Origin of the sequence: Anabaena sp. UHCC 0399 (assembly GCF_034931465.1) — a bacterium.
In the GTDB taxonomy this organism is placed as follows: Bacteria; Cyanobacteriota; Cyanobacteriia; order Cyanobacteriales; family Nostocaceae; genus Trichormus; species Trichormus minutissimus.
Genome location: NZ_JAYGGZ010000025.1, coordinates 41,219 through 87,220 on the forward strand (window position 1 = coordinate 41,219; position 46,002 = coordinate 87,220).

Consider the following 46,002-nt stretch of genomic DNA (forward strand, 5'->3'; position numbering starts at 1 on the left):
AGCAAATGAGTAAGCAAACGAGCATTTTGCTTATTAAAATTTATATTTGATAGACAGATTTTTTCTACCTACACTCATCATATTAAAGAAAATTTTTTAACCTACACTCATTCAAGAACGTTCAAATCTGGTTAGAGTAACTCCAGTATTTTTCCATTCAGCCTTTTGGATCTAAACTATGAAAAATAGATATTCTTTTATTGGTGGTAAGCAAGGCACATGGCGAGTATTAGATGTGCGGGGTATTCTGGGATTGAGCCACTCCCCCGTTTTGAAAACGGGGGATTCAGGCATCAGACAGAGATTGCAGTCTGGGACTGTCTAACATCTCCTACGCCTAGAGTCGAACTCCCGACTCTTTTAATATTCAAACTGGCGTTTTCATCTCGGTCATTTTCAGATTGACATGAAGGACAACGCCAACGTCTAGTTGACAAATCTAGGCTTTCTAAGATATGTCCACAGCTAGAACAAGTTTTAGTGGATGGATACCATTGATCTACAAACACCACCTGTTTATGTTTCTTCTTGGCAACCCATTCTAAGATTTGTAGAAATTCACCAAAAGCCAAGTCTGATATCTTCCTACCCCAAAGACGTTGCATTCCTTTAAGGTTCAGGGTTTCAAAGCAGAGAACATCAAACCTCTCAGTTAGATCATGAGCTAGTTTCCAGAACCAGTCACGACGACGGTTGGAGATATCTTCATACCTGCGTACTAAATTCTTTCTAGCTTGTTCCCGATTAACTGAACCTTTTAATTTCTTAGAATGCTGTCTGCTGGCTTTTTGAATTGCGTTTAGGGATTGCTTAAAAAATTGGGGAGACTCAATTGTTGTACCGTCTGAGCAAGTGAGAAATGTTTTCAAACCAAAATCAAATCCCGCTATCTTACCAGTCGTGAATTTGGCTTCTGACTTACCCTCTTCATCAACAACAATAACCATAAACAATTCACCCAATGATGTACGCTTAATAGTTAGTGTTTTGACAGTTCCCTCTATTTCTCTGGATTTCCAAAACTGATAAACCTTATTCCCAATCTTTACCCTATTGCCACTCAGAAACTTATAACCAGCTTGTTTTAGGGTGAATGACTTGTATTTTTTAACCTTTTTAAATCCTGGTGGTTTAACTCCTTTCTTATTGTGTTTAAAAAATAATTGGTAGGCTTTCTCAATGCGCTGACAAATATCTTGTACTGCCTGAGAACCTACTGACTGCCAGAAAGAATTGCGCTTTCTCAGCTTGGAAATATGAGACTGAAGTTTTGCACAGCGAATGTGTTTGCCCCACATCCGATAGTAGCGTTTATGCAAAGCAATACAATGATTGTAGATTACCCCACTCGCGTTAATCATGCGCTTGAGGAATCTATTTCTTTTGTGCTGGTACAGTTTAAACTTCAGGGTTTTCATGTTAGTATTGTGCCACAAATAATGTCATGATGACGGCATAAGAAGATTAACTGTTAGATGTTCGGATGAAGAATACGAGATACTTGTGAAGTATTGTCACAAGAAAGAGCGTAGTTTAAATGATATTCTCAGAGAATTAATCAGAACTTTGACGGACAAATAAATTTGTCCTATCGCTTATATCCCCCGGCTGAAGCATGGGGGCTTTACGCATCACGACTCGTAAGTTTAGAACTTGTTGAAAGAATCAATGTGGTGAATGATGCTGTCACAAAATTGCCATCAGATAGTTTGTGGACTTTACAAGGTTTTAGCAGCAACGTTTCGCTATGCTGTGCGTGATGAAATAAATGTTCTTCAGGCAGTGCAACCTGTGTTAAATCACTCAGAAGCTGTTTTAGCAGTGCTGATCCCCATTAAAAAATCTGCCCAGTGGTGGGAAATGCCACAAGATGAGAGGCGCGCTATTTTTGAGGAAGAATCTCATCACACAGCAAATGGTTTGGAGTATCTTCCAGGCGTTGCACGTCGATTGCTTCACTGTCGTGATATTGAAGAACCATTCGATTTTCTCACATGGTTTGAATTTGCACCGGAACACACCAAGGGTTTTGATGAATTACTGTTGCGGATGCGCGCCAGCGTCCCGTAAAGAACGCAATGACATCCTAGATTTAATCGTGCCTACCTACTTAGTCTTGACTATTGACAGTTTAGTGAAGTTGTATAGAAATTTCAGACAGCTACAGCAGTCGCGTTACAATTTAGCTCAAAACACAATTTTGTATGCTGACTGAACAAAACAAAGCTCTCGTACTCCAGTTCTACAAAGCCTTTGACGATCGCAAAATAGAACAAGCCTTGGATCTTCTAGCTACTGATTTTGTTGCTCATTTAGCGGGTGTACCTGAACCATTAGATAGGGAAGGGTTCAAGCAATTTGGGATGTCATTTTATTTAGCCTTCAGCCAAGGTCAACACGTTTTTGATCAGGTGATTGTTTCTGAAGATAAAGTTGTAACCTGCGGAACATTCACAGCAACGCATCTTGGAGAATTCCAAGGACTCCCGCCAACAGGTAAGCAAATCACTTTGTCAATTATGCACATTGATCGAGTCGAGAACGGGAAAATTGTTGAGCATTGGGGTCAAGGCGATGCACTCGGACTGATGCAACAGTTAGGGATTGTTTTCTTGCCCGGTCTACAATTATTTCCACATATCCTCAAAGGTGTAGTATTCAAACTGTTGAAGAAATCTGCGTAGAAGCGAAGTTTGCATACAACCCAAAAACAGTTATGAATAAATCTCCAGTGAACCAGCAGCCTGTAGCAAAATGGTTTCGATATTGTTTGTTGCTCACAGCAATTTTTAATCTGTTTGGCGCAATTAGATTTGCACCTCCAGTTTACTATCCGGCTGATACTGTAATACTTCCAAAAGATGCAATATTTGTTCATTGGGTGATAGCATCATGGATTCTTATCTTAGGTGTGAGTTATGCTTGGCTAGCAATTAAAGCTAAAGTCGAGAATTTCTTTATTGCTGTAGCCGCAGCTTTTAAAATTGCGATCGCCATATTATTTTTTGCATTTTGCTTTAGAGGTGACTTGCCATTGACGTTTCTATTTGGTGGTTTTGGTGATCTCTTCTTTGCCTTTGCTTTTATTTTCTGGCTGTTTCAAACTCAACAAAGAAGTAAAATCTACACAGACTAATAACCCTAATGCAGTTATCAAACTTCTAACAGCCACTAAAGAATCAGAAAAAGCAGTATGGCAAAATCCACCAAAACTTACTGGAATCCATTGATTGTAGAACATCGAGAAGAATGGCAAGCGATCGCAGGCTTAGAACAAATTGCTGAAGAACTCACCCTTAGCATAGATGAAGAAACTGGCGAATACACGCGTTTAACTCGTTTTCATCCCGGTGCTGATACCACTCCGTTTGGTGCAAAAAGTCATCCCTATCCTGAAGAGATTTTTGTCGTTAGTGGTCGTCTTTATGATCAAGCTTTTGATATGTGGTTAGAAAGCGGACATTATGCAAGTAGACCACCGGGTGAGATTCATGGCCCATTCAAAACTGATATTGGATGTGTTGTGCTAGAAATATCATTTCCTAATCGTATCGAGTAACAAGTGATTCTTACTACTTTATAAACTTCATTGCTACCCCATTCATACAATAACGTTTACCTGTAGGTGCGGGGCCGTCGTCGGATACATGACCCAGGTGTCCACCGCAACGACGACAATTTTGCGGTAAGTCGGCGTTGCATAAATGCGGGATGAATCAGTTAATTACGAGTATTTCTCTATACTTTAAATAGTGAAGTAACAAGCGGATTGAGTATTTAAGCATATCTACTGACTTGGAATAGCATAATGTTTTGCGATAGCGAAGCGGTAGCGACGTTAGGAGCGTCTGTAAGCGTGCCAGATAATGACGTAAACGTGTATTTTCACCTTCTACTCTGGTCATATATGTTTTACTGACAATATGATCGCCTGGCTCAATAAAACTGGGGTAAACTTTCCATCCATCGGTAACATAAAAATAGCACTGCCAGCAGCAAACAATGTCCCACAAAGGTTTAAATGTTTTAGCACTATGATCTCCTAAAACCCAAGCTAAAATTCCTGGGCGAAAGTGGTTTACTGCTGTCCATAACCAAATTTTGTTTTTTTTGACCCTACGAAAGTTTCTAGTTCATCAAGTTCTCCTACTTTGAACGCTTTCGCCAAGCAGATAGTAGCCATACTCGGTCAAATAAAGGACTAGGTTTAGGGCTGGCGATCGCACGTCATCTGGTAGAACTGCATGGTGGTACAATACAAGCCCAAAGCCAGAGAATAGGACAAGGAGCAACATTTACGGTCAAATTGCCCATTGCAGAAGAAAGCAGAGGAGCAAATACCATTCAACATAATTGCAGTTGTTAGTAGTCTGAGTAAAATGTTTGGTAAAATCTGAGCAATTTAGTCATGCAGTAGGCGATCGTTTTCAAATTATTCCTGACAAGAAATAGTTGTTTGTCAATTAGCCATAACATCATCCAAATGCCTATTTCTTCTTTGGCTGAGGACGAGGAAAATTAGAAGGTGGCTTGAATTTCTCTACTGGTACATCGTGAAGTGCCTTCTGCATAAAATCACGCCAAATGGGAGTAACCATACCTCCACCTGTTGCACCCCTAGCTAATTGTCCGTTATCATCTCTACCTACCCAAATGGCTGTTGTTAACTGTGGTACTGTGCCAATAAACCAGATATCTCTTTCTGAAGAGGTTGTACCAGTTTTGCCAGCAACTGGACGGTTTAAAGCCGCACCTCTACCAGTTCCCTCCTTAACTGCTGATTGCAACACATCTAGAATGGCAGCTGATGCCCAAGGGTCAAGAACCTGACGAGGCTTGGGGGTATTATCTAATAATAAATCACCACTACTATTAGTCACACGGGTAATGAGTGTTGGAGAAGAGTGCCAACCATAATTAGCAAAAGTTGCATAGGCACTAGCCATCTCTAGTGGTGTAACACCAATCGCGCCTAATGGTAAAGAACTTACAGGTTCCATATGACTAGTAATTCCCAAGGTACGGCAAGTTTTGATCACATTATTTATTCCTACAGATTTACCAAGCTTCACCGTAGGGACGTTACGAGAAAGTGCTAAAGCAGTACGAATTGGCATTGCACCCTTAAAGGTATTATCGTAGTTGCGTGGAGAGTAAGTTTTATCCCCGTCAGGATAGCTGACTGGAGAATCTAGTACCGTTGTATCGGGCGTAAACTTGCCACTGGCAAAAGCAGTATAATAGACGAACGACTTAAAAGCAGACCCAGGTTGACGCTGGGCTTGAGTTGCACGGTTAAATTCGCTCTTTTGCGAATCAACACCACCTACTAAGGTTTTGACAAATTGACTACGTGGGTCTATTGCTACTAAAGCAATTTGATTGTTTTTTAACCCTCGTTCTTTAAGAGTTTTGTGCCATTTTTTCACAGTTTCTTCTGCAATTATTTGTAAGTCACTAGATACTGTTGTTTGCACCCGCATTCCACCTTTGAGTACAGCATCACGCCCAAATTTTTCTATTAATTCCTGTGATACGGCATTAGTAACGTAAGGAAAAACACTAGCTTTAAAAGATTTAATTTTACCTAATTGAATCTGTTGTCGAAGAGCATTATCATATTCTTGTTTGGTAATCCATTTTAATTCCCGCATCCTTCTCAAGACTTGCCTTTGCTTTTGTATAGCTAAATTCATGTCTACAAAAGGACTAAATTTTTCTGGAGCTTGGATAAGACCAGCCATCAAAGCTGACTCAGCCAAAGTTAAATCTTGTGCTGATTTATTGAAGTAAGACTGGGCTGCTGTTTGCACACCATAGTTATTATGACCCCAGTAAACTTGATTAAGATACAGTTCTAAAATTTGATCTTTATTGAGAATACGCTCTAGGTGAATCGCTAATATAGCCTCTGCTATTTTGCGGCTTAAAGCGCGATCGCGAGATAAAAACAGATTTTTTACTAACTGCATAGTGATGGTAGAACCACCTTCTTTCACAGTCCCTGCTGCCCAATTAACTAACGCAGCACGTCCTATACCTCCGGGGTCAATACCGTGATGATTGTAAAAATAACTATCTTCAATAGCTAAGACTGCTCTTTTTAGATGTGGAGAAATTTGATCTAAGGACACAAATTTTCTATTAACCTCTCCATGCAGTCCTACCAAAAGCTTACCTTTGATGTCATATATATATGTTGTTTCTGCTGGTACAAAGTTGCGTATTTGTCTAAGCTGTGGCAAATTATAGAAACTAATAAATAAACCAACTAACCCTCCTGTCACAATAGAAATTGCCAACATATTAATTGATAAGAGAGTACCACCTGTAACTAAACCTACTTTTCTCCAAAACTCAAAATTAGGTGAAGGCTGAATTAGTGGTTTTTCCTGTTCAATATTTTCTGATGAAGACACGATGGTTATATTTATTTACAAGGGTGAATTAAATCTTTAAACCTATAAGTTACACAGTTGCTCGTAAAATATTATGTTTTTGATTTGACATATTTATTCATTCATAAAAAATCTGACTTTATGATGTTATTAAAGATTGCAAATCAAGTTAATATATTTTCCCCATTTTTAGTGATTCATAATAAGAGGTATGCTATTAGCAATTATTTTTCTATGATAAAAGATAATTAATTATTACAGCCAATTTAAAAAGACAATTCTCTAACATAAGTTAGAAAAAATAGAATCAAAGGTAAGATATTTGTTCTATGCCCAACTATATTTACTGCTGCTTTCTTCGAGACCGAAGCCGCAATCGCTATTGATGTAAAAAGGGGGTGGCGATCGCAATGATGCCCAAAATAATCATGACAACACTTAATGCCATAGCTCATGCGGATAGTTGCAATGGGTGAAGCTGTCGGCATTCACTTAATTTTAGGTGCGTTGCTGAATTCAGGAGCTACAGGCTTCTCTATGCCTCCCCTGCTTGCCTCAATTGATCCCACTTTTATGCAACGCGATTTTAGGTTATATCTAGCTTGGTTGAAATTAAATTTGGTGTTACAAAAATACAAGTAGCCCATATAGTTCTTATTTGTTATTTGGCCGAGGGCGAGGAAAATTAGAAGGTCGCTTGAAGTTCTCGACTGGTACATTTTTAAGTGCATTTCGCATAAAATCGCGCCATATAGGAGCAACCGTGCCACCACCTGTTGCGCCGTAACCTAATCTTCTGTTATCGTCTCTTCCTACCCATATCGCAGTTGTCAATTGTGGTACAGTACCCACAAACCAAACATCCCTTTCTGATGAAGTTGTTCCTGTCTTACCAGCCGCCGGACGACCTATAGCCGCCGCCCTACCTGTACCGTTATTAATTACAGACTGCATCACATCAATCACAGATGCAGATGCCCAAGGATTTAAAACTAAACGAGGCTTAGGTGTATTGTCTATCAAAACATTGCCATTACTATCACTGACACGCATGATTAATGTAGTCGGTGATTGCCAGCCATAATTTGCCAAAGTAGCGTAGGCACTAGCCATTTCCACAGGCGTTACACCAATTGCACCTAAAGGCAAAGACGTGACAGGTTTCATCGGACTCGTAATACCCAAAGTCCGAGAGGTTTCAATAACTCTATTTAGACCTACAGCTTTGCCAAGTTTGATTGCTGGAATATTCCGAGATAGTGATAAAGCTGTGCGAATTGGTATTGCTCCCATGAAACTATTATCGTAGTTGCGTGGAGAGTACCAACCATTGCCATCACGATACCTGACTGGAGTATCCTGCACTATTGTATTGGGTGTGAACTTGCCACTAGCAAAAGCAGCATAGTAAACAAACGGCTTAAAAGCAGACCCTGGCTGACGACGGGCTTGGGTTGCTCGGTTGAACTCGCTAGTTTTAGCATCTACACCACCGACTAAAGCTTTAATAAAATGGGTGCGCGGGTCAATAGCTACTAAAGCTATTTGATTATTTCTTAATCCTTGGCGTTTTAGCCTTTGATGCCAACTCTTGACCGTTTTGTTGGCCATCATTTGCAATTTAGCATCAACGGTTGTTTGCACCCGCAGTCCACCTTTCAGCAGTGCATCACGTCCAAACTTTCTCACCAACTCTTGCGCTACGCTATTAGTTATATAAGGTGCAGCACTACCTTCTAAAGTTCTCTTGTTATTCAGTTGAATCTTTTGCTTAATAGCCTGATTATAATCCTGCTGGCTAATCCAGTTTAATTCCAGCATTCTCAACAGCACTTCTTTCTGCTTTTGTTTTGCTAATTCCAGGTTAATAAACGGGCTGAAATTTTCTGGTGCAGGAAGTAATCCTGCCATCATAGCTGATTCAGCTAAGTTTAAATTTGCGGCTGACTTATTAAAGTAATAACGCGCAGCCATTTGGACACCATAATTGTTATCACCCCAATAAACTTGATTGAGATACAGATCCAATATCTCATCCTTACTGAGAACTTGTTCTAAACGAATTGCCAGCACCGCTTCTGCTATTTTCCTTGTCAAAGTACGCTCTTGAGATAAAAACAAGTTTTTCACCAATTGCATGGTGAGAGTAGAGCCGCCTTCTTGCACTTCCCCAGCTTCTAAGTTAACCACTAAAGCACGCCCTACTCCAACAGGATCGATACCGTAATGGTTGTAAAAATCACTATCCTCACTGGCTAATACTGCCCGTTTCAGGTGAGGAGAAATTTTCTTTAAAGGAACTACTTCACGATTAACTTCTCCATGAATACTTGCCAATAACCTGCCTTTAATGTCATAGATATAAGTTGTTTCAGCAGGTACAAAATTTCTGATTGTTCTAACACTTGGTAAATCACGGAAACTAATAGCTAAACCAAGCAATCCCCCAGCTAGTACAGAACTTGTCAGCATGGTGATTGATAAAAGGGTACAACCGGTAATTTGACCCACCCCCTTCCAAAACTCTAAACTAGGCGAAGTCCGCATTGGCGGCTGCTTATCTTCAAAAGTCCTTAATGAAGACACGGCAATTTTATTTCCTCATTGAACTGCAATTGATTCAGCAAAGCCAAGCAAATAATTCTCGGCCACTGATAATAATTTGATAGTTATGAAGGTTGATATATTTCTAGCAAACATAACTTAATCCACTTATAAAGTATAAAGATTACTGAGTAGTATATCTTCTACTTAGAGGCAGAATTTTGTGACACCATAAGCGTCGATTAAATACAAAATATCCTTCAGCAGCATTCACTCTAACTGATGCGTGGAGAGACAGGCAAGACTCGTTTTTCTCCTATAAAGCTTATACAGGTTTATTTCTATACTTAGGACTATTGACACTATGACACTCCTCTATTTCTACTCAAATTACATTAAGCAATCACTAGTACAAGACAAATTACAAAAATTTTCGCAGGTTGTTAAATAAGCACCCAAACCTAACAATAGAACACCGATTACAGCAACGGTGTGTTCCACCACCAGAATATTCCCACGAGCGTCAGTTTATGCAGATGGTCTTTTCTGGAAAACTCTTTGCACTGATTGCTGTACTATCTTTCAGCCTAAGCATTGCTTTTGATAGATGTCTTATACAACTAAAACGGGGATAACCTAAGTTATAGAAATTTAATGATGGTGCTTAGGGTTTCTTCGAGAAACGACTACTTTTCATGAGAATTCTTTTCGTTGATGGCTATTTGTCCACTGTCTCAATGCCCAAAGACTAGTTAAAGCAGCTAATCCGGCCCCAAGAGAGTCCATAACTAAATCAATAATTGTGTCATCTAAACTTTCAATTACTTCAGTGCTAAGAACTTTCCCCGCAGACCATTCTGTAATTTCCCATAAAGCACCAATAGCGATGCCAAAACTGGTAATTGTTACCAGATATAAAAGTGTATGATTCCGAAATATGTTCAACATTGAACTGTAAACTAAAAAACTGAGAGCCAGGGTAATTGCAAAAGTCGTATAAGTATGAACAATCTCGTCATAAAGCCCTGGCTTACCAAATAAACCCCATACCCAACCAGTAGCATTTAGCAATGCAGCCAAGACAAATAAAAAATCAAACAAGGTGGGTAATTTATCATCTCGCACCACAAACACAAAAGATGCTACAAGGAAAAATGCTAGACCCACAGCATTTAACCATTTACCTTGAACTGCTGCGGCTATCACAAATATTGCCAATAGAGCTTGTCCTATCCAGGCAATAACTCGATAACCTTTCCAATTTAAAGTTTGCATATATACTTACCCAACAATAATTTTACGATTTCCAATTTTTAATATCGCTATCATTTTCTAAATTTTTAATAACTCGGTAATATCTTTCTTCTACATCTTTGCGGTTTTGTTCTTGTGAGAGTATTTATGTAATTTAAAGACAAAAATCTTGGGATTTTCTTTCTTCTACTTTCAAACAATATTGGAATAGGTAAAGCTGTAGCCAATGCCTCAAGGCTCACAGTTTTAATAGATTGTAATAAATTTATCAGGATTTTTAGTAATAAATATTCTGCACGTCCCAATTCTCGCTTGAGGTTTGTCTCGTAGAATTCTAGTAACATTATCATTAAATAGAGCTTGTTGCCAATGAAGGCTCTTTTTCTTTTACGACAAATTGCTCCACTCTTTGCAATATAAGCATTCTAAACCATTTTGTCCCCCCGCAAGAGTACCAGCACGTTCAGTTCCATGTTTCCGCAATACGCGAAACTATTCTAGCGTTAAAATTTTGCGCCACTCCTCATCATTTTTCATGATTTCAAATTTATTGTTGGCGATCGCCATAACTTGTGACTTACCTGTTAAATAGCGTGATAACAATACTGTGGCAACTGTTACTGCACCTGCTTGTAAAAAATATCGTTTTTTCATAATTTATTGGCAAATTTAGCTAGTTGTATTACTAGCTTGAACCTTGACTCTGAATTAGCCCTGATAAAATTATTAAAATTCTCTAAGAATAATGGTGATAGGAAACAGAGAACAAATAATTATGAGGTGTACTGAATTGCTCTGAGACTAAGAACCAGGCAAGCGATCGCTCAACAGCCATTGTGTCTTATTCGCTTCTGAATGACGATAGCCACAGCGAAAAATACAACGTTTATTATTGTGGTGATGTAGTTTAGCGCAGCGAACAGCACGTTTACCTTTGAGCATCACATAAATTTCTGCGGCTGAGAGCATCCCCAGAAGTGGTGCAGTAAAATAAACCCAAATATCTGTCCAATTGTGAGCGGGAATTGCTGATGCTAGAGTACGTGTTGGATTCATGCTCATCCCTGACAAGGGGGCTTCTATAGTAATGTAGATTGCAATGAGTATCCCTGAAAATATCCCCGTAAATGGGGCAAGTTTGGGAGTATTAGAGACAAATAAAATCATCAGCATCACCCCAAAAGAAATAATTATTTCAGCTAAAAAGGCGATACCTGTACCCTCCACACCAGGAATTGTAATAATGTAATTGACAGAGGGATGGGTAATTGCATTTCCCAATAGTGCGATCGCTAACAGTAATCCCATCAATCCGCCTAAAAATTGCGCCAGGATATAAAAAATCGCATCCCACAGCTGAATTTTGCCGAGGCGGAAGAAAGTGAATGTGACAACTGGATTGATATGTGCGCCGGATTGCTTACCCCAAGGAGAGTAGACGATCGCGATCGCAATTAACCCCATCGCTACTCCGATGATCAAGCGGCGTAAAATTGCTTCGTGAATAGTCTGTCTGATCATTGAAGCTGGATGCTCTAACACCGCAGTCACAATCGCCGCCAAAATCATAAAAATACCCAAACCCGCAGCTTCCATCAAATATTCAGGATAGTGTTTCCGTAGTGCCTGCAACATCATAACTTTGGATTTTGGATGAATCCATAACAAAAGTTGTTTCTGAGATAGTTTTGACTTACTGTTCTTGATAATTCCAAAGTAATCCTCCATCCACAAAAAAGGTACTACCTGTTATATAGTCAGCATCAGCAGAAGCGAGAAAAGTCACTAAGGAAGCTACATCTTGCGGTTTACCTAAGCGACTCAGGGGGATATTTTGTAATAATGCCCCCAACTTTTCTGGATCATTCAACAACTTAGTATTAATCGGCGTTTCTATTGCTCCTGGTGCAACATTATTAATAGTTATTCCCAGCGCACCCAACTCAACTGACAAATTACGAGTCAGCATTTTTATTCCACCTTTACTAGCACAATAAGCTGTAAAATTAGGAAATGGTAATTCTTCATGCACCGAACTAATATTAATGATTTTTCCAGTTCTTTGAGTAGCAATTAAATGTTGAACAAAGCTTTGAGTAGCGAAGAAAACACCTTTTAAATTAACATTCATCACAGCATCATAATCTGCTTCTGTGACTTCCCAAAAAGGTGCGTGTTTTTCAATGCCAGCATTATTTACCAAAATATCTAATTTGCCAAAATGGTGAATACTTTCTGCAATTAATTGACGCACTTCCTCAACACTACCCAAGTCAGCTTGTACGGTGTAACCATGAGATTTAGGACATTGAGCCATGTGACACTTACCATCAAAAGCATCTACCTTGGCTAAAGTTTCCTCTGCTCCTTCTGGATGAGAGCGATAGTTAATCACAACATTTGCCCCAGCTTGGGCAAGATGTAAAACAATTCCTTGTCCAATGCCTTGACTGCTACCTGTAACCAAAGCAACTTTACCTTGTAAATTCATGATTTTCTCTTGATTAATTTTTAACTTCTTAAAGTAGCAGCCCCAAAAGTAGCATTAAACCTGCGACACCAAATAGCAACAGATTTATAATCGGCTAAGTTAATTTTTTGAGGAATGAGATAACGTTGTTTGCCTCTAAATTTTCGTAATGGGGCTATGACAATATAATCTCCTCTTCTTAAAGGATAAGCTGGCGGACGAGTTGCACCAATGACGTTATGAGAACGGTGTAAAACTATAACTAGGTCTGGGCCTGATGTAGAAGTTTTAAATGACTGCTCAAGCTCAATAAATGATTTGCCATCTTGGGTAGTAATGTTGACTGTTCCTTGAGTTGTGTGTTCTCCAGAAACAAATGTGCCAGACTTGATATTATTTTTCGCTGAAGATTTAGCAGGCTGTGGGGAAGACTGCATTTGAGTTAATAGTATGGAAGTATTGGCATTTGCACTAACAAGATTTGTGAGCAACTGTTTATTTGATAATTCTTGGACACAACCACCCATAAACAGAGAAACTAGACTAAATCCGAGCAAATATTTCAATTGCATAAAAAAAATCTCCTGAATGTAACAACCATTCGTTTCAGTTGGCATCTCAACCTGAAATTAATTATTATTTAAATAATTAGTTAATAAATTATGAGCATCTAAGAAATTGCATCGATAAAGCTGATTTTTGGTTTAGAAAATTATGAAAATTTTCTCAGCAAAATTTAAGCATATCTCCGTTATGCTTCTAGAGGATTTGGAGCAGTTATGTGAGAGCTAAGAAGAATTTTTCCGAATGGCTAGGGCAGGTGATTGCTGAGATTGTAGCCAAGGAAGAAGCTCTTTAGCTTCCCAGGAGGATTTCCCCGCCTTGGGCAATCAACCTAATCTTTTTCAGGATGCCAGATTTATGCACAATTTGCTGAATATACCCTACTGCATCCATATTTTTGGGCTATTCTTGTAGACTAGATTAGTCCAGCATCAATCTCAAATTGGCATGACTCAGGGGCAAAAAACTGCAATTGAAGGTATCTATGAAGTCTGTATTGGTGTTCCCGATGCAATTTTTGCGATTCAATACTGGGAACAATTTGGCTATCGTATCGGCCAAATGGGTGAACTATCTCCTAGTGCAGCTGATCAATTGTATGGGGTAAATTCAGGTTTACGCTCGATTCGCCTTTACCACCAAAATGCAGATCATGGTTTAATTAGGTTGATGGTGTGGCAAAATCCCACAAATCCAGGGTTGGGGTTAGCTTCAATGAAAATTAAGGGCAATCGTTGGGCTACTAGTTTAACTGGTGATGTTTTAACCATTTTAAATCATGCAGAGGAAGCAAAAGCCGCCGGGCGGGCTATCCGCTATACTCCTCCTTACTGGGAAATAATTTACCAAAAAGAGCAAAAAAATCGTCCTTTTATCGATCCTGTGGTAGGGGTGCGCGAAATGTTGTTATTGCAACCATTGACTCGACAGGTTTTGTTTCAAAGGTTTGGCTATAGCATCCCTAATTACGGTGAAATTAACCACGAATGCGCTTTTGGGACTAGCCAGTTTACCCACATGGGGATTATTGTTCAGGATGATAGCAAGGAAAGCCTGAAATTTTACGAAGAAGTTTTGGGTTTGCTGCGGGTGCGTGATGATGTGGAAACTAGCTATGAATCTTCTCTAGCGGGGAGAGATATTTTTGATTTACAACCAGGGGAAAAGTTTATTGTCACTACCTTTGATGATCCCCGTTCCTCTAAGTCTGACATGATGGCGGCGCGGAGTGGAAGGTTGTATGTGATTCGGTTTCCCAACGCGATGAATTTAGAGTCAAGGTTTGAAGCAGCACAACCTGGTAGTTTGGGGATGTCACTCTATACTTACCGGGTGCAGGGAATAGAAACATATTGCGATCGCATCCAGGCTAGTCCTGTGCCAAAATTTACTAGTATTGTCGAAAATGAGTTTAGAGAGAAAAGTTTCTCGTTTATTGCGCCGGATGGGTACTTCTGGAATTTAGTGGAAGGCTAAATAAGTCGAAAATGCCGAAAAAATCGCTAGTCTTAATTTTACTGGTTGTAATGTCTGCATTACTAGTGGCGATCTCATCTACAGCCATGAGCATTTATTCGTATGGAAATAATACTCATAATCTCAAAGCAGATGCAGCAATTGTCTTGGGTGCAGCTGTCTGGGGAGAAGAACCTTCACCAGTCTTTCGAGAACGCATTAACCACGCCGTTAACTTATATAAAAATGGCGATGTGAAGCAGATGATTTTTACTGGTGGTGTTGGGGACAAGGATGAACCCGCCGAAGCTATAGTCGGTAAAAACTATGCGATTCAGCAAGGGGTAAAAACAGCCGATATTCTCACTGAAACGCAGTCGCGCACAACGCGCCAAAACCTCAACAATGCTGGGGAAATCGCATCTCTTCACCAATTAACTAAGTGTCTCATCGTGAGTGACCCTTTGCATCTCAAACGAGCTGTATGGATGGCGCGAGATTTAGGTATGGATGCTTATCCATCGCCTACGCCTACTACCCGCTATCGTAGTTTGCAAAGCCAAATACCTTTTTTAATGCGCGAAACCTATTTTTATTTTGTCTATCTGATATTTAAAATTTAGTCACCGTTAGCTTCAAACCAGAATCGAGGCGGGGTACTTTGAGATAATCTACTGGTTCAGTAAGTTGCGGAATTTGCTTACTTGCTGATTCTTGACATTTTTTTAAGACAGCATCAGGATTTTCCAGAAATTCTAGTGGGTTGATGTTTTTACATCCTGTTTCTTGTACCACTGTCAGAGAACTGGCGGTATCTTGAAGATTATTGGTTTGGTTAATGGGATTGTTCCACTGACTATTGATGGTGACTGGTTCTATCAACAAAGCCGCAGCTTCATGACGTTCGCCGATGATTTCGAGGGAATTTTCTGGGTTAGCATAGGCAGTTTGGCTAACTGCGATCGCACCCATTACTAAAACTAAGCTTATATAAAAATATTTCATCAAAAACCTCAGTTATCTAGAATTTAAAAAGACGAATTACAAATTTGTATCAAGTACAGTTCTAGCAAAAATATTTCGACAAGTCTATGGTGTTAACTAAACTCAATCGGCTCTAATTTTTGTGCATAAATTAAATCACAATACTAAATCATTGGTGAGAGCCTAGAACCCCAGTTTATCTGAAAAATCGGGGTTCTGAAACAAATTAAATCTGTAAGCTTTTCCTACGGTAAAACCAAGTCTGTAATTAAAGCTGCATGGTCAGAATTAGCATTACCTCCAATATAAGTTCTAGCAACTTGGAAATGTTTACTAACAAAACAGTGGTCAATGGGAATATTCATCAGTGGAATCAACCAATGGGCGAAGTTTACATGAGTTGCAGGTCTAGGCCAGCTAGGTAAAATCCCGAAACCTAAGCGGGTATTATGTAACTTAGTTTTATTAACAAACTTCCGATAATAAGGCGACCACGGCGTTAAATTAAAATCTCCGGCTAAAATCAATGGCTGATTTAATCCTTGAATATATTCCGTTATTGCTGCTAATTGCAGATTACGACTGCGAAAAGTGGCTGGCTTTACAGGCACGAGTGGATGAGTTCCTATAAAAGTAATCGGTCGTTTATTTATTTCTAAAGTTGCAACTAGGTTATGCTTGGCTTTTTTGTTGAAATTATCTGCTCTCGCATCTTGAATAGGAAACCGACTAAAAAGAGCTATTCCACCACCAGAGCTTCTAAAAGCATAAGGCAAATTTGGTTTTAATTGAGATTGAATTATTTCAAAAGAGGTTTGATTAATTTCCAGCAATAATGCTACATCAGGTTGATTATCTGCTACTAAATCGACAATTTTATTGTGTTCATTATTTTGGGTATTGATATTAAAAGATAAAATCCGTATAGTTTTAGCTGCATTACCAGCTACTTGTTGAGTATGGGATAGATACCAAGGCAACACCTCAACTAAATTTAGTCCTAGCAATAATACAGCAGTGAAAAATAGTATTTTGTGCTTTATATATCTTATTCTCCAAAGAATAAATAAAAGAATACTCACTAGCAATGATATGATCAGATACTGGTAGCGGAAATGAGTGACTAATTCTAGCGGCCAAGACCAGGCAATGTAAGTAAATAATGATAATAATCCTAAGACAGATAAAGTAGCGATCGCCACAATTAAAGTTAGTCGTTGCCACATAAAATTAATTTACGTAAGTATCACCAATTAACATCAAGCACACTTACCTGTTTTTCGGATTAGCATACCATCATTTAAATCAATGAAAGCCCTACCGGAAGGTGGCAAAAAGTAGTTGAATAAGTACCAGTAACTAACCTAAAAATTTTGCTCATGAGAATTTGGGCTGCGACAGTTGTACTCACTTCTTCTTTGGTAATCTCTGGGGTTCTTCATCCCTCAGTTTTCGCCAACAATGCTAAGACACCTTCTCAGTCAACATCTCAGTCCCAGTCGAACAAAGCACAACAAATTAACGTTCGTAAAGCTGAGTTTGGCATCGCTAAAATTGACTCTGAAGGGATATTGAACTTTACTCCCTCAACTAAAGTACCGCTAGCAGAAGGTAACAAATACGGCTGGCGAATTCAACTGCAAAATATTCAGGGTGAAGTCAGATGGCGGGAAGTCATACGATTACCAAAGCCTCCAGAAACCTGGGCTACAGATAACGGTGAAAACTTCACATTATCACCAGATGGAGTTGAAGCTATTTCCAATCGCACACAGTTAGCGAAGGATGGTGTGATTGAGAATTTTTGGACGATCGCACCCGGTGATCCTCCAGGTAAGCATACAATACACGTATATGTTGATGACCGTCTCGTCGGTAATTTTGAATTTGAACTTTTACCTAAAGGGGGACAAGAGCAGAAGAATACAAGGTAAACTTCTGTTAAGTATTAAGCAACTTTAACATAACCCTCAGATTGTTACAAAATTTCAGAAACCCAGTTTTAAAAAACCGGGTTTCTTGAGTTTCAAGTAATAATTCACAACTGTCATAACAGTTACTTGCAGAGTATCTTGGAGATAGAGGTTTGATATTTGTGGAGTAGCGATCGTGAATACAGAAGAATTTCTGCGATTGATGGCAAAACAGCGTCCCTGTCCTCAAACACTACCAAAAGCACTGCAAGCCTTGTGGCATGACAAACAAGGTGATTGGAATCAAGCCCATGATATTGTGCAGGATGCCCGTGATGCAGATAGTGCTTGGGTTCATGCTTACCTACACCGCAAAGAAGGTGATTTGAATAATGCCCATTACTGGTATCAACGCAGTAGTCAGCCAGCATTTAGCGGGGATATCAACCAAGAATGGGAACAGATAACTTCTTTCTTATTGAAGAAGGTAAATACAACAAATGGATGCTGAGGAAATCAAACGGCGATATCAAGCAGGGGAGAGATATTTCTCCGCCGCCAACTTAATTAAAGTTAAGTTAATTGCTGCCTATTTGCCTGGGATCAATTTATGGGGAGCAGATTTAACTGGTGCTAACCTAGCTAGAGCAAAAATGTGGGGAGCAGACTTAAGCAGAGCAAATCTAGCCAATGCCAACTTGACTAGAGCAAATTTGTGCGGAGTCAAACTAAATGAGGCCAATCTGCGGGGAGCTAAACTTAATTTTACTAAGTTGTATGGAGCAGATTTAACTGGTGCTTATTATGATGAAACCACCCGCTTTTCTAGAGGTTTTGATCCTGTTAGTAGAAATATGCGGAAGTTTTGACTTAGCCACAAATGTGGTTATTTACTAGATAACTAGCACTCTACTTTTATCCATTTTCCAGCAACCTCACCACCCATCAGGCATAGTTAATTCAAGATTCTTCGGCGGCGGGTAGTGGGAATATTTCGCCAGATAAATATGCTGAAAAGTGCTTTTGGAAGTATAACCAAGATGTCATATCTTCACCATCATTCAGAGCTTTTGGAGCTTGCTTATATAAAGGTACGCGATGATTAATTTCATCTTGGAGTAACTGAGGCAATTCGGTTAAACCCTTGACTTTACTACCAAATGCACTATATATCAGATAACCGGGGCGATCGCTCATTTTCATCCAAGGCAACCATTGACCAATCCTATCCCAACTTAGCCGCAATTGTGAAACTGAAGTTAATTCTGAGTTAAATAAATCTGCGGTTGGTACTGTGAGTTTAAATAATTCTGCGGCTTGATAAGTTTCATAGGGGCTATATTCAGCTAATTTTGGATCGTCAGCTAAAGGGTTGGGATATGTAGGGAAAATGTCAAACACAAAAGTTGTGTTTTCTCCTTCTAATTGGGCGGGAAATTTGCCTTTAAAACAGCCCTGTACAGGATTATTTGCTACATGAATTACTGGGACTATTTCACCTGTCCAGGGATTTTCCCATTTGCGTAAAATTTCCTCTGTTTCTGGATTTAAATAATAGGTTAGTTCCCTAGAAGTAAAATCCCAGCTACCTACTTCTTGTGGAATGCACCTACTCACACTCAAACCCAAAATTTTAAACAGCAGTTTTCTTTTCTGTCCAGGAATAAAAGCGTAAATTTTGCCTGTCCAGGTAAGAAAAGTTGATTCAGTTGAGTCAAGAGAAGAACGAGTTTTTACCCAATATTGAGCATCTAATTCTTGAGTTTGGAAAACCATATATAAAATCCTTAAATAATTCGTAATTCGTAATTCGTAATTCGTAATTAGTCAATAGTTACTCTCCCCTGTCACCTGTCACCTGTCCCTTGTCCTCTAAACCCCTACACCCTTTTGACTATCAAGGCGACGAAATAAAAATAACCACAGGGGTAAAGAACTGTTAATGGCGATGAGCCGCACCAAATGACCTGTTGTCACAATTTCTACATTATGATCTAATGCCAGTGAAACCAAGATCATTTCTGCTGCTCCCCCTGGTGCGGTGACTAATAAACAAGTCAACCAGTCCCATGAGGTTAATTCCATTGCTAGTATAGTCGCGATCGCACCAGCAATTAAAGTCATAACTACAGACATTAAAGCGTAACCTATAGCTCTTTTGCCAAAGGTGGGTTTTTCTCCCCAATATTCGCCAATGGTGATTCCCAGCAGTGTTTGACCAATAATATTGATCAATTGTGGTGGGTTGAAATTAATATCACTGACAAATGGCAACCAACCTAACACAGAATTAAATGTGAGTCCTAATAGTAATGCACCAAAAAAATCCCCCGCAGGTAGGTTGAAAATGGCAACAACATAAACTATGAGGGCGGTGATTGGCAATGCTAATGCTAATAATTCTAATTGTGATAGATCAAAATTCAGCCAAGCACTATTAGCTGATAGGGTTGGTAAATTCCAGTTATTCCCAACTGCTGTTCTGGCAATGAAGGGAATCAGTAAAACTACAGAGGTGGCGCGAATAGCCTGCACCATTGCTACCAATGTAACATTTTTATCATAATCAGCTGCGATCGCTGACATCACCCCCACACCCCCAGGAACTGTAGCTAGCATTGCGGTTAAAAGATTGGTTTTACTCAAGCGCGAGTAGATATAGCCAATACAGCCACCACACAACAGTAAAAATAGGGTCAACAACATAAATATAGGAATTCCAGCCGCTAGGCTAGTTAAATCACTATTAGCATTGGTAGCACCAACTGTCAGCCCTACTAACGCCATCCCAACTTTTCTCGCCATCCGATTCGGTCGGGGAGAATACTGATAAAATATGCGACAGCATTGCAAAATCACTGTACCCGCAGCAATACCGCCAAATATCCACGAAATTCCGCCAAAGTGTAACTTTGTTAATGCTACAGCTAGGGGAAAGGACAACAGCATTTCCAAGGTAAGGACTATGAGTTGTTTCCCTATTAGCTGTGGTTTGGCAACTCCAATCTGTTGATTAATGGTTTCCTCTAGAGTGGAAACAGGACTTACACTTTGATTCATCTATACGCGGGTTGAAATTAATTTAACTATATAAATAATTAAAGGTTCGTAGTAAGGACTTTAGTCCTAAAAGAAGGACTAAAGTCCTTACTACGAACTCAAACACAATAATTTTACATTAATCAACATAGTTAGGTTTATGCAGCAAGCCCTACTTAGACATTGACCAAATTTAAACAATTATCAGTTAGTTGATAACTGATAACTGTTCACTGATTCAATCCTCGTCTAAGGCCGGAAATGCTTCTTCAAACTTCCATAATTCATCTTTATTGTTGAGAAACCATGTTCTAGTCACTGGTGTCAATTGTTCCCAAATAATATCACCGGGAATATGAGGAGAGGCATAGCGATATTTTTGCCCAAGTAATTGTAAATTCTCCGCTACTTCATCCGGAATACCAAATTCTTGCCAATCAACTTGGATGTATCTACCTGCAACCCCAGATGTAGGGTCAAATACTAATTGTGCGGTTCTGATTAAGTCAGCAAAGTGTGTTGCTTTAAGTGATTCTTCATGCTCGTAAGACATATTCGCTGGAGTAATAAAAGGTGTGTGAAGTTTGAATTTACTACCAGAGATTTTGCTTCCAATACTCTTATTTTAGCGCACCAGTAACTGCGATGGGTTAGGAGATGATGAGTAACATAACTATGGAATTAATTTGAGACGTTGATTTTTATTAATTATGTCAACGGTTTAGCAAATTACCAGGGATAATTCAAATATATATTTGAAATGATTTTATCGCCATCCTCAATTATTCTGAGAGCCGACAACCCCGGTTAATCAAAGAAACATGGGTGATGAGTTCTTGCAGTGTCTAAGTTTTTTTCTTAAGAATAGTTTTAGAGGTGATCAAAATGATGGGAATATTTTGGTTGACCGTTATTGGGATAGTTTGGCTATTTGGTTTCACTTTGTTAGCAGAAATGTGGTTCTATGAAGAAGAACAGGAGTTAGAAAATAGGGAGTTGTGAGTGGGGAGAAGGAAAAGAGATTGTTATATGAGTAATTGGGGGATGGGTAATCTCAAGAGCGTAATTGTGCTATTATTTGGGCTGGATTCCAATAAGCGCGAGTGGTTTGAATCTTACCTTCGGCGTTGACTTCAAAAATAGTAATTCCCTCAAATTTGACTGATTTACCACTTTTGCTAACTCCTGTGATTGTCCATTTGACGGCTGCTTCGTTGCTAGCAATGAAGATATGTTCAGTTGTTGGTTCTAATTGTGCAAATACAGCTTGCAACTGTCCGATAAATTCGCGATATCCTTCATGAACTTTTGTAGGTGGTTCACCTACCGGATCGTGACTTATAGCATCTTCAGCAAAGTTATCAACCCAACCTTCTGGGTTCATGGCTGCAATGTTAGCAAAGTAAGCAGCAACGGCTTTTTCAATAATTTCGTTTGACATAATTTGGTTTGATCACTTTTCAATAGTTTCTACCAAAACGGTGACGGCAGCGATCGCCACTAACATTTCGTCATTTTTGTCATTAAGAGAAGCAATAGCGCGTCCTTGTACTACCATACCCCCAGATTCTACAGTCAGGCTTTTGCGTCCAAAGGGTAATACAGCTAAGACTTCGGCTTCTCTGACTTGTTCGGGATAAGGTACTGCTACCTGGACTTCCACAATCATCTCATTCGGGTCATTTAAACCAGCAACTTCCCATACACCCAGTAAAGCATTGTGGGCGATCGCATTACGAACAGCTCTTGCTGCGGCTACAGTCGGTTCTTGTCCATGTTGATCTACACCCATCCCCATCTCAATAATTAAGCGTTTACGAGCCACAGTTAACTCCCAAAATCTTCACTTTTAACTATAGATAGGAGTAGTGTATTTCAATCTGATGATTTTCTAGTTACGAATTATTATGCGCGATCGCACTCACACTAATATCTCTACTGAGTTACAACAAGCCACCGCCGACTTACATCAAGTTAACCCTGGGGTGGGACTACTGCGTTTTAGTCTCATTGGCTTGGTATTTCTTAGTTGTGTGGCTTTGGCTAGGTTGACGCAGAACAATATTGTGTTTGTGAGTGCAACAATCATAGCGGGAATTTCCTATTCTTTTTGGCTAATTTGTACCCATGATATGAGTCATTGCACTTTGACGGGGTGGACTTGGTTTGATAAGGTCATACCTCGATTGATTAGCTGGCCGATGTTGTGGCCTTATAGTCTCTATGCAGAGTTACACGCCTGGCATCATGGTTGGAATGGTAGCGATTTGAGAGATCCCGAACGGGTACAATGGACTTGGCAAGAATACCAACAAGCACACCCACTTTTACAATGGTATGTCCGCCATCAGTGGAGTTGTGATATTTTCCTCCTCGGCGGAATTGGGTTGATTATTAAAACTTTTATGATGGCTGTGCGCTTCCAGAATTTAAGTTCGCGGATGCGTCGCCAATTCATGTTAGATGTCTCAGGGATGCTGGTTATACAAAGTGTGTTGCTGACTATTGTGATTTTGCATGGGGAGTTGCTGCGCTACATCTTATTTTGGGTGATGATGGAACGGGTGATTGGCATCATCATGCAGACACGCGATCATTTGGAACACTACGCACTGTGGGGGAAGTTTAACAATCATCAGTTAACCCAGCTTTATACTTCTCGCAATTTGAGAACTATTCCCCTCTTGGGATGGTTAATGGGTGGTTTAAATTATCATGCAGTGCATCATGCTTTTCCAGGGATTCCTTTTAATCAACTCCCCGCAGCATTTGAGCGCGTTCAAGGGGTGTTAGTAAAACATAATTTTCCCCCTATGCAATTAGATTCTGGTTATATTCAGTCAACTTTTGAATTGAGTCATCATCCTTCTTTGATTGGTGAAGCTACTACATCTGAGATTTGTGGCGATCGCATGATGCTAATTTGATCAATCATTAGTAGATTAGGGTGTTGGATTTCCTTACGTCAAACACTACGCGCTTCAAGTTGGTAAACCCTTCCACTGAGATGGCTTCCCCATCTACACCCCAAGCTAAAATAAGGACTAAAGTCCTTACTACAAACTTCACGCAATCGGTTCAAATACCATTTGGGGAATTAATACACCCGCTTGTAATTCCCCAATACCTAAAAAACGGGTTTCTGTTTCGTAAACTCGCACATTACCAGCCATCTCTGGATTTAGGGAAATACGCTGTCCTTGACACCATTTTTGTGCAGAAATATTGGGTAAAGTCACAGATGGTAAGTGTTGTAAGACTGCATCTGGGGAGATGGGTTGAAATGTCCCGACTTGTAGTTGGGTTTCTAAGTCCGAGAAGGTGAGACTAGCTGCTAAATTAAAGCCACTACTTTGAGTGCGAGTTAAAGCGGCGAGAGTTCCGCCAGTATTTAACACTGTACCTAAATCACGCGCGATCGCCCGAATATATGTCCCCCCACCACAGGCTATTTCTACATCCAATTCTGGAAAATCTCCGGCTCGCCAATCTAAAATTTCCGTACTATAGATTTCTACTATCCGCGAGGGAACTTCTACTGTTTCCCCTTGACGCGCTAAATCGTACAGGCGTTTCCCTTCTACTTGAATTGCGCTGTAAATTGGTGGGATTTGCTCGATTTTGCCTGTAAATTTTGCCAGTGCAGTTTTTATCTGTGCTAAATCTAATTCTCCACAGGGTTGGGAAGTGATGATTTCACCTTGCAAATCATCTGTTGTAGTTCTCACCCCTAAACGGATGGTGGCTTTATAGGCTTTGTCACTGGGGAGATATTGTAATAATCTTGTTGCTTTACCAACTGCAATTGGTAGCACACCAGTAGCGGCTGGATCTAAAGTTCCCGCGTGTCCTACACGTTTGAGCTTTAATAATTTTCGTACCCGCGCCACGCAATCATGAGAAGTCCAGCCAAATGGCTTGTTTAAATTAATAAAACCTTGCACTGTGAAATTTGGTAGTTTGCCGATCAGCCACAATTTTAACGTGAGTTGGACAAACCTCCGCCTTTCACGCTAATAAGGTTGGGAGGTAGCACCGAAAAATGTAGCAGCAGGCGATCGCTACAGCGACATGAGTACCGTCAACCGCTAGGTATAATTAATACTATAGATATCTAGCGCAAAATTCGTAGAGACTTAGCATTGCTACATCTCTACGAATTTTTATGTTGGGGAATGATCTGATCTAAACCGTATTGATAATTACTTAACTTCTTCCGGTGCAAAAGCCTTGATTTTACCCTTTTTGACCGCCACCACTACATCATAAGTTGCACAATAAGAGATAGTGACATTATTAGCCTTATTGTAAAGATTAACTACCATACCTGCGCCACCAGGTTGAACTCCGATTGGTTCTAAGTCGCCAAAGAAAAAGCGACGCAACTGATCACCACTACCAAATTGACCCTTATTTTTCATAAGTAAGTCAATTTTTTGCTGTACAGTCAAACCTGTAGCATCTTTCATTTCCGCAGCTGATGCTTGAACCCAAGTAGGGTTAATAGCTTGTAGTGGAATATCAAAGACTGTTAACATACCAGCTAAAGCCACACTTGTCAGTAAAGATGGTGCAAGTTTCATTTGTAACTCCAGTTTTTGTTGATCTCAGCGATTACAGCATCTCACCAACTACTGAAGTCCGCCTGAACGCCAACTAGAAATTACCTGAATTTACTTCTCCGTAAAATTCAGTCGCTACTCAGCTTTTTCTCATAAAAATATGGTTTTAAGTGCATCATAAAAGCTGAAAATAGTTAATGGTATTTAGTGGGAGTAGTGTAACTGTGACCAAACCGAGAAGAAAAAATAGTTTCATAAACCAAATTCCTGGTCAAATTTATCTATGGTTTGCAGTTCTGATTTTTGGCGCATCAAGTGCAATTACTCGCAAATTGACCGAAATTGGTGCAGAAAACTTCTTAGGTGGTCGTAACCCGATTTCCTTGTGTAACGTTTTATTTGTCGGAAATCTCTGCGCCTTAACATTGATGATCTTCATTTATGGGCGACAGTGGAATAAAACAGCTTTGCAGAAACTTACTCAAAAAGAATGGTTTAACCTGACAGTTGTTGCCATTTTATCAGGAGCTTTAGCCCCTGGCTTAATTTTTCAATCCCTGGCGTTAACTAATGTTAACAATGTAATTTTGGTAGGACGGATAGAACTTCCCTTGAGTTTAGCGTTATCTATTTTACTGTTGAAAGAACGAGTAAATATTTGGGAAATTGTCGGCGCGATCGCAGCTTTTATTGGGGTGATTTTAACTGTGATTCTTCAGCCTCAAACGGGTAACGTCATGATGGATATGGGAGGTTTTAATATCGGTGTGGGGGAGTTTTTAGCAGCCACAGGAGCAATATTTTTAGCCTTTGCTACTATTATTAGTAAACAACAACTTGCTCATATTCCCTTGGGGATTTATAGTATCTTTCGTACTGCCTTAGGCACTATCGTATTTTTCATCTTTGCTATAGTGCTTTATGGTAGTGAGCATTTTATGGATGTGCTATCACCTTTTTTATGGCAATGGATGTTTATTTATGGTGGAATAATTGTCGTTTTAGGTCAATCATTTTGGACTAAAGGTTTGAGAGTTACGACTGTATCTACAGCTTCATTAGCCAGTTCTTTCACTCCCATTGCAGGTATATTGGCAGCTTATTTAATTCTCGGTGAAGCCCCTACATTAGCTCATTATGTTGGTGGTAGTTTAATATTATTTGGTATATTCCTCAGTCAAGTTGGTCTGCGTCGGCAAAATTCTGGGCGTGTGATGGTTGATAGACAAATTTCCCCGGCCACAGAACAAGAGCTAGAAAATCATGCCGGATTTAAGGGAGTCTGAGGTTAACTTTGTCAACACCTACATCTCTCCCGGTTTCTGGTTGACTTTTATGGGGAATCTCATATCCTATGAGAGCGGCTAAAAAAACCCCCTTTTGGGGGATAGAGTAATAGACGTTTATTCGTAGTACAATCTAGCTTGTATAGTTAATTCGTCTACGATCACGGTTATCACTGTGGTCGTTTTCTTTATTCTACGTTGAACAACTCAATACTGGGGTGAGGGGTCATAGCTCCCACCGCTAAATAGTAGGGGAGCAGGGGGAGCAGGGGGAGCAGGGGGAGCAGGGGGAGACAAAAAATTATTTTTTGGCTTTTGACTTCACGGCGGTACTAGCCAATACGCTGAACTACAGGCGGTGAGCTAGAACCATTACCCTGTTGAGCTTGTCTATTTTGGGGTGTATCATGAAGCTGCGCTTCTGGTTGTGGTGGCTGTGGTTCTGGCCCCAACGGTTGAGGATTAGCAACATACTCAAATTCGCCTTTACCATCCATTGAATGGCCTTTTGCCCAACGACCTTCAGAACTTTCATTACCTTGGGAATGATTCCAGAACTGATAGGCAAATTCGCGTTTTTCTAATTCCAAGGGGAAGGAACTGGGAACGGGAGTTGTTTCTAGTCCAGATTGTTCTAAATCCTCAATCGCAGCTAACCAGAGGTTTTGGTGCATAGTATCGCGAGCAATCATAAAACTCAGGGTATCTTTCACCCCTGGATCATTCGTCATTTCATACAAACGTACCGCTTGTAAGCGTCCCTGACTCTCCGCATGAAGATTAGAGCGAAAATCAGCTAAGAGATTACCACTAGCAACAATGAAGCGACCATTCCAAGGGTAGCCAACGCTGTCAGTTGGGGTTGCACCTAAACCAGAAACAATGGCGTGTTGGGGATTCATGGCTGCGTTCATGATGACTTCCCGTGGGTTAGTACCACCCATCACAGCACCCACTACCGCATCTTTTACTCCCTCTTCTTGCACTTTCAAGGGTGCTTTATCTAAAAGATGGGCGATGGTTGTAGCCAACATCTCAATGTGACCAATTTCTTCAGTACCAACATCTAGCAACATATCTCGATATTTAGCAGGGCCGCGACAGTTCCAGCCTTGAAATAGGTACTGCATCATGACGGTCATTTCCCCAAATGTCCCACCGATGAGTTCTTGAATTTTCATCGCATAGACGGGATCTGGCTTTTCTGGGGGCTTGAAATATTGCAGTTTTTTGGAGTGATAAAACATCTGGGTTTCTAAATAAGTGACAAAAACAAGCTCACAAATGTCTGATTTTTATGGCTTATTTCTTCTAGGAAACTAAGTATTTTTTTTATCTACATCAATCAATAGTTATATAAAAATTAGCAGATTTTTATATATATTTAATTCCCTAGATATACGTATTTATTTGGTTCACACAGAGGCGCAGAGAAGTGAGAAAATTCGGTGTTTGGAGTTTTTTAAATAAATAAACACAGATATTATATCTGTGTTTATTTATAGTTAATATCCTGATTAATTTTCATCACGTGCGTGAATTTGGGCAGGGGGACTAGTTGCTTCTACAGCCGTAAATGGCTCTAGAACTTTGTAGTGATGGGTTGCCCCTTTCGGTACTACCCAAGAACTTCCCGGTTCTAGTAATATCATTTGTCCTTCAATATGCAGTTCTGCACGACCATTAATTACATAACCAACCGTTTCATATTCACGACTTGTTGGGTGTTTATCTTCTTCTGGTTGTTCATTTTCCCAAAGACGCATAGAAACAGATTTACCGGATGCTAAATATTTCTGACCGAGTTTACCTTTGGGAGAATGGGTAGAGTCAATTTTTTTTACGCTGGTATCACTCATAATTTCATCACCTTAAGGTTTCAGTACAACTTTGATGCAGTTATCTTGTTTGTGTTTAAAAATTTCGTAGCCGTGGGGTGCTTGCTCTAGAGGTAGCGTGTGAGTAATCACAAATGAAGGATCAATTTCACCGTTTTGGATGCGTTCTAGTAAAGGGTTTAAATATTTATGAACGTGTGTTTGTCCCATTTTGAAGGTTAAACCTTTGTTCATAGCTGCACCCATTGGTACTTTGTCCAAGAAACCACCATAGACACCAGGAATTGATACGTGACCAGCTTTTCTACAAGATACAATTACCTGGCGTAAAGCCGTTGGACGGTCTGTTTCTAGGCGCACAGCTTGTTTAACTTGGTCGTAGAAAGCCATGATATCTGTACCGTGGGCTTCCATTCCTACTGCGTCAATGCAAGAATCAGGGCCGCGACCACCAGTCATTTCTTTGAGTGCTTCCCCAACATCGACTTCTTCGTAGTTGAGAACTTCGGCTTTACCTTGTTCTTTAGCCATTTGCAGACGTTCGGGAACGCGATCAAAGGCGATTACTCTTTCTGCACCCAACATATATGCACTTCTGATCGCAAATTGTCCGACTGGGCCGCAACCCCAAACGGCGACAGTATCACCGGGTTCGATATCGCAGTTCTCTGCTGCCATATAGCCCGTTGGGAAAATATCGGTCAAAAATAGCACTTGTTCATCTGTTAAATTTTCCGGTATTTTGAACAAGCCTACGTCAGCAAAAGGGACACGGACGTATTCTGCCTGACCCCCAGCATAACCACCAAATAAATGAGAGTAGCCAAATAGACCGGAGGGAGAATAACCCATTTGCAGTTCTACCATCCAGGCGTTAGGGTTAGAATTATCGCACAAAGACCATAATTGCCGTTGACAGAAGAAGCAAGAACCGCAAGAAATAGTGAAGGGAACTACGACGCGATCGCCTACGGTGGGGCGTAGCCCATCGCCTACTTGCACATTTTTGACTGCGCTTCCTAGTTCAACTACTTCTCCCATGAATTCATGACCGAGAATATCACCCTGTTGCATTGAGGGGATATAGCCGTTATATAAATGTAAATCTGAGCCACAAATGGCTGTAGAAGTAATTTTAATAATGGCATCACGGGGATTGATGATTTTAGGATCAGGAACTGTTTCTACTCTTACATCGTTTGTTCCATGCCAACAAACTGCTTTCATAGTTATTAGTCCTTAGTCAAGTCGCTGCGCTCCAATTCAAAATTCAAAATTCAAAATTAAAGACTTAGGAATTGGGGCTTGTACCGAGAATAAATTACTCAATAGATGTAGTAAGTCATCAAATTTGAATTGAGGGATAAACAAGTTTGTAGTAAGGACTTTAGTCCTTACTACGAACCGTCAAAACTAACTTGATAGACTAGTAGGGTGTGTGACGCTGCAAAAGTATTTGAACGTAGTAATGAGACTTATAGAGTCACGCACCAACCATCAATTGTGACACTTGCGTAAGTCCTGGTCATATTATCGTTGAGACTCCGGTCTTTGGTAATAACCACGTTCCTCACCAGTAATTGGCTCAACGGCTTCGCCTACTTTTCTTTTAACATTATCTTGAAACTCTTTTGTAGCTCTAGGAGTTTCTTCATCTAAATTGAGTTTTTCACGAACATTGTCAACAGTTCCTTTGAGTTTTTCTTGAGCATTTCTCACTTGAGTATCATTTCTAATCCCTTCATTATCGGGTGTACCTTTGTAATAAATACCCTCTGGAGTTTTAACATCTGCCTGGGCAATCATGGCATTAGTGTATATAAAAGACTGACCTATAAAAAAGGTAGCTCCTATCAAACAAATAACTAAAACTTGACGCAAAAGGAAATTTTGTACCCAAGAAATTACGCGATTCATAACATTCCTCACTTGTATTATGTGTATATTGGACAATTTCTCCTTCCCCTACTTCTTCCCAGAAGGTTGTCCTTCCGTGGTGGCAATTTCTCCAGTTTCCATTAGCATTTTGAAGCGGCGTAGTTCATCACCTATTTGCTGTTCTGGTTCTTCACCGAAGAGTTTGGCGAAAATCGCCGCTAGTGTGCCGCCTGGGGGATTGTACTCTAAAACTACTTTGACTTCTGTACCACGATTCGCTGGTGCTGGTTGAAAACGCACAAAACCAGAGTTTTCAATGTCTGCACCTTCCACGGAAGCCCAAGAAATTAACTCATTTTCTCGGTCTTCTAAGATATCTGCATCCCATTCGACGCTGTTACCGAGAGGTGCATTGGCTATCCAGTGCGATCGCCTAGCCCCTGGCTTTTCGTTGTAAACTTTGACAGATTTGAGATGCTTCATGAATCTGGGCAGATTCTCAAAGTTGTGCCAATAACGGTACAGTTCCTCTGCTGGCTGATTAATTGTCACCGTCTTTTCAACTTTAATAGGTTTATTCAACCCGATTGCTTCTTGGGCTTGCTGAATGGTACTTTGTTTACTTGCACCTTGATAAATCAAGCCACCACCAGCTAAAGCCGTCAATACCCCCCGCAAAGAGGCTTGTCTTAAACCCATCAGCACCAGCGCACCACCGCCGATGAGGGATGCCCAACGCTCCATATCGCTGGCTTCAGCTTGTCTTTCTCCTGATGTTGCAGTCACTCTTTTATCTCCAAATTCAAAAAGGTGAAAGGAGTGGGGAGCAGTTGATTTTGGGCGTTGCATAACTAAAGTATGAATTTGCAAAATTTGACATTTCAAACTCTTACTCTCTGCGTCTCTGCGTCTCTGCGTGAGTAAATTTATACCCAAAGTCAGCAACGCCCAATTTTGCTACCTATTCGCTCACGTCGACACTGCTGCCCCTGTCGTCGGCTTGGGAGGCTTAACTTCAGCAGCCATCCGTGTCCGATATAACTCTACTAATCGCTGTTCAGACTGCACTAAGTCTTGGTAAATGCCTTTAAAAATAGCCGTTGCTACTGGATCAGTGTACATTGCACACAAGTTACCAATATCACCGATACCTGTTTGCAAATCACCCAAGGCGCAGCGTATCTGGTAGATGTCATCGCTACCGGTAAAAGTTGCTTTCACCTTTGCATATTGATTGGCAATATTCGCGCCAAAAGAAGGTTTTTCACCGAGCTTATGCAGATATGCTTCTAGTCTTTCAATATGGCGTTGTTTATTGACAATCATTTCTTGAAACAACGCCTTAGCTTGTGTATCCGATTCTTTTTCTACGTAACTCTCCAGTGCTTCTAGTGAATAACGTTCTCCACCCAAAGCTGTATTCAAGCCGCGAACAATATCACCTTTAGTTGAACCACCCCAAGCATCAGCCAGTTTCCACCATTCTGCACTCGTGTCTTTCTCATCTGGTAATGCCGCCTCTTTACCGCCATAACCCAAACGGCTTAAAATCGCCGTCGTGAAAATTGGTAAATCTCCAGGTTCGCGGGATGTAATCAAGTTTCCATCAACTACCAATGGTTCATCTTGATAGTTTGCACCCGCATTAATCATATCTTTGCGGATAGCACTAAAACCAGTAACTCGCTTACCCTTGAGCAAATCACCCTCAATTAAAAGCTGTGGCCCATGACAAACCGCAGCAACCAATTTTCCTCGCTGCATCGCCTCTTGCACAAAGCGGACAGTGTTAGGGTTGCGGCGCATTTTATCAGGGGCCATCCCACCAGGAATGACTACAGCATCAAACTCAGATGCGATCGCCTCTGTAGTGGTAGCATCAGCTTGTATAGAAAGTTTGCCTCGTTTGCCCTTATATTTTTCATTCATCCGCGAACCAAGGACAACTACCTCAAACCCGGCTTGTTTTAGTCCATTGCAAGGAATAATAAATTCTACATCTTCTACAGCTTGTTCAATCAGAATAGCTACTTTTTTCTTCCCAGAGTGATTATTATGGTTGGTCATATTCTTTCCTGTCTAATAATTTTGAATTGTTTAAGCTGTTACTTCGCTAGTTGGCGGTGTAGCAAACATTTCTTCGTAATCGTGAGAAAAATGACGGTGTAGTTTAGCAAACTCTGCTGGTGTGACAGCATTTTGTAGTATGGCAAAAACAGCACGAACATGAATAGCTGTTGTTGTAGGTTCTAGATTTTCTTTCTGACTGGCACGCACAATAAAATCTTGTAAATTAAAGTTCTCATCTGGTTGTCCCTCTCTACCTTTCAAACAATCACCAAGTTCCTGTGGCAATTGAGTAGATAAATTTAGAGCTTCATCTCCAGAAATGCGTTCTTTAATAGTTTCTAGCGTGGCACGAGTAGCACGTTCTGCCTCTTCACGAGAGTTTGATTGAGCCAAGCTTTGTACATGGGTAATAAACTCGTTGTATTCCATTTTGCCCTCCCTTGAACACAATTCAGCTTTTTGTGATCTCAGATATTTTCCAGCAATAAATAAAAATAAAAATCTAATTTCAATGATTAATATTGATATTTAAAAATCCACAAAAAAAATAGTTATGAGTAAGAAGCTTTTCATCTAACTTCAACGTGGGTTGAGAACTCCTAGCTCATAACTACCAGATTCAACTACAAGTGGCTTGACCTTAGATTTCATACTTTTAAGATTAAGTTGTAATATCTAGATTTACTTCGTTCTTAGGAAATAGATTGCTTTATCTCTCAAGTTGTACTTCATAAGATGTACAACTAATCAACTAAAAATAGTTATCGTAAAGAGATAGAAAGGACTAGTTTTATGACAGAAAATAATCATCCAGAAAATAAATCAGAAGACTTACCACAGGAAATCACCGAATCCTATGGCACTGGTGTAAAAGACATACCAGGATACAATATTGGTGGGCGTACCCTCCAGGAAAGAAGGCATGAGTACACCCAAACCAGTCCCGAACTGACTGGTGGTGATGTTGATGCGTATTGGCAAAATGCAGACTCAGTAGGAGATGAAGCTGTTGGTGGTACTGCTCCCACTCCCGACCAAAATGTCACAGAAGAGATAGAAGCAGCCGTCGGCTTAGAAATGAATGACAACGAATTACTTCACACCCAAGACATATTAGAACACCGCGACGATGCACGTTGGGAATTAGATCCCACCTCTGCCGAAGATTACCAAGAACGGCAATAAAATCAATTCGTAATTCGTAATTCGTAATTCGTAATTCGTAATTCGTAATTCGTAACGATGCTCCGCCCCGCTACGCTCTAAGCGCAGCTATGCCGCAGGCTTTACGTAATTAAATTAAGCCACCCGTATTCGCGCAGCGTCCCGCAGGGAGGGGCGAGGTTTTTACCTTCTCCCCTTCTTAAGAATTTCTCCGCGCCCTAATGCGTTAAATTTGAACCCTCTAATTTTAGAAGTTCGCGCCTACTTCAAGGCAGAACCCGCAGAGTAGGCGCAAAAGCGCATATTAGACCACAAAAACCAAAATATCGACTTTCTAACCAATCCCAAACACCGACCCCACAGTAGACTTAATCGAATCCCGTGCATCTTTCAAAGTTTGAGTTATCGGGTGCTTAGTTTGCAAAAATACCCGCGCACAATTACGTCCAGGCATTCCCGAAATCGAACCACCTGGATGAGTCCCCGCACCAGTCAAAAATAGATTATCAATGGGAGTTTTATAATTAGCTAACTCAGGCAAAGGACGGAAAAACACCATTTGATCTAATGTCATATCAACATGGTAATAATTACCCTTGTACGCGCCTAATCTCTCACCTAATTCTGCCGGACTTTCGACACGACGGGCAATAGTTGCAGTTTTTACATTAGGTGCATAGGTTGCTAACTTATCAACCACCCTATCAGCAACCTTGTTTTTCAATTCATCCGTCCAACCAGTCCCCTTCAAACCTGTACCTTCCGCGCCAGCAATTTGATAGGGGGCGAAAAATTCAATCCATACTGTATGTTTACCTGGAGGTGCGAGGGTAGGGTCAAGGAAACTAGGCATGACTACATACATTGATGGGTCAGAATCAGGTATCTCTCCCAAAGTACATTTACTATGTGCTTGTTCTACATGAGCAACGGAGTCGGCAATTAAGATAGAACCAACGAGATATTCATCTTTGTGGGCATGGTAGGGAAAGCGCAGGGGTTCATCTAAAGCCAAGTCGATTTTCAGGATAGTTTCGTTGTTGTTGACAATGCGGCGTTCCAATCTTTCCCATAAATCGGGGTCGGCTGCATCAATATCGCTTTTATCGGTCATTTGTAAAAATAACCGCTTGGCATCAATATTAGAAATTACCCCGTATTTAGCACGATATTCAGTACCACCACCAACTCTGACACCAATGGCTTTACCGTTATCAATTAAAACTTTTTCTACCTGTTGGTCTGTGAGAATTTCACCACCTTTAGAGGTTACTAACTTGACCAAAGCTTGCACCAATGCACCAGTACCGCCGCGTGGTCTAGCCATACCGGGATTGTGACGCATAGCCATCATAATTGCCCCAATCGCGAGAGTTTTTTGGGATGGTGGCGCACCTAATTCTGATGCTAGTCTGGCGAGGGGTGCTTTGAGAAATTCTGAATCGAACCACTCATTGAGTAAATCTTCCGCGCTGGTCAACATATTACGAATAAAGTCCAGCGTTTTGTTTGGAGAACCAATGACAGAAAGTAAATCTTTTAACTTGGTGATGTCATAGTTACCGGCGATATCGATGATTGATTTTGGTGGTGCATTAAACATCGGTATCATTGCACCTATCGCCCGTTGCCAATAGTCGGTAAATTCTGCATATTTCTTGGCATCGCGTTCACTATAACGGGCAATTTCTGCACAGGTTTTTTCGAGAGATTTATGACCTAAAAAATATTTACCGTCAGGATGGGGACAAAAAACAACTGGATCACATTCTAGATATTCTAAGCCGTATTTTGTTAATTCTAATTCTTCAACAACTGGCCCTAAATGTATAAATTCATGATCAATAGCACACAGATTAAATTTAAATCCCGGTGCTTCTTTAGGTAAACATTCTTCAGTTGTGGCTGCACCACCTGGAACAGAACGTTTTTCTAGTAAGAGAACACTATAGCCAGCTTTGAGCAAATAAGCTGCACAAACTAGACCATTATGTCCTGCACCGATAATTACTACATCATACTCTTGCATATTGATAATTTGAAAATAGTGTGGATTAATAGTATTACAAAGCGTAGCAGAAATTACAATCTTGAGAGTTAATAAAAAAATCCGTAATGGTTACTAATAATGATACGATTAATCATTAGAATCCGTCATGCTATCTGGTATTTTATTGACATTAGCTGCTACTAAAAGAATTAATGTTTCTTTTTGCACCTGCATATTTTTGAGACTTAATTGCATATCTTCCCATTGCAAATAAGGTAAATTTGTCAGATATTGAAATTTTTGCATTAAAGACACAAGGAAATCGAGAGAAACACCCTCTCCTTCAGTACATTGAAAACTCTCTAACATAATGGGGTGGGAGTGAGTACGGGGACGAATCATGGCTGTGAATCCTAGCGAGCGACTATGATTATTTTCTTTTAATTGCACCTTTCCCCTCAATTCAATTTGCTCATTATCAGGTAAAAATATCTGCATTTGTTCTAGATCAAAATTGATAATTTTTCCCTTTACATCTAACTCAAAGTTCTGCACTAAATTGCGAGAAAAGTCAGAAGTTAGTGCATGGTTAATATCAGCTTCTTTGAGGGTAACGCGAGCCATTAAATTGACTGGTTTATTCAGTTGAACCTGCCCGATAATAGCCTTGAGAGGATTAATATCAATCCTATCTGTTTGCAATTTTATTTCTTGGACACGGATCTTTTCTTTTGTCACTAAGCCTTGCCCAGAAACTGTCACCCCATCCGCTTGTCCCTGAACTATTTTTAATAGATTGGTTTCTACATATATATCAATTTGTTCTAGTGCATCTAGCTGATCAGATACTCTTTGTTCAGCAGCTTGGGATATTAATTGCTGTTGCCATTTTTGGTTGTCTGTCATGAATTAGCATTTTCCTAGTGTGATATTACCTTGTTAATGTAGACTCTAAGTTACCAAAAGCGAATCTATAGTCAGGTATATACAGCTAGGAGTAGAATTTGGTTATGGATCATTAGTCATTGGTCATTGGTCATTAGTTGAGAAATTGGGGATAAACCGAAAATTGAATGATTTGGGTGAAGGGTGTAGACGTTCAAAATACTCTTAATGTTTACATCCTCACACCCAATATCAATTTAGACACTGCTAGTTTGTAGGGTGGGAGATTGTACTGAACGCTGACTTTTAACAACCATTTGGATGGGATGGTCTGGGCCTGTAACTAAACCACGACGTTGAGGTTTCACTTCTTGATGATTCACCAGTTCTAATTCTCGCATGGTTAAAAGTTTAGCGATCGCCAATTTCATTTCCCATTGAGCAAAGGCTAAACCAATACAGCGTCTCGCACCTCCGCCAAAGGGTAAGTATTCGTAGGGGGAAAACTGCCTTTCTAAAAAGCGTTCTGGCTTAAACTGTTTCGGTTCTGGGTATAAATCTTCTCGTTGGTGGGTTAAGTAAATTGAACCTACAACTGGTGTCCCTGGTGCAAGTTCATAACCACCCACAGTTATAGGTGTTTTCACTCTTCTGGGAAAAGTGAGTATTCCCACAGGGTAAATTCGCAAAGTTTCCGAGCAAACAGCGTTAAGATAAGGTAATTTAAACACAGTGTTGGGGTCTGGGTCATGACCTAAACTATCTAGTTCTTCTAAAAGTTTTTTCTTAACTTGTGGTAGTTTATGAATCCAGTACATTGCCCAGGCTATAGCTGTAGCTGTAGTTTCGTGACCCGCTACCAAAAGAGTCATCAGTTCATCCCGTAACTCTACATCGGTCATCGGTTGACCTTCTGCATCCCTAGCATCCATCAGTAAGTTGAGGATATCTGTCCGTGATGGGTCTGGATGTTCGCGGCGTTCTTGAATTTCTTCATAGATGAGTTGGTCGGTTTGTTGCTGGAGTTGCTCTTGTTTTCCCCAGATTTTAATCGGGCCGAAATCTCTTTGTAACACCGGGAAATAAAGCAAAGCGACAAGCCACACTGAACTACCATTTTCTAAAGTTTCCCCCAAAAGCTTTTGGAGTTTTTCCGCACGGACTCCTTCATCTAGTCCAAACACAGCCTGCATAATAACTCGCAGGGTAATAGCTTGGGTAACAGTGCGAATATTCAAAGATTCCCCAATTTGATACTCACTGATAACTTTGGCAGTAATATCGTTAATTATCTCACTGTAGCCCCGCATTCTTTCGCCGTGCAGAGGAGGCATAAGTAACTGCCGTTGGCGTTGGTGTTCTGCACCAGAGATAGTAATGACAGAACGCTTACCCAGCAAGCCTTCAAATAGATCATTTAAATCTCCTGGTGCTTCTAATTCTTTAGTATCGTGACTCAAAATCTGCTGTTGGTCTTGGGGATTGCTGACAAAGACCAAGGGAGGAAGGTCTTTTTGCAGTTTGAGGGCGAAAATGTCCCCGTAGCGTTTAGTACACTCCTCCATGTAGGGCATAGGCCGGAAGATCCAATTCAGCATTTGTATAACTGGTGGAGTTTTTGGGGTTTTTGGTAGCTGCATGAAAAAATAAAAATAGACGTGAGTAGATATCGTTATTTTTACGTAAATAGGTGGGAAGTGGTGAGTGCTTCCTTAGTAAAGTAGTCTTTCCTTCTGCCTTGTCTGCGACACACTACGCGAACTGTCTCCTGCCATTTAAACTACTTATCTTTAGCATTACAAAACACTGATAACTCGTAACAACCTTAAAGATGTAAAATTTTTGTTAAATTCAACGAGCATCTATATATAGTTTCCCGTAATTCTTACAAGGTATTCAGCATGACTGTAATCTCACCAAAAGCATCTTCAGCACTTCCCAATTTTTATGAAGGGATTCAATATTTTGGGGAAATGCTACCAGGTTTTGAAACTTATGGTGCGACACCTGCGATAGAATCGGGCAAAGTAGCGATCGCATCTCCTACAGATAAGGCTGCCGTATATCAAACCTTACTAGCTGCTGATGCCCTTCGCTATCTGACGCTACAAGTCACTGCAAGTAAGGCATCTGGGCATCCGGGTGGCTTTGCTAGCCAAGCAGAAGCCTATGCAGCCTTGGTCATGCTGGGGTATAAAAACATTATTACCGAAGTCGGACATCACGCACCCGGATTTTATAGTGCCATGTTCCTCGATCGCTCCTTAGAGGATATGGGCATATCTACAGTACAACAATTGCGCGATCGCTTCCGCGAAAAGCATGGACTCTTAGGACACCTTTCCGGTTACATCCCCGGTATTCTCGCCCCAGCCGGCCCCTTGGGACAAGGACAGCACTTTGCAATGGCGGCTGCACTCCTCCACCGTGACAAACTTTTCCCCTTCACCCTCGGCGACGGAGGACTAGGTGAACCCTACATCATGAGTTCAATGGCGCACTTTAACACCGCCTATCCCAGCGTCACCAACTTCTTACCCATGCTGGTGTGGAACGGTTACAGCCAAGAACATCACAGTATGGTTTCCCTGAAAACCAACGCACAGATGACAGCATTCTGGCAAGGTAACGGATTTGAGGAAGTCATCTTAGTTGATGCCAAAGAATTTGACGACCAAAACCAACCAGGGGATTATGTTGATAGTACCGCCTTTTCCTTTGAGCAACGCCTAGCCTTTACCAAAGCGATACTCGTAGCGATGGATAAAGCCGCCCGTTCTGCCCTGGGTGGGAAGTTAACAGTCTTTATTATCAAACAACTCAAAGGTGCAGGCGTTCACGCCAGAGGTGCAAAATCTCACAACCTCTACCCCAAAGACACCTTAGACGCACCCCACATTGTGAGTGCTTTAAAAACCCGTGCATTACCCCTAGAAGCTTGGCAAATCGTCAGAGCCAACGCCGAACGCGCAGGTGGAGGCCCCGCAGCTAAGACAGTGGTGACAGAATTTGAGTTACCATTGCCAGATTTAGGCGCGTTACCTTTAGAAGAATACGCAGTAGGCGGCGAACCCAAAGTTTCCACCACCGCAATGGGACGAATTGTGGGTGCAGTCGGACAAAAAGATCCGAAATTCCTAGTCACCAACGCCGACGGTAACGAAGCGTCAGGTATTGGTAACATCAACCAAGCCTTAAAGATTATCCACCCCACCACCGACGACTTATATAACCAAGCACCCAACGGACAAGTTTACGAACCCTTGAGTGAAGATGCTTGTGCAGGTTTAGCCGTTGGTTTATCCTTGATGGGTGCAAGAACCCTCTGGTGTTCTTACGAATCTTTCGCCATCAACGGCTTACCCATTTGGCAAACCGTCATCCAAGCAATGGCAGAATTACGCCGCCAAACACCCTCAACAATTACCTTATTCACCGCCGGCGCATTAGAACAAGGACGCAACGGCTGGACACACCAACGTCCTGAAATTGAAGCTTACTTTGCTTCCATGATGCGGAACGGCAATGTATTTCCTGTATTCCCCCCCGATGCTAACAGTACCCAAGTTTGTTATGACTGGGCGTTGACAACTAAAAACAAAGGAATTGTCATCACCGCCAGTAAATCACCCTTACCAATTCGCACCAGTTTTGCACAAACTCGCCAAGGTTTAGAAGAAGGTGCAGTAGTGTTACATGAAATTGCTGGTGGTAAGACAGTTGTGTTTGCTGTTATTGGCGATATGACATTAATTCCAGTATTTGAAGCCGCAGCATTTTTAGAAACTGAAGGTATTGGTGTGAAGATAGTTTCTGTGATTAATCCCCGCCGTTTGTATCGTCCTCATGATGTAGCTTGGGATACCTGTTCTGAAGCTGATAACGGTTTCATTGATGATGCTAAATTTGCCGAGTTATTTGCTGGTGATGCGTTAATTGGTGTGACTGGTGGCGCGGCGGCGATGTTAGAACCCATCATGTTGCGGAGTAACAGCAAGCGCGATACCTTCGCCTGGAAGCGTGGGGAAACTACAGCTAGTGCTGGTGAGTTGATGGCTTTTAATGGTTTGACTGCTGAGGCGTTGACTAAACGGGCTATTGAGTTAGTGCATTAATTTTCTATGTAATTGAGTTTTATATCCCTGCCTTATTTCAAATTGGTGGGGATTTTATACATTTTAAATACTGAAATTATCCTTCAATTTGACTGTAATAATTCTATGCTTTACTATTCCAATATCTAAGATGTTACATTATTTTAAATACTTGAGTTCACGTAATAACTCTTAGAGAATGATGCCTTCCAATTTTGAGTTAAGACTGCAACACTTAGAAGACAATATTAGAAAAGACCAAGATTTACTCAAAGCATATGAAGATGCTTTGCGTTATGAAGATGATCCGCGTCGGCAGGCTAAGTACAAAAGAGAAATTGATAATTTGCGTGAATCTGCTAATTCTTATCACAAGGAATACGACGAACTACGAGAGCAGATTACTGGTGAGCCAACTGTACAAATGCAAAATGTAGCTATCCAATTAGAACAGATAAATACCAGAATAGATAGATTGTCTGCTGGACAGAAGGCTATCTATGAAAACATTAATCAGCTACGTCAAGGACTGCTGGCTCGTTATGATGCTGGTGAACAAAACATAATTGCAGCAGTCACTGAACAGTTAGATCAATCTCAGATAGTTATGATTGCTACGGTTTTAGATGCAATAGAAACTAACCAAGTAACAGAGACAGAAATGCAGCCTATATTACAAGGCATACAGCAAAATATAACTAAATTACAACAAAATGGTACTTCTTTACCTCCTAGCCAATCAGTGTTAATAGAAGTTATAAATGCCCCTGAATTAGATTTCAAGCACAGATTGAAGGTTGCAATACCTCTTATTCCTTTTATTTTGGACTATGAAGGCGAATTAGAACTAGGAACAGGAATAAATTTAAAAGCTGCTTGGCAAGGGTTGATGATGCGATTGAAAGGAGAGTAAATTGTGGATTTACATCATCAACGAAAACAAGATTTAGAAGAACACATAAATGAAGATTATCTACTACTCAAGGCGTTAGAAGATGATTTACGTCTTACTCAAGAAGCACAACCAAAAACAAAATTAAAAAAGCAAATCAAGGAAGTAAAATGTAGAATTAATGAATATAAAAATGAGCTAGATTCTTTATCAAATTCTCAAAAAGAACAAGATTTACTTGTGAATGCAATGGCGAAGATCACATTCAGAGAGTTGGATATGGTTACGCATGGGATTCTTGGTATGCCTGTAGAATTTGATGAAAGCTATACTGTTATTCCAGTAATTACAAAAATGTCTAAAAATGAACTGACTGGATCTGCTCAGTCAAGACTAACGAGTGGTGTTATCCAAGCAAGGATGGTTGGTAAATTTGTTGAGAATATGGTGAATGTAATTCCTGATTTTCCAGAAAAACTAAAGGCAGGATTCACTATTGAGTACCAAAACCTTCGAGCGGCAGGATTAAAGGGAAATGCTTTATTGGATGCTTTGCATGAGTTTTCTTGCAATCATAGTCTAGATTATGACCTACGAGCAGCTGGTTTAGCTGTGCTTTACTATCTTTTTGAGAAGTGCGAGGTGTTTGAGCGATGATTCTTCCTACAAAGCATATCTCTACCAGTCACTCTCTATTGGGGGTAGGTGCTACAATACTAGAACACTTGTACCAGCCAAAGACAGTTTCATCCCTTTGGAGTGCTGTTGCCACCATCCCAGAAGTTGGTACATTTGAACGTTTTGTTTTAACTCTTGATCTTCTATACACTATAGGAGCAATTGAGATGGAGATGGGATTACTTCGGAGGTGTCATCAATGATTCATGCTGTTCGTTGTAATCAGCCATCATTTAAAACAGTTGAGTTCAGACCTGGTTTAAATATAGTTTTAGCAGATCGTACAGAAGATTCTGGACAAAGAGATTCCCGTAATGGATTGGGTAAATCGACTCTCATTGAAATTATTCACTTTTGTCTTGGAGGAACAATTCAGAAAGCTAAAGGACTTGGTTCTAGAAATCTTCGTGGTTGGGCTTTTAGTTTAGAGCTTACACTTGCAAATCAAATTATCACTGTCACAAGGAATACTGAAGATAAGACTCAGGTAGTAATAGATGGAAATACTACTAACTGGCCTATTCAACCCAAAGAACAAGAAGGTCAAAAGGTTTTAAGTTTGGATGACTGGAAGGCTGTTTTAGGAGATTTAACATTTGGATTAAGTATTGATCATGATAAGAAATACAAGCCTACTTTTAGAGGACTTATTTCTTACTTTATCCGTCGGGGAAGAGACGCATTTTCTACACCATTTGAGCATCACAAAAATCAACTGAGTTGGGAAAAACAAATTAATAATGCTTTTCTCCTTGGTCTGGCGTGGGAAGACGCAAGAGAATTGCAACTTTTAAATGATAAACAAAAACTGATAACAGATATTAAAAAACTTAAAAAAGATACAGAATCTGGCGTTGCGATTGGAATTTTAGGTTCGTTAGGTGAGCTTGAAGCGTTAAAAGTTCAGGTCGAAGCTCAACTACGTGAAAGAAAAGAAACATTGAACAATTTTCGTGTAGCAGAGCAATATCATGAATTAGAAGAAAGAGTTAATTTTTTAACATCGCAAATTCATGAGGCAACAAATAAAAATATTACTGACCAGAAATTACTAGAGTTTTATCAATCTAGTCTTAAATCAGAAGATGAACCAAGACCAGATTATATCGTTAGTATATATGAGAATGCTGGCATTGAATTACCAGGATTAGTAGTTAGAAGGCTAGAAGAAGTAGAAATATTTCATCGCCGATTAATAGAAAATCGTAGAGAGTTTTTAGGAAGTGAAATCAAACGTCTTAGGCGGGATCTAGTTTCTAGAGAAAATTTTATTCGAGAAAAAAGCAATGAGCGTGCGGAATTATTAGAAGTTTTAAAGACGCACGGTGCTTTAGAAGAGTATACAATGCTACAAGAAATTTATCTTGATAATGTAGCTAACCTAAACGAAATTAATAAACGTATCGAAGAATTAAAACAATTTGAAGAAGAAAAAAGTAGCCTAAAAATTGAAAAAGAACTCTTGCTTCAACGTGCTAGACGCGACTATGGAGAACGAAATGAGCAAGCTGAACGTGCTATTGATTTATTCAGAATAAACTCTCGATTTCTCTATGATACTCCTGGAAGACTTATTATTGATGTAGGTAAAAATGGTTTTACTTTTGGAGTAGAAATTGGGCGAGATGGTAGTGAAGGTATCGATAAAATGAAGATATTTTGCTATGATTTAATGCTGGCACAGCTTTGGTCAGAACGAGATCCTTCACCCCGAATACTAATTCATGATAGTACAATTTTTGATGGTGTAGATGAAAGACAAATATCTCTTGCTTTACAGTTAGTAGATAGAGAGGCTAGAAGCCGTGGCTTTCAATATATCTGCACATTAAATTCAGACATGATTCCACAGTCAGAGTTTTCCGCACTTGACTTTAATTTTCATTCCTTTGTTAGACTTAGACTGACAGATGAGAATGAAGAAGGAAGATTATTAGGTATTAGCTTTTAGTTAAACGTTGGTTAGGTTAAGGCGCAAGCTTGCATATTTGCAGCACAATGAATTAATACTTACGCCGTAACCCAACACCAAGCCCTGATAAATAGTAATGAAGGTAAAAATATTAAAATTTAGCAACAAGGGCGATTTTGAATAAAGAGGATATAATTTATCAACAAGTTATGGCAATTGCTAGTAGTTACGGAATTTTTGATTGCATTCCCTGTGCTAGAGCAATCAAAGAATTTTTGATCAGACAAAGTATTCATGGCAAGCATATTAAAATAGCTACAAATTCTCAAGATCCAATTTATGGCAGGATTTATGATGATAGTATTGGAGAATTGATTGCTACTACAGGTCATCATGAAGGTGTTATAATTGAGGTGAATGGCTTAGAAATTCTTTTTGATAACATCCACCATCAAGGAATCACGCGATTAGACTGGATACAGAATCTCTATTCACCTATTCTAGATGCAGGATTAGAGTTTCAAATCACAGAAAGTTACTTTTAACCTAGAGAATTAGTGAGTCAAGTATGAATAATTTATACAACTTACTGCAAAAAATCAAAAAAAGACCTGCGATGTATTTAGGTAAGAATTCTATTTTTAGCCTGCAAGCATTTTTAGATGGCTACTATTTTGCACGGCGAGAAATTGGTATTAACTTAACAGAAGAAGAAATAGAATTTCAAAACTTTTTACAATGGATAAGACACAGATTTAATGTAGAAACAGGTCAGTTATGGTCAAGTATTATTCTTTTCCATTCAGCAGATGAAAAAAGTGCAGTGGATAGATTTTTTACTTTGTTTGAAGAATTTAATCAACAGCAGAAAAATCAGGAAATAGAAAAAATTGATCAGGTGGTTAAGTAACAATTCAGATACCCGAATTCTAAGATTGATGATTTTGATGATCGAAAAATCTTAAAAAGAAGTCCGAATTAATGTTTGCATTGTAACCCAACACCAAACCCCCTGAATTTCCCCCAGATAATGTAATCAAAAAATTTATTTGTTAGGATTTAAAGTTATTCATAATGCTGCAAATCATCAAAGCAACCTGCACCAACGGCGAACTTATTTTAAGTGAAAAACTCAGTTCCGAATTAGAAGGTAAAACCCTGCAAATTATGATTATTGAACCCAGCGAACCTCATCAAAATCATCAAGCCTCAAAAATACAGCAATTTTTAGCGCAAGTTAATAACTACTCTTTCCAACTACCCGCAGATTACAAATTTAATTGAGTTTAATTTTATATCCCATCATCTTAACCAAGCATTACCAGCATAAATAGTTTCTCGTCTTGCAATGGCATAAAATGGCAAAAACTGCCATAATGTAGAAAAACAGATTCAGGAAATAACCCTTGTGACAAGTATCAATATTTCCTTACCTGACACCATGCGAGCTTATATAGAAGAACAGGTAGCGCAAGGCGGTTACAGCAGCGTCAGCGAATATTTTCGTGAATTAGTGCGACAAGACCAAAAACAGAGAGCTAAACAACGTCTAGAAACAATGCTTCTAGAAGGATTAAACTCTGGAAATGCAACAGAAATGACTGCTCAAGATTGGGAAGATATACACCAAGCAGTACATGAAAGAATTAGTAAACGTCAAGGTAACAATCAGCCGTGATGTTTACAATTAAAAAAAGACCTTAAGTTATCAGGGATTTAATAGACTTAGCAAGCTACATAGCACAAGATAACTTAGATATTTCAGACCGCTTTTTAATAGCAGCCGAAGCAACTTTTAAACAATTAGCAATAACGCCAGTCATTGGCAAAAAATGTCAGTTTACCCATCCCGGCCTAGCAGACATTCGACAGATATCTATTAAGGCATTTACCAAATATCTGATTTTTTATCGTATCACGGAATCAGAAGTTGATATTCTCCGAGTCATTCATGGTGCAAGAGATATTGATTCAATCTTTGATGAAGACTTATAACTATAATTGCCACTATTCTATACATCAAATACAAGCATGACCACAGATGCAGAATATCAAGCAAGAATTATCACCTATAACTGGGATGATTTAAAGCTATTATGGTCAGAAACTAAAATAAAAAGTACATATTTTAT

51 protein-coding genes and 4 pseudogenes are annotated in these 46,002 nt (G+C 39.9%); 25 read left to right on the forward strand and 30 right to left on the reverse strand.

Annotated elements, in window-relative coordinates; genetic code table 11:
* Positions 1-293: 293 nt before the first annotated feature.
* Positions 294-1,418, reverse strand: coding sequence for a transposase (locus VB693_RS14945; RefSeq protein ID WP_323266950.1), 1,125 nt, complete (start codon positions 1,416-1,418; stop codon positions 294-296).
* A gap of 37 nt (positions 1,419-1,455) precedes the next feature.
* Here VB693_RS14945 and VB693_RS14950 point away from each other — a divergent pair, with 37 nt between their 5' ends.
* From VB693_RS14950 to VB693_RS14970, 5 genes are all read left to right on the forward strand, one after another.
* Positions 1,456-1,581: a ribbon-helix-helix protein, CopG family gene (locus VB693_RS14950; RefSeq protein WP_323266995.1), complete on the forward strand. Its 126-nt coding sequence runs from the start codon at positions 1,456-1,458 to the stop codon at positions 1,579-1,581.
* A 96-nt stretch (positions 1,582-1,677) separates the two neighbouring features.
* Complete coding sequence (locus tag VB693_RS14955; protein WP_323266951.1) at positions 1,678-2,070, forward strand: chlorite dismutase family protein; 393 nt, start codon at positions 1,678-1,680, stop codon at positions 2,068-2,070.
* Between the two features lie 134 nt (positions 2,071-2,204).
* On the forward strand, positions 2,205-2,684 hold the full coding sequence (locus VB693_RS14960; RefSeq protein ID WP_323266952.1) for an ester cyclase: 480 nt from the start codon (positions 2,205-2,207) through the stop codon (positions 2,682-2,684).
* Positions 2,685-2,716: 32 nt separating this feature from the next.
* On the forward strand, positions 2,717-3,136 hold the full coding sequence (locus tag VB693_RS14965) for a hypothetical protein (RefSeq protein WP_323266953.1): 420 nt from the start codon (positions 2,717-2,719) through the stop codon (positions 3,134-3,136).
* 57 nt (positions 3,137-3,193) lie between these two features.
* The gene (locus VB693_RS14970) at positions 3,194-3,559 is read left to right on the forward strand and encodes a cupin domain-containing protein (protein ID WP_190697815.1); all 366 of its coding nucleotides are present in this window, start codon (positions 3,194-3,196) and stop codon (positions 3,557-3,559) included.
* 13 nt (positions 3,560-3,572) lie between these two features.
* On the opposite strand, the pseudogene VB693_RS14975 reads toward VB693_RS14970, so the two are convergent.
* Positions 3,573-3,680, reverse strand: a pseudogene (locus VB693_RS14975) (peptide-methionine (R)-S-oxide reductase); the annotation flags it as partial.
* Between the two features lie 36 nt (positions 3,681-3,716).
* A pseudogene (locus VB693_RS14980) lies at positions 3,717-4,153 on the reverse strand (IS1 family transposase); the annotation flags it as partial.
* On the opposite strand from VB693_RS14980, the pseudogene VB693_RS14985 reads away from it, so the two are divergent.
* A pseudogene (locus tag VB693_RS14985) lies at positions 4,151-4,366 on the forward strand (ATP-binding protein); the annotation flags it as partial. The pseudogenes VB693_RS14980 and VB693_RS14985 sit on opposite strands and share 3 nt — an antisense overlap.
* A 121-nt stretch (positions 4,367-4,487) precedes the next feature.
* On the opposite strand, the gene VB693_RS14990 reads toward VB693_RS14985, so the two are convergent.
* Complete coding sequence (locus VB693_RS14990) at positions 4,488-6,419, reverse strand: transglycosylase domain-containing protein (protein WP_323266954.1); 1,932 nt, start codon at positions 6,417-6,419, stop codon at positions 4,488-4,490.
* Between the two features lie 432 nt (positions 6,420-6,851).
* On the opposite strand from VB693_RS14990, the gene VB693_RS14995 reads away from it, so the two are divergent.
* Positions 6,852-7,040 (forward strand): hypothetical protein, encoded by a 189-nt coding sequence (locus VB693_RS14995; RefSeq protein WP_323266955.1) that lies wholly within the window; start codon positions 6,852-6,854, stop codon positions 7,038-7,040.
* A 12-nt stretch (positions 7,041-7,052) separates the two neighbouring features.
* On the opposite strand, the gene VB693_RS15000 is transcribed toward VB693_RS14995, so the two are convergent.
* From VB693_RS15000 to VB693_RS15030, 7 genes and pseudogenes are all read right to left on the reverse strand, one after another.
* Positions 7,053-8,945 (reverse strand): transglycosylase domain-containing protein, encoded by a 1,893-nt coding sequence (locus VB693_RS15000; protein WP_323266996.1) that lies wholly within the window; start codon positions 8,943-8,945, stop codon positions 7,053-7,055.
* A gap of 690 nt (positions 8,946-9,635) precedes the next feature.
* A complete protein-coding gene (locus VB693_RS15005; protein ID WP_323266956.1) occupies positions 9,636-10,217 on the reverse strand; it encodes a hypothetical protein in 582 nt (193 codons plus the stop codon).
* Between the two features lie 134 nt (positions 10,218-10,351).
* A pseudogene (locus VB693_RS15010) lies at positions 10,352-10,540 on the reverse strand (IS4 family transposase); the annotation flags it as partial.
* 148 nt (positions 10,541-10,688) lie between these two features.
* The gene (locus VB693_RS15015; protein WP_323266957.1) at positions 10,689-10,850 is read right to left on the reverse strand and encodes a hypothetical protein; all 162 of its coding nucleotides are present in this window, start codon (positions 10,848-10,850) and stop codon (positions 10,689-10,691) included.
* Positions 10,851-10,997: 147 nt separating this feature from the next.
* Positions 10,998-11,864 carry an MIP/aquaporin family protein gene (locus VB693_RS15020; RefSeq protein WP_323266958.1) on the reverse strand — a complete coding sequence of 289 codons (867 nt, stop codon included), beginning with the start codon at positions 11,862-11,864 and terminating at the stop codon, positions 10,998-11,000.
* Positions 11,865-11,889: 25 nt separating this feature from the next.
* On the reverse strand, positions 11,890-12,687 hold the full coding sequence (locus VB693_RS15025; protein ID WP_323266959.1) for a glucose 1-dehydrogenase: 798 nt from the start codon (positions 12,685-12,687) through the stop codon (positions 11,890-11,892).
* Positions 12,688-12,707: 20 nt separating this feature from the next.
* The gene (locus tag VB693_RS15030; RefSeq protein ID WP_323266960.1) at positions 12,708-13,238 is read right to left on the reverse strand and encodes a DM13 domain-containing protein; all 531 of its coding nucleotides are present in this window, start codon (positions 13,236-13,238) and stop codon (positions 12,708-12,710) included.
* A gap of 439 nt (positions 13,239-13,677) precedes the next feature.
* On the opposite strand from VB693_RS15030, the gene VB693_RS15035 reads away from it, so the two are divergent.
* On the forward strand, positions 13,678-14,706 hold the full coding sequence (locus VB693_RS15035) for a VOC family protein (protein ID WP_323266961.1): 1,029 nt from the start codon (positions 13,678-13,680) through the stop codon (positions 14,704-14,706).
* A gap of 11 nt (positions 14,707-14,717) precedes the next feature.
* The gene (locus VB693_RS15040) at positions 14,718-15,308 is read left to right on the forward strand and encodes a YdcF family protein (protein ID WP_323266962.1); all 591 of its coding nucleotides are present in this window, start codon (positions 14,718-14,720) and stop codon (positions 15,306-15,308) included.
* Here VB693_RS15040 and VB693_RS15045 read toward each other — a convergent pair.
* Positions 15,298-15,690 (reverse strand): hypothetical protein, encoded by a 393-nt coding sequence (locus VB693_RS15045; RefSeq protein WP_323266963.1) that lies wholly within the window; start codon positions 15,688-15,690, stop codon positions 15,298-15,300. The two genes, VB693_RS15040 and VB693_RS15045, sit on opposite strands and share 11 nt — an antisense overlap.
* A 224-nt stretch (positions 15,691-15,914) precedes the next feature.
* On the reverse strand, positions 15,915-16,895 hold the full coding sequence (locus VB693_RS15050; protein ID WP_323266964.1) for an endonuclease/exonuclease/phosphatase family protein: 981 nt from the start codon (positions 16,893-16,895) through the stop codon (positions 15,915-15,917).
* A gap of 153 nt (positions 16,896-17,048) precedes the next feature.
* On the opposite strand from VB693_RS15050, the gene VB693_RS15055 reads away from it, so the two are divergent.
* The 3 genes from VB693_RS15055 to VB693_RS15065 all read left to right on the forward strand — a co-directional run bounded on the left by VB693_RS15055 (position 17,049) and on the right by VB693_RS15065 (position 18,451).
* Entirely contained in the window at positions 17,049-17,603 is a 555-nt protein-coding gene (locus VB693_RS15055) for a hypothetical protein (RefSeq protein WP_190697840.1), read from the forward strand.
* A 175-nt stretch (positions 17,604-17,778) separates the two neighbouring features.
* Positions 17,779-18,093, forward strand: coding sequence for a hypothetical protein (locus VB693_RS15060; RefSeq protein ID WP_323266965.1), 315 nt, complete (start codon positions 17,779-17,781; stop codon positions 18,091-18,093).
* The gene (locus VB693_RS15065; RefSeq protein ID WP_323266966.1) at positions 18,083-18,451 is read left to right on the forward strand and encodes a pentapeptide repeat-containing protein; all 369 of its coding nucleotides are present in this window, start codon (positions 18,083-18,085) and stop codon (positions 18,449-18,451) included. The genes VB693_RS15060 and VB693_RS15065 overlap by 11 nt, the downstream gene beginning before the upstream one ends.
* Before the next feature lie 91 nt (positions 18,452-18,542).
* Here VB693_RS15065 and VB693_RS15070 read toward each other — a convergent pair whose 3' ends face one another.
* The 5 genes from VB693_RS15070 to VB693_RS15090 all read right to left on the reverse strand — a co-directional run bounded on the left by VB693_RS15070 (position 18,543) and on the right by VB693_RS15090 (position 22,446).
* On the reverse strand, positions 18,543-19,358 hold the full coding sequence (locus VB693_RS15070; RefSeq protein ID WP_323266967.1) for a DUF1838 domain-containing protein: 816 nt from the start codon (positions 19,356-19,358) through the stop codon (positions 18,543-18,545).
* A 96-nt stretch (positions 19,359-19,454) separates the two neighbouring features.
* On the reverse strand, positions 19,455-20,642 hold the full coding sequence (locus tag VB693_RS15075; RefSeq protein WP_323266968.1) for an AbrB family transcriptional regulator: 1,188 nt from the start codon (positions 20,640-20,642) through the stop codon (positions 19,455-19,457).
* Between the two features lie 217 nt (positions 20,643-20,859).
* Positions 20,860-21,174, reverse strand: a complete 315-nt coding sequence (locus VB693_RS15080) for a hypothetical protein (protein WP_323266969.1) — start codon at positions 21,172-21,174, stop codon at positions 20,860-20,862.
* A gap of 501 nt (positions 21,175-21,675) precedes the next feature.
* Positions 21,676-22,062, reverse strand: coding sequence for a nuclear transport factor 2 family protein (locus VB693_RS15085; RefSeq protein WP_323266970.1), 387 nt, complete (start codon positions 22,060-22,062; stop codon positions 21,676-21,678).
* 12 nt (positions 22,063-22,074) lie between these two features.
* A complete protein-coding gene (locus VB693_RS15090; protein WP_190697866.1) occupies positions 22,075-22,446 on the reverse strand; it encodes a Lin0512 family protein in 372 nt (123 codons plus the stop codon).
* 82 nt (positions 22,447-22,528) lie between these two features.
* Here VB693_RS15090 and VB693_RS15095 point away from each other — a divergent pair, with 82 nt between their 5' ends.
* Positions 22,529-23,548, forward strand: coding sequence for a fatty acid desaturase (locus VB693_RS15095; protein ID WP_323266971.1), 1,020 nt, complete (start codon positions 22,529-22,531; stop codon positions 23,546-23,548).
* 138 nt (positions 23,549-23,686) lie between these two features.
* On the opposite strand, the gene truB is transcribed toward VB693_RS15095, so the two are convergent.
* Positions 23,687-24,565 (reverse strand): tRNA pseudouridine(55) synthase TruB, encoded by an 879-nt coding sequence (truB, locus tag VB693_RS15100; protein ID WP_323266972.1) that lies wholly within the window; start codon positions 24,563-24,565, stop codon positions 23,687-23,689.
* 258 nt (positions 24,566-24,823) lie between these two features.
* On the reverse strand, positions 24,824-25,204 hold the full coding sequence (locus tag VB693_RS15105; RefSeq protein WP_190697877.1) for a hypothetical protein: 381 nt from the start codon (positions 25,202-25,204) through the stop codon (positions 24,824-24,826).
* 203 nt (positions 25,205-25,407) lie between these two features.
* On the opposite strand from VB693_RS15105, the gene VB693_RS15110 reads away from it, so the two are divergent.
* Positions 25,408-26,469 carry a DMT family transporter gene (locus VB693_RS15110; protein WP_323266973.1) on the forward strand — a complete coding sequence of 354 codons (1,062 nt, stop codon included), beginning with the start codon at positions 25,408-25,410 and terminating at the stop codon, positions 26,467-26,469.
* Positions 26,470-26,801: 332 nt separating this feature from the next.
* On the opposite strand, the gene VB693_RS15115 is transcribed toward VB693_RS15110, so the two are convergent.
* The 7 genes from VB693_RS15115 to VB693_RS15145 form a co-directional block, all read right to left on the reverse strand.
* Positions 26,802-27,716, reverse strand: a complete 915-nt coding sequence (locus VB693_RS15115; RefSeq protein WP_323266974.1) for a manganese catalase family protein — start codon at positions 27,714-27,716, stop codon at positions 26,802-26,804.
* A 270-nt stretch (positions 27,717-27,986) separates the two neighbouring features.
* Positions 27,987-28,328, reverse strand: coding sequence for a cupin domain-containing protein (locus tag VB693_RS15120; protein WP_323266975.1), 342 nt, complete (start codon positions 28,326-28,328; stop codon positions 27,987-27,989).
* A gap of 12 nt (positions 28,329-28,340) precedes the next feature.
* A complete protein-coding gene (locus tag VB693_RS15125; protein ID WP_323266976.1) occupies positions 28,341-29,534 on the reverse strand; it encodes a zinc-dependent alcohol dehydrogenase in 1,194 nt (397 codons plus the stop codon).
* A gap of 303 nt (positions 29,535-29,837) precedes the next feature.
* A complete protein-coding gene (locus VB693_RS15130) occupies positions 29,838-30,224 on the reverse strand; it encodes a hypothetical protein (protein WP_323266977.1) in 387 nt (128 codons plus the stop codon).
* A 48-nt stretch (positions 30,225-30,272) separates the two neighbouring features.
* Entirely contained in the window at positions 30,273-30,971 is a 699-nt protein-coding gene (locus tag VB693_RS15135; protein ID WP_323266978.1) for an SRPBCC family protein, read from the reverse strand.
* 183 nt (positions 30,972-31,154) lie between these two features.
* The gene (locus tag VB693_RS15140) at positions 31,155-32,252 is read right to left on the reverse strand and encodes a DJ-1/PfpI/YhbO family deglycase/protease (RefSeq protein ID WP_323266979.1); all 1,098 of its coding nucleotides are present in this window, start codon (positions 32,250-32,252) and stop codon (positions 31,155-31,157) included.
* Between the two features lie 30 nt (positions 32,253-32,282).
* A complete protein-coding gene (locus VB693_RS15145) occupies positions 32,283-32,684 on the reverse strand; it encodes a DUF2267 domain-containing protein (protein ID WP_323266980.1) in 402 nt (133 codons plus the stop codon).
* Positions 32,685-33,047: 363 nt separating this feature from the next.
* Between VB693_RS15145 and VB693_RS15150 the strand changes: the two genes are divergently transcribed.
* Positions 33,048-33,440 carry a DUF6335 family protein gene (locus tag VB693_RS15150; protein WP_323266981.1) on the forward strand — a complete coding sequence of 131 codons (393 nt, stop codon included), beginning with the start codon at positions 33,048-33,050 and terminating at the stop codon, positions 33,438-33,440.
* A 313-nt stretch (positions 33,441-33,753) separates the two neighbouring features.
* Here VB693_RS15150 and crtO read toward each other — a convergent pair whose 3' ends face one another.
* The 3 genes from crtO to VB693_RS15165 all read right to left on the reverse strand — a co-directional run bounded on the left by crtO (position 33,754) and on the right by VB693_RS15165 (position 37,934).
* Positions 33,754-35,448 (reverse strand): beta-carotene ketolase CrtO, encoded by a 1,695-nt coding sequence (crtO, locus tag VB693_RS15155; protein ID WP_323266982.1) that lies wholly within the window; start codon positions 35,446-35,448, stop codon positions 33,754-33,756.
* A gap of 108 nt (positions 35,449-35,556) precedes the next feature.
* A complete protein-coding gene (locus VB693_RS15160) occupies positions 35,557-36,315 on the reverse strand; it encodes a DUF2993 domain-containing protein (protein WP_323266983.1) in 759 nt (252 codons plus the stop codon).
* Positions 36,316-36,551: 236 nt separating this feature from the next.
* Positions 36,552-37,934, reverse strand: a complete 1,383-nt coding sequence (locus VB693_RS15165; protein ID WP_323266984.1) for a cytochrome P450 — start codon at positions 37,932-37,934, stop codon at positions 36,552-36,554.
* Positions 37,935-38,195: 261 nt separating this feature from the next.
* Between VB693_RS15165 and VB693_RS15170 the strand changes: the two genes are divergently transcribed.
* From VB693_RS15170 to VB693_RS15215, 10 genes are all read left to right on the forward strand, one after another.
* Entirely contained in the window at positions 38,196-40,409 is a 2,214-nt protein-coding gene (locus VB693_RS15170) for a phosphoketolase (protein ID WP_323266985.1), read from the forward strand.
* A 178-nt stretch (positions 40,410-40,587) separates the two neighbouring features.
* Positions 40,588-41,301: a hypothetical protein gene (locus tag VB693_RS15175; protein ID WP_323266986.1), complete on the forward strand. Its 714-nt coding sequence runs from the start codon at positions 40,588-40,590 to the stop codon at positions 41,299-41,301.
* 3 nt (positions 41,302-41,304) lie between these two features.
* On the forward strand, positions 41,305-41,937 hold the full coding sequence (locus VB693_RS15180) for a hypothetical protein (protein ID WP_323266987.1): 633 nt from the start codon (positions 41,305-41,307) through the stop codon (positions 41,935-41,937).
* Positions 41,934-42,161, forward strand: coding sequence for an ABC-three component system middle component 6 (locus tag VB693_RS15185; RefSeq protein WP_323266988.1), 228 nt, complete (start codon positions 41,934-41,936; stop codon positions 42,159-42,161). Before VB693_RS15180 ends, VB693_RS15185 begins: the two co-directional genes overlap by 4 nt.
* On the forward strand, positions 42,158-43,909 hold the full coding sequence (locus VB693_RS15190) for an ABC-three component system protein (RefSeq protein WP_323266989.1): 1,752 nt from the start codon (positions 42,158-42,160) through the stop codon (positions 43,907-43,909). The genes VB693_RS15185 and VB693_RS15190 overlap by 4 nt, the downstream gene beginning before the upstream one ends.
* Positions 43,910-44,046: 137 nt before the next feature.
* Positions 44,047-44,415, forward strand: coding sequence for a papain fold toxin domain-containing protein (locus tag VB693_RS15195; protein WP_323266990.1), 369 nt, complete (start codon positions 44,047-44,049; stop codon positions 44,413-44,415).
* A 23-nt stretch (positions 44,416-44,438) separates the two neighbouring features.
* Complete coding sequence (locus tag VB693_RS15200) at positions 44,439-44,780, forward strand: hypothetical protein (protein WP_323266991.1); 342 nt, start codon at positions 44,439-44,441, stop codon at positions 44,778-44,780.
* Between the two features lie 164 nt (positions 44,781-44,944).
* Complete coding sequence (locus VB693_RS15205) at positions 44,945-45,154, forward strand: hypothetical protein (protein ID WP_323266992.1); 210 nt, start codon at positions 44,945-44,947, stop codon at positions 45,152-45,154.
* A gap of 124 nt (positions 45,155-45,278) precedes the next feature.
* Complete coding sequence (locus VB693_RS15210; protein ID WP_323266993.1) at positions 45,279-45,548, forward strand: type II toxin-antitoxin system ParD family antitoxin; 270 nt, start codon at positions 45,279-45,281, stop codon at positions 45,546-45,548.
* Positions 45,549-45,589: 41 nt separating this feature from the next.
* Positions 45,590-45,865 (forward strand): type II toxin-antitoxin system RelE/ParE family toxin, encoded by a 276-nt coding sequence (locus VB693_RS15215; protein WP_323266997.1) that lies wholly within the window; start codon positions 45,590-45,592, stop codon positions 45,863-45,865.
* The last annotated feature ends 137 nt before the right edge of the window (positions 45,866-46,002 follow it).

Bases quoted from the DNA above. Each gene is read 5' to 3' on its own strand.
- VB693_RS15065 (WP_323266966.1), top strand. From the start codon at position 18,083: ATGGATGCTGAGGAAATCAAACGGCGATATCAAGCAGGGGAGAGATAT.
- VB693_RS15030 (WP_323266960.1), bottom strand. From the start codon at position 13,238: ATGCAATTGAAATATTTGCTCGGATTTAGTCTAGTTTCTCTGTTTATG.
- VB693_RS15120 (WP_323266975.1), bottom strand. From the start codon at position 28,328: ATGAGTGATACCAGCGTAAAAAAAATTGACTCTACCCATTCTCCCAAA.
- VB693_RS15055 (WP_190697840.1), top strand. From the start codon at position 17,049: ATGAGAATTTGGGCTGCGACAGTTGTACTCACTTCTTCTTTGGTAATC.
- VB693_RS14960 (WP_323266952.1), top strand. From the start codon at position 2,205: ATGCTGACTGAACAAAACAAAGCTCTCGTACTCCAGTTCTACAAAGCC.
- VB693_RS15070 (WP_323266967.1), bottom strand. From the start codon at position 19,358: ATGGTTTTCCAAACTCAAGAATTAGATGCTCAATATTGGGTAAAAACT.
- VB693_RS15025 (WP_323266959.1), bottom strand. From the start codon at position 12,687: ATGAATTTACAAGGTAAAGTTGCTTTGGTTACAGGTAGCAGTCAAGGC.
- VB693_RS14995 (WP_323266955.1), top strand. From the start codon at position 6,852: ATGCGGATAGTTGCAATGGGTGAAGCTGTCGGCATTCACTTAATTTTA.
- VB693_RS15200 (WP_323266991.1), top strand. From the start codon at position 44,439: ATGAATAATTTATACAACTTACTGCAAAAAATCAAAAAAAGACCTGCG.
- VB693_RS15170 (WP_323266985.1), top strand. From the start codon at position 38,196: ATGACTGTAATCTCACCAAAAGCATCTTCAGCACTTCCCAATTTTTAT.
- VB693_RS15185 (WP_323266988.1), top strand. From the start codon at position 41,934: ATGATTCTTCCTACAAAGCATATCTCTACCAGTCACTCTCTATTGGGG.
- VB693_RS15130 (WP_323266977.1), bottom strand. From the start codon at position 30,224: ATGAATCGCGTAATTTCTTGGGTACAAAATTTCCTTTTGCGTCAAGTT.
- VB693_RS15175 (WP_323266986.1), top strand. From the start codon at position 40,588: ATGATGCCTTCCAATTTTGAGTTAAGACTGCAACACTTAGAAGACAAT.
- VB693_RS14965 (WP_323266953.1), top strand. From the start codon at position 2,717: ATGAATAAATCTCCAGTGAACCAGCAGCCTGTAGCAAAATGGTTTCGA.
- VB693_RS15150 (WP_323266981.1), top strand. From the start codon at position 33,048: ATGACAGAAAATAATCATCCAGAAAATAAATCAGAAGACTTACCACAG.
- VB693_RS15000 (WP_323266996.1), bottom strand. From the start codon at position 8,945: ATGCGGACTTCGCCTAGTTTAGAGTTTTGGAAGGGGGTGGGTCAAATT.
- VB693_RS14970 (WP_190697815.1), top strand. From the start codon at position 3,194: ATGGCAAAATCCACCAAAACTTACTGGAATCCATTGATTGTAGAACAT.
- VB693_RS15160 (WP_323266983.1), bottom strand. From the start codon at position 36,315: ATGACAGACAACCAAAAATGGCAACAGCAATTAATATCCCAAGCTGCT.
- VB693_RS15205 (WP_323266992.1), top strand. From the start codon at position 44,945: ATGCTGCAAATCATCAAAGCAACCTGCACCAACGGCGAACTTATTTTA.
- VB693_RS15095 (WP_323266971.1), top strand. From the start codon at position 22,529: ATGCGCGATCGCACTCACACTAATATCTCTACTGAGTTACAACAAGCC.
- VB693_RS14945 (WP_323266950.1), bottom strand. From the start codon at position 1,418: ATGAAAACCCTGAAGTTTAAACTGTACCAGCACAAAAGAAATAGATTC.
- VB693_RS15040 (WP_323266962.1), top strand. From the start codon at position 14,718: ATGCCGAAAAAATCGCTAGTCTTAATTTTACTGGTTGTAATGTCTGCA.
- VB693_RS15190 (WP_323266989.1), top strand. From the start codon at position 42,158: ATGATTCATGCTGTTCGTTGTAATCAGCCATCATTTAAAACAGTTGAG.
- VB693_RS15145 (WP_323266980.1), bottom strand. From the start codon at position 32,684: ATGGAATACAACGAGTTTATTACCCATGTACAAAGCTTGGCTCAATCA.
- VB693_RS15165 (WP_323266984.1), bottom strand. From the start codon at position 37,934: ATGCAGCTACCAAAAACCCCAAAAACTCCACCAGTTATACAAATGCTG.
- VB693_RS15105 (WP_190697877.1), bottom strand. From the start codon at position 25,204: ATGAAACTTGCACCATCTTTACTGACAAGTGTGGCTTTAGCTGGTATG.
- crtO (WP_323266982.1), bottom strand. From the start codon at position 35,448: ATGCAAGAGTATGATGTAGTAATTATCGGTGCAGGACATAATGGTCTA.
- VB693_RS15005 (WP_323266956.1), bottom strand. From the start codon at position 10,217: ATGCAAACTTTAAATTGGAAAGGTTATCGAGTTATTGCCTGGATAGGA.
- VB693_RS15035 (WP_323266961.1), top strand. From the start codon at position 13,678: ATGACTCAGGGGCAAAAAACTGCAATTGAAGGTATCTATGAAGTCTGT.
- VB693_RS15085 (WP_323266970.1), bottom strand. From the start codon at position 22,062: ATGTCAAACGAAATTATTGAAAAAGCCGTTGCTGCTTACTTTGCTAAC.
- VB693_RS14955 (WP_323266951.1), top strand. From the start codon at position 1,678: ATGATGCTGTCACAAAATTGCCATCAGATAGTTTGTGGACTTTACAAG.
- VB693_RS15115 (WP_323266974.1), bottom strand. From the start codon at position 27,716: ATGTTTTATCACTCCAAAAAACTGCAATATTTCAAGCCCCCAGAAAAG.
- VB693_RS15050 (WP_323266964.1), bottom strand. From the start codon at position 16,895: ATGTGGCAACGACTAACTTTAATTGTGGCGATCGCTACTTTATCTGTC.
- VB693_RS15125 (WP_323266976.1), bottom strand. From the start codon at position 29,534: ATGAAAGCAGTTTGTTGGCATGGAACAAACGATGTAAGAGTAGAAACA.
- VB693_RS15080 (WP_323266969.1), bottom strand. From the start codon at position 21,174: ATGTCTTACGAGCATGAAGAATCACTTAAAGCAACACACTTTGCTGAC.
- VB693_RS15015 (WP_323266957.1), bottom strand. From the start codon at position 10,850: ATGAAAAAACGATATTTTTTACAAGCAGGTGCAGTAACAGTTGCCACA.
- VB693_RS15075 (WP_323266968.1), bottom strand. From the start codon at position 20,642: ATGAATCAAAGTGTAAGTCCTGTTTCCACTCTAGAGGAAACCATTAAT.
- VB693_RS15045 (WP_323266963.1), bottom strand. From the start codon at position 15,690: ATGAAATATTTTTATATAAGCTTAGTTTTAGTAATGGGTGCGATCGCA.
- VB693_RS15140 (WP_323266979.1), bottom strand. From the start codon at position 32,252: ATGACCAACCATAATAATCACTCTGGGAAGAAAAAAGTAGCTATTCTG.